This is a genomic window from Stutzerimonas stutzeri (genome assembly GCF_024448895.1).
Classification (GTDB): domain Bacteria; phylum Pseudomonadota; class Gammaproteobacteria; order Pseudomonadales; family Pseudomonadaceae; genus Stutzerimonas; species Stutzerimonas stutzeri_Q.
The window spans coordinates 1-55,446 of the sequence record NZ_JAMOIC010000025.1; the positions used below are offsets into that span (position 1 = coordinate 1).

The following is a 55,446-nucleotide window of genomic DNA, read 5'->3' on the forward strand; positions in this document are numbered from 1 at the left end:
ATAGCTGCCCCTGGCGGCTGGCAGCTATTGCCGATAACTGCACTACCGCCAGCTGCAGGTTCGTGTAAAAACTCTAATTTCGGCTCCCAGATGCGCTTGATGCCGGCCGCCAGTACACAGGCAGCTTGCGCGACAGCAGCCATTGCTGCTCAGCGACACGTCCTCGAACTCGAAGTCCTCCAGGGCACCGATGAAGTCGGCGAACAGCGGGCTGATCAGCGGCGCACCACGGGTGATGTGCAGGGTGCGTAGATCGTTGACCTGCTTGAAGTACCCCACCGCCATTAGCAGTTTCGACAGCGGCATAGCGTTCTTATCCGGGTGCAGTCGCTTGCCGTCGGGCACACAGTAGACGCAGGCGTAGTTGCAGGCAGTGGTTAGGCTCACACGCAGGGTACGCAGTCGCCGGCCCTAAGCATCGACGATCTGGATGGACTGCGGTCGGCGCCTCGGCCTCAGAGTGCATCGCGTGGCCGGCCCCGGTAGACGCGGACGACATCGGCGATGGCTGCCAGGGCGATCTCGGCCGGCGTCTTGCTTCCCAGCGCCAAGCCTACGGGCATGTGCAAGCGTGCGACTTCGGACTCGCTCAGGCCGCCGACGCGGCGCAGGCGTTCGGCACGGATGGCCGAGGTGCGTTGCGAGCCCATCACGCCGATGTAGAAGGCTGGCGTGCGCACAGCCTCGATCATCGCCAAGTCGTCGATACGCGGATCGTGGGTCAGCGCCACAACTGCCGTGGCGCGGTGACAGCCATCGGCGGCGATGAACTGCGAGGGCAACTCCTTGCGCAGTTCGACGCCGGGCACAGCAAGCCCGGCATAGGCTTCCTCGCGCGGATCACAGACGATGACTTCGAAACCCAAGGTACGGGCGAACTCCGCACAGATCACCGAAACCGGCGAGATGCCTGCAATGATCAAGCGCGCCGCCGGGCCGATGCGAATATGCAGCAAGCGCCCGTCTTCCGCCTCGACCACACGCGGGCCCAGACCATCGTCTTCGTACAAGGTTGCCTGCCCGTCATGCAGGTCGACGCTGCGGCGTAGATGCTGCTGGCCGCGCAGGGTCGCATGCAGGCGTTCCAGCTGCTCCCAGGTAGCGGAATCCGCCGGCAGACGCTCGATCAGAACCTTGAGAATACCGCCGCAGGGCAGCGATATGCGTGAGCCCTGTGGCCCATTCGGGTCGCCATAGCGCAGGACAGTGACTGCTTGCTCGAACTCACCTTCTTGCAGGCGTTCGAGAAAATCCTCCTCGACGCAACCGCCTGACAGCGAGCCAACATGGCCGCCGTCGCGCCGCGCTGCCAGCAGCGAACCGGGTTCGCGTGGCGACGAGCCGAAGGTGGCCAGCACAGTGCACAACCATACGGTATCCCCTGCCCGCGACCAGGTCAGAGACTGCTCGATAACCTGTAGATCCAGATGCTGCATCGTCAATCGCCCCATGTCTGATCAGCGGGTATCTACTTAATTGCCGCTGGGTTGCTACTGGTAACGTCCACCACGGTGGGTACGCCACTGCCACGACTGATAATGAATCTACGCACGACAGCTGCTGCCCTATGGCCTGCTATAACGCAGCGCATCCACGACCAGGCTAAATGCCGGCGATGGCTGTCGGCGGCTCGGGTAGTACAGGTAGTAACCGGGAAATGGTGGACACCAATCCTCCAGCACGCGTACCAACCTGCCCTCCTCGATGTGCTGGGCGAATTCTTCTTCGGGTAGCCAGGCAACACCCAACCCTGCCAGCGCGGCATCCACGATATTGGGCGAAGTATTCAAGATCAGCTGTCCATCCACACGGACGTTCAACTGCTTGTCCTTGCGCTGAAAATCCCAGACGTAGAGCCCTCCTCCAGACTTCATGCGCATGTTGATGCAGTTGTGGTCGATAAGCTCACGCGGCTTCTTAGGTTTCGGGTGCTTCGCAAAGTACGCCGGGGATGCCGCTACTGCCATGCGCAACGGCGGCCCGATTGGAATGGCGATCATGTCCTTGTCAATGGTGTCGCCCATGCGCACCCCGGCATCGAAGCGATCAGCCACGATGTCGCGAAAGCCGTAGTTGATGTCGAACTCGACCTTGATGTCCGGATATTCCAGCAGCAAGTGGGTGAGCTTGGGCAGCAGCACTGTGCGCTGGATGTGATCTCCACAGGTAATGCGTACCGTGCCGCTTGGCTTATCGCGCAGTGCCGACAACTCGTCCAGTTCCGCCTCAATCTCGTCGAAGCGATTGCCAATGGCGTTCAGCAGGCGTTCTCCCGCCGCAGTGGGCGAGACGCTACGCGTCGTTCGGGTGAGCAAGCGGATCTGCAGCCTTGCCTCCAAGCCGCTTATCGCCTGACTCAATGCCGACTGCGTTACGCCCAGTTGGGCGGCGGCGCGAGTGAAGGTGCCCTCGCGCGCGACGGTGACGAAGGACAGCAGGTCGTTGAGGTTACGTTTGATCATGGCTGAAGTTTCCCACGAATCATTGATTAGTAGAGCTTATATCCTTTTTAAGAATTGATTAGCTAGTAACAGCTGGTCGCATGCCCGAACATTCAAATCCGAATAATCAACGTTGTTCTCCCCGGGAGCAGTAATTCCTGTCCTCTCCCTCGCCGCCCTCGCCGCCCTCGTCGAATCGGTGGCTTTTTTCTTCGTTAAATCTCAGAAAACTAGGTTTGCATGACAGCCAACACAATCAATACCGTCAACAAAGTCCCCGAGCAGTCGGGCTCCTGGAGTGGCGTTCTGGCCATTTCGGTATGCGCCTTCGCGCTGGTCGCATCGGAGTTCCTGCCGGTCAGCCTACTGACGCCCATCGCCGATGACTTGGGTGTTACCGAGGGTATGGCAGGCCAGGGCATTGCCATCTCGGGTGCCTTCGCCGTGCTCACCAGCCTGTTCATTTCTTCACTAGCCGGCAGCCTGAATCGCAAGACACTGTTGCTGGGACTGACGGCGGCGATGGGCGTATCCGGCGCCATCGTCGCGCTGGCGCCAAACTACGTAACCTACATGCTCGGTCGGGCACTGATCGGCGTGGTGGTAGGCGGTTTCTGGTCGATGTCAGCTGCCACGGCGATGCGCCTGGTACCAAGCCGTGATGTGCCGCGGGCACTGGCACTGGTCAATGGGGGCAACGCACTGGCCACAGTGGTTGCCGCGCCGCTGGGCGCTTGGCTGGGGACTTTTATCGGTTGGCGCGGCGCCTTCCTCTGCCTGGTGCCAATCGCCCTGGTCGCACTGGCGTGGCAATGGAAAGCGCTGCCATCCATGCAGGCCGCCGCGCGCAGTTCCGGCTTGGGCAGTGCGTTAAAGGTATTCACCCTACTCAAGCGCCCCACCGTCATAATCGGCATGCTGGCCAGCAGCCTGTTCTTCATGGGGCAGTTCTCCTTGTTCACCTATGTGCGGCCGTTCCTGGAGACGGTCACCGACGTGCATGGCACCGACATTTCACTCGTGCTGCTGGTGATCGGTGCGGCGGGCTTCATCGGCACCCTGCTGATCGGTCGCGTGCTGCAGCGGCGCTTTTTTCAGACGCTGATAGTCATGCCATTGCTGATGGCTTTGATTGCCGTTGCCCTGACAGCCTTCGGTCATTGGACCGCCATCGTTGTCGCCCTGCTGGGTTTGTGGGGGCTGATCGGTACCTCGGCCCCTGTCGGCTGGTGGTCCTGGATCGCCATGGTTTTCCCTAAGGATGCAGAAGCAGGTGGTGGCCTTTTCGTTGCCGTGGTTCAGCTTTCCATCGCTCTGGGGTCGACCCTCGGTGGCCTGCTGTTCGACCACAGTGGCTATCAGGCGACCTTCTTAGCCAGTGCGGCCATGTTGTTGTTAGCGGCTTTTCTCGCTTTTCTCACCTCGCGCTCGCCGATGCTGCAAGCGGATTGAGCCAAGCCATGCCCGGAGGCCCTATGACCACGAGCGTCGTTATCTCCCGTAGTAGCCACTGTCGAGCGCAGATTGAACATCGCTCCGCACGAGGCGTGCGTGCCCTACGCGTGTTGGGCCTGCTGTCCAGCCTGTTCATCCTTTGCGGGAGCGGAGAGGCGTTGGCCGCTCCCAGCGTCATCTCGACTACTGCAGCAACGCCAACTGTTCAATCGGAGGAATCTCGTATGTGGATGACCGTCGGCGAACGTCGCTTCGCCATTACCATGCCCGACACCGAAGCTGCTCGCGCCTTTGCCGCCATGCTGCCGCTCACGATCGACATGCCCGATCTGAACAGCAACGAGAAGCACGCCAAGCTGCCGAAGGCGTTACCCACGAGCACCATTCGTCCCGGCACGATCCACAACGGCGATCTCATGCTCTACGGGGCGCAGACGCTGGTTGTCTTCTACCTGACATTCAATTCGAGCTACTCGTACACGCGCCTGGGGCGTATCGACGACCCTACAGATTTGGCGCAGGTGCTTGGCAGGGGAACCGCGCGAATCACCTTCTCAAGGGACTGATTTTCCTGCGGCGGCACAGTTTTCCATTAGTTCCCAATACCCAATTGCGACAGATCGGCAGCCTACCGTTGACCTGCGAAGGTGATAACGAACGGTTCTGCGCATTTGCACCAATCATCAACTAAGCGAAGGAAAACACGATGAACGAAGCAACCCTGAACCTGACGAGCATCAAACCGAGCAGAACCCTCCGGGATTTCTTCCATGGCTCCCTCCTTGTCGGCCTGGCTGCGGCCTTCGGCGGTGAGATGGCGCAGGCGCAAGCATCCTCGGCAATGGTTGAGATGGACGGTCTGCAACTGACCCAAGAATGGGACAAGGTGTTTGCCAAGAGCGAGAAGGTCGATCATCAGAAGGTAACCTTCAAGAACCGCTACGGCATCACCCTCGCAGGCGACCTGTATCTGCCGCAGAATCGAGGCAACCAGCGGTTGGCGGCGCTCGTCGTCGGCGGTCCCTTCGGTGCGGTGAAGGAGCAATCTTCGGGCCTTTATGCGCAAACCATGGCCGAGCGCGGCTTCGTCACGTTGGCTTTCGACGGCTCATATACCGGGGAAAGCGGCGGTGAGCCGCGCAACGTCGCTTCGCCGGATATCAACACCGAAGACTTCATGGCTGCAGTGGATTTCATCGGCCTGCAATCCTACGTTGATCGTGAGCGCATAGGCGTCATCGGCATCTGCGGCTGGGGCGGTATGGCCTTGAACGCCGTGGCGGCCGATAAGCGCGTCAAGGCCGTCGTCGCTAGCTCCATGTACGACATGACCCGCGTCATGTCCAAAGGTTACAACGACAGCGTGACCGCCGAGCAGCGTGCGCAGACCCTGGAACAACTGAGTCGGCAGCGCTGGGACGATGCGCAGAACGGTAAACCCGCCTACCAACCGGACTACAACAAGCTGAAGGGCGGCGAGCCGCAGTTCCTGGTCGACTATGCCGACTACTACATGACGCCGCGTGGCTACCACCCGCGAGCCGTCAACTCGGGCAATGCCTGGACGATGACTACGCCACTGTCGTTTATGAACATGCCGATCCTGACCTACATCCAGGAGATTTCGCCGCGTCCCATCCTGTTCGTTCACGGTGAGAACGCTCATTCGCGTTATTTCGCCGAGACCGCCTATGCAGCCGCAGCAGAACCCAAGGAGCTGGTGATCGTTCCGGGTGCCAACCACGTGGACCTATACGACCGCATGGACAGAATTCCCTTCGACAAGATGACGAGCTTTTTCAGCGAACATCTGAAGCAAGCCGCAGCTGAATGAACAAGGCAATCCCCGGCTTAGCCAGGGGATATTTACTTACCATCAGGAGCACAGAGACCATGAACACTCGGCGTTTGCCCCTGCTCACCAGGCTTACGATGCTCGCCTCGCTCTGCCTGGCTTCGCTGTCGGCAACCCCGGCGTTCGCGCATCATGGCTGGGCAGCCTTCGAGACGGATCGCCTCGTCTACATTTCCGGGACAGTGTCATCGCAGGGTGTTTGGGGCAATCCGCACTCGCTCTTCGATGTGACCTTGGATCAGAACCTGCCTACCCACACACCCACTCTGGCGATTCCCGAGCAGTTGCAAGATCTTGAGGACAGCGTTCGGGTCAATGCCGCGCCCTCGTACAAAGGCCCTCATCAGAAATTAGAGGTTGTCATTGCCCCTCCTGCCTGGTCAGGCCGATGGGGTTTGGGACGTGCGCTGAAGATAGGCGAGCGCTTCCAGGGAGTCGGCTACATCAACCGAACAGACGATGCTTTGTTTCGGCCGGTTGTATTCTGGTACGGGGATGATGCGGTACCGGTGAACCAAGTACTCGGTAATACGCTTCCGGTTCGTGCGCCGCTGCCTGACTCCAGAAGGAATTGAGCTGGTGCATATGCCTGACTTGCTCAACGCATGGCTGACGCTGCTGCAGGACTCATCGCTGGGCGAGACGGTAAGAAATGCCCAATTTCTTTATCCCGTTCTTGAGTCCGTACATATCCTTGGGATCGCGCTACTTGTGGGGCCAGCTTTCACGTTCGATCTTCGACTGTTGGGGGCTGGTCACCGCGTCGTGCCAGTAATCACCGCCGCGCGTTATCTACTACCCCTCTCCCACATTGGTCTGGCAATTGTCGCAATAACGGGTATTGCACTGTTCAGTGCACAGGCGACCGTGGTTGCCGCCGCTGTTGCGGCGCCGTGGAAGCTCGGACTTATCGTTATTGCCGGCATCAATGTTCTGCTGTTCCACAAGGGCATCTACCGGACAGTGAGTTCTTGGGACTTAGACACCCCTGCCCCACTGTCTGCGAAGGTTTCTGCATTGATCTCGGCTTTTGCCTGGACGGGAGTCATCGTCGCAGGGCGTTTTCTGGCGTACTGACTTTGAGACCGCCAAATTCCATCTCCTATAACGAAAATCAACTCGAAGGTGTTCACCAGGTCATAGCGGACTAATACGCAGTAGCAGCGCGACAAGCAGCGCATTCGCTATGAATAAGACCTACCGGGATCTGCTTGGCCAACCGCATGTGCGCCAAGTAAATGAAGCTCGCGTAAACGCAACTCAGGTGCTCTCTGCATGAAAAGATTCTGGCGTCGTTTCTTCGTGGTTCTAATAAGCATGGCCGGCCTCGGCGTAGTAGGTGTTATCGGCTACCTGCAGCATCCCGTATTCGGGGAGCTCCCCAGTGGAGAGCGGCTGGCACGCATCGAGCGCTCGATTAACCACGCCAATGGCGCGTTCCGCAACCAGATCGACACGCCCATGCGAACGACCGACCAGTCGGAGTGGTCGATGTGGATGCAAACCATTTTCGGAGAAAAAGGCCAGCCTCGCCCGCCGGGGCCCATCCCGGTCGTTAAAACCAACCTCAAGACACTCAACCCCTTTGAGGATCTGGTGATCTGGCTCGGGCATTCGTCCTATTTCGTGCAACTGGGAGGACAGCGCATTCTGATCGATCCGGTGTTCAGCACCAACGCGGCGCCCATTCCCATGGCGAACAGAGCCTTTGACGGAACCAGTCTCTACACGGCCGACGACCTACCGGAGATCGATGCGCTGCTGATCAGTCACGACCACTACGACCATCTGGATTATCCGAGCATTCAGGCGCTCATGCCCAAGGTTCGGCAGGTGATCGTGGGATTGGGCGTTGGGGCGCATTTCGAGGCTTGGGGCTTTAGTTCGCGCAGCGTGCACGAGGTCGACTGGAATGAGAGCGTAGCGCTGGGGCGGCAATTGAAGATCCACGCGACCCCGGCCCGCCACTACTCAGGGCGTACCCTGAAACGCAACCAGTCGCTGTGGGTCGGCTACGCGCTGATCTCAGCCGAGCGCCGCGTGTTCTTCAGCGGCGATACGGGCTACGGCCCACACTTCACCGAGATCGGCCAGCGACTCGGCCCGTTCGATTGGGTGGCACTAGACATGGGTCAGTATGACCCGCGTTGGGCCAGCGTCCACATGAACCCCGAACAGGCCGCGCAGGCGACCGAAGAACTGCGGGCGAAGGCGCTAACGCCAGCGCATGCTGGGCGTTTCTCGATCTCGCCCCACAACTGGGACGATCCATTCAAACGCATCAGCGTGGCAAGCCAAGGACGCGCCTATGCGTTGTGGACACCGGAGATCGGCCGACCGACCTATTTGGACGGCCGTGCGCAGAGATTTACGTCCTGGTGGGCAGCAGCATTAGGCAGCGAAAATCAGCTCGCAACTGCTTTTAAGGAACCATAGCGGTTAGCTCGTCGCCCGGTTACCAGAGTGGCGCCTGCATAAAGCGGCCCTGACAGGCGTTGATTTCGATGTACTAAGCACCCGGACACCCCGCGGCCACGTTAACGCGTCGAGAACAGCTTCCTTACCCGCTCGCAGGCCTATACAGCCTGCGGCATCTCACCGAGGAGCTTGTCCAACGTTACCGGATAGTCGCGAACGCGCACACCGGTGGCGTTGTAGATTGCGTTGGCGACCGCAGCAGCCACGCCACAGATGCCGAGCTCACCGACGCCTCTGGCTTTCATCGGCGAGGACAGCGGGTCCTCCTCGTCGAGGAACACCACCTCCTGATGCGGAATGTCCGCGTGCACGGGCACTTCATAACCGGCAAGGTCATGGTTGACGAAAAAGCCATAGCGCGTGTCGACGGCCAGCTCCTCCATCAACGCCGCGCCAACGCCCATGGTCATGGCGCCGATGATCTGGCTGCGTGCGGTCTTGGGATTGAGGATGCGACCCGCGGCGCAAACGGCGAGCATGCGCCGAACGCGAACCTCGCCCGTATGGGCATGTACCGCGACCTCGACGAAATGCGAGCCGAAGCTGGTGAGGCGGTATTGCTCATCCAGTTTGCCGAACTCGATGGCATCTTCTCCTACCAGGTTGCCATCGGTTACCGCTTCAGCCAGCGATATCCGACGCTCACCCTGCCGGATCTTGCCATTCTCGAACACCGCCTGGTCGATATCGAAGCCCAGCTTCTGCGCGACGGCAGCGCGCAGTTTCACGCACGCCGCGTAGACGCCGGAGGTCGAACTGTTGCCGCCCCATTGACCGCCGGAGCCGGATGACACCGGGAACGTCGAGTCGCCCAGTTTGACCACGACCTGTTCAAGCGGCACGCCCATCATCTCTGCGGCGGTCTGGCCGATGATGACGTAGCTACCGGTGCCGATATCGGTCATGTCGGTCTCGACCGTAACCATGCCATCACCATCCAGCCGAACCCGCGCGGCGGATTTCGTCACCGGGCTGTCGCGAAAGGCGCCGGCCATGCCCATACCGATCAGCCAGGCACCTTCACGCCGAGTCGCCGGCTGCGCAGCGCGCTCGTTCCAGCCAAACCGATTGGCGCCCTCGTTCAAGCACTCGATCAGCTTGCGCTGAGAGTAACGGCGCTCGGGATGCTCGGGATCCACCTGAGTGTCGTTGAGGATGCGAAATTGAACGGGGTCGAGCCCCAGCTTCTCCGCCATCTCGTCCATCGCAACTTCGACGGCCATTGAGCCGGGTGCATCGCTCGGCGCGCGCATGGCGTTGGCTTCAGGGAGGTCCAACCCCGCCACGCGAGTCTGGCTCATGCGGTGCGCACCGGCGTACATGGGTCGCGAGTAGCGCACACCGGACTCTGCCTTGTCGGCGTTCAGGTCACCCGACCAGTTCTCATGGCCGATGGCGGTGATGTGCCCGTCCTCAGAGGCACCGATGCGGATGCGCTGAATGGTGGCCGCTCGGTGCGTTGTGTTATTGGCAATTAATGGCCGGCTCAACGCGACCTTTACCGGCCGCGCGGCGATACGAGCGCCCAGTGCGGCGAGTAACGCGTCTGCCCTAAGGAAAAGTTTTCCGCCAAAGCCACCGCCGATATAGGGAGAGATGAGACGGATGTTCTCGGCGGGGATCTTCAGTGTCTTCGCCATGTCCTGGACACCCCACTCGATCATCTGATTCGAGGTCCACAGCGTCAGCCGATCGCCATCCCACGCCGCCATCGAGGCGTGGGGCTCCATCATGGCGTGAGACTGGTCCGGCGTGGTGTAGGTCGCGTCGAGCTGCACGGGCGAATCGGCAAAGGCGGATGCGAAATCGCCCACGGCAGTATCTGCGGGGCCACCGGTAATCTTGCCTGGATTGATCGCCGTATCTTTCGCCGCGCTAAGGTCAAAGGTGCCTGGCGTGCGGTCATATCTGATCTGCACAAGTTCTGCAGCGGCACGCGCCTGCTCGAACGTCTCGGCAATCACCAGCGCCACTGCTTGGTGATAATGCTCAATCTCCGGCCCGCCAAGCAGCGTGGCATTGTTGTAGTCGCCCTTTCCCAACGTGCCCGCATTCTCGGCGGTCACGATGCTGATGACGCCCGGCGCGCGACGCGCATGGGTTAGGTCCATAGACGCTATGCGACCTTTGGCGACCGCCGATCCGATGACATGGCCGTAGGCGGGCTTGGCTGTTTGGTCGTGCCACTCGTAGGCGTAAGTTGCCGTCCCCGTCGTTTTAAGAGGACCATCGATCCGATTGACCGGCTTGCCGACCACCTTTTGCCGATCGATAGGGTTTTGTCCTGCAGCTGTATCGAATTTCATCGCTTAGCCCCTTGCTTCCGCCAGCACGGCGCCGAGCGTGCGCTGGGCCAATGTGAGCTTGAATTCGTTGTGGTGAGTGGGCCTGGCATTTGCAAATAGGCGCTCGCTGACCGCACGTGCCCCACTGGGCAGCTGAGCCTCGGCCGACTCCATCCTCCATGGCTTGTGGGCTACGCCACCGAGCGCGACCCGGCCGCTGCCGTCCGGCTGCACGACGGCGGCGACCGACACTAGGGCGAAGGCGTACGAGGCCCGATCGCGCACCTTATGATAGAAATGCGCGCCGCCGAGCGGCTTGGGCAGCGTGACCGCTGTGATGAGTTCGCCCGCCATCAGCGCGTTCTCGATGTGCGGGGTGTCGCCTGGTAGGCGATGGAACTCAGCGATCGGAATACGCCGTGTTGCCCCGTTGGGTCGGACCGTTTCCACGGTCGCATCCAGCACCCGCATCGCCACAGCCATGTCACTGGGATGGGTGGCTATGCAGGCATTGCTGCTTCCTACAACTGCAAGCTGGCGGCTGAACCCTTCCAGCGCGCTGCAGCCACTGCCTGGCTGACGCTTGTTGCAGGGCTGATTGGTGTCATAGAAGTAAGGACAGCGGGTGCGCTGAAGTAGATTACCGGCGGTTGTCGCCTTGTTGCGCAGCTGACCGGACGCCCCAGCCAGCAAGGCGCGCGACAGTACCGCGTAGTCCCGTCTGACCCGTGCATCCGCCGCCAGAGCAGTGTTGCTGACCATGGCACCGATGCGGATGCCGCCATCCCCGGTAGCTTCGATCTTGTCCAGCTTCAAGCCGTTCACATCGATTAGGTGCATCGGGGTCTCGATCTCCAGCTTCATGAGATCGAGCAGGTTCGTTCCGCCTGCAATGAACTTGGCTCCGGGCGTTCGCGCTGCGCTGGCGGCCGCTTCAGCCGGGGATTCGGCGCGCTCGTAGGTGAAGGATTTCATGCGCGTCCTCCGGCAACTTCGCTCATGGCATCGATGATGTTGGAGTAGGCGCCGCAGCGGCAGATATTCCCACTCATGCGCTCTCGTAGCTCGTCCACGCTGAGCTGCGGTGAGGCGGTGATGTCGCCACTGACATGGCTCGGAATGCCCTGCTTGATCTCGTCGAGTACGGAAACCGCCGAACAAATCTGGCCAGGCGTGCAATAGCCGCACTGATAACCGTCATGTTTGACGAATGCCGCCTGCATCGGGTGCAGCTGCTCCGGTGTGCCTAGACCTTCGATGGTGGTGATCTCTGCGTCCTGGTGCATCACCGCAAGGCTCAGACAGCTGTTGATGCGCTGGCCATCGACAATCATGGTGCAGGCACCGCACTGGCCGTGGTCACAGCCTTTCTTGCTGCCAGTGAGATGCAGATGTTCACGCATGGCGTCGAGCAAGCTGGTGCGATTGTCCACCTCCAGTTCCCGGCGTTTGCCATTGACTACAAAGGAGACTTTTGAGGTGACTGTTTCCCGGACGGGCGATTTATCTTCAGCGCTCTCGGATGGTGCTGCCAATGCAGTCATGGGCACGGCGCCCAGTACCAGTAGCCCTTGGCTCAGAGCCAGGACCTCCCTGCGCGAAAAACCGTTGTCGTCTTTGGAGTCACTCATGTTCATCTCCCTTGTTGTCAGGTGCTGATTGAACGTGGATGGCTCGGTGAGCCTAGATCCGGCGCCTAGCTGGCCCGATGGTTCGCGTCGTATGCGACACGGACATCCTTGGATAGTAGACCCAGCGGCGACGTGGTGATTACCCAGCGCAGCCTGCATACGGTTATGGCCCTGGCTGATAAATCAAAACCACGTTCCGGCGGTCACATGTCGGCTACTCCGCTTGGTCCGAAACGGCAATGCTGCGTCGGATATTCATGCTTTCGAGCGTCGCGCCGGTTGGCACGGCTTATTTATGACTTCCACTCATAAGGCCATGCCGATCTCACCGCCAAATCAACCCCTGCTCAGCTGTTACCGTTCCAGATCGCCAGCAGTTCACGAGGACGTGAAATCGTCATGGATTCGTCTGTTCCCGTGACGTGGCGACTCTCAAGCCGTAGAGAAAGTGGATAAATCAGGAGATTGATCGAGTGGACAACGTTGATCTCGATGTATTGCGTGCGGTATCGAATTGGCAAAAGCTAGGCCACGCCGTGACGCTCTACACCGTAGTGCAAACCTGGGGCAGCGCGCCCAGGCAGCCCGGGTCCATGCTGGCTCTGAGAGACGATGGCGTGGTGATTGGCTCAGTATCGGGTGGCTGCATCGAGGATGACCTGATCCAGCGCCAGGCCAATGGGGCTCAACGCGTTGATCACGGTGCCGTCAAGCTTATTACCTATGGCATGAGCCGTGAGGAAGCGGCTCGGTTCGGTTTGCCTTGTGGCGGGACGTTGCGACTAACGGCAGAGCAGGTCACGGACATTGCCTGGGTCGATTCGCTGGTACAGCGCTGCTCCAGGCAACAGCTCACAGCACGTCACCTTGAACTCGCATCAGGACGCGTCACGCTTGCCGATGCCAGCCCGGACGATTCGTTTTTCTTCGATGGCAGCGTGCTCCGCACTCTTTACGGTCCTCGGTGGCGATTGATGATGATCGGCGCGGGCCAGGTGTCACGCTATGCTGCCGACATCGCGCTTTTGATGGGCTTCGAGGTGATGGTCTGTGATCCGCGCCGTGAGTTCTCTGCCGAATGGGACGATGATCGCGTTACACATGTGGCGGGTATGCCTGACGACGCAGTGCTAAGCATTCAGCCGGACGAACGCACTGCCATAGTTACGCTTACGCATGATCCGCGCCTCGATGACATGGCGCTGCTCACCGCTCTGAAGTCCAATGCTTTTTATGTTGGCGCGCTTGGATCGAAGCAAACGACCGAACGGCGTCGTGGCTATCTCGGCCAGCTCGGGCTGACGGCTGATGAGATTGCCCGGTTGCATGGGCCGATCGGTCTGTATATCGGCAGTCATACGCCTGCCGAGATCGCGCTTTCTCTCATGGCTCAAATCGTCGCGCTGAAGAACGGCGTGCACTAGAACAGCGACGCAACGCTTTCTAGCGAAAATCGCTGTATGCGCTGTAAAGAGTACCGATTGGCCTGCCGACACCCCGCCATCTGCCTCAAGCCCTAGCTGGCACGCTCGGGAACGCACCTTTCCTGAAGGGATGATGTGCCCGTTGGATTTATACGCTACTGGTATAAGTACATACGGATCTTTCCGGCTAATCAGCCGATCCGACGCTTGCTACCTTCCCCCCTCGAATACTTCGCTATCAACCTGCCGGATGCGCTGATTGATCTCGGGTTGATGAAGTCAACGAGGCGACACGGTACACACCGTGCCGCCCGAAGTTGAGGGCACTGATCCATTGAATACCGACACGGGTAACCCCAGCGCCAACCGGGTACTCGCCGTGGTACTGACGGCGTATCTGATGATCGTACTGGACCTGTCCATCGTCTATACCGGGCTACCGGAGATCGGCGAGACCATGAGCCTCGGGCCGGTGGGGCTGACCTGGGTGCAGAATGCTTATCTGCTGTGCTTCGGTGGGTTCCTGCTGTTATCCGCCAGGGCTGGCGACCTCTTCGGCTTCAAACGAATGCTGTTGTGGGGCATCGCGCTGTTTGCTGCATCTTCACTCATCATTGGTCTGGCGCAGACGCCCGTGGAGCTGATCGGTGCAAGAGCGGTACAAGGCGTTGGCGCGTCAATGATTGCGCCCTCGGTTTTGTCGCTGATATCGGCCTTCTTCCACGAGGGCGAAGGCAGATCCCGAGCGCTCGCCTGGTACTCGATGGTGGCAGGCGCGGGAGCCAGCCTGGGCATGGTCATGGGCGGGATCTTTGCTGGCACGCTGTCGTGGCGCGTTGGCTTCCTGATCAATGTACCCATTGGATTAGGGCTATGGTTGGCGGCCAACCGGGCGTTGAAGCACACGCCGCGCGGCGACGGGCGATTGGATGTGGCCGGCGCGATTACGTCCACGGTCGGTATGGTGGCACTTGTCTGGGGCATCGTACGCACTACCGATCAAGGATGGACTGATCCGCTGGTGCTGGCCGCGTTGACGCTTGCGGTACTGTCAGTCGGGCTGTTCCTCTGGATCCAGGCACGGATCAAGGAACCCTTGCTGCCCCTGACCATCTTCGCCAACAAGGTTCGTTCCGGTGCCTATGCTGCCCGAATGTGCTTCGTGGGTGCCGCGGTCAGCTTTTTCTTTTTCGAAACCCAGCTGATGCAACAGGTATTGGGCTTCAGTCCGCTGCAGGCCGGCCTGGGCTTTTTACCCATGACTGTCCCCACATTCTTTGCCGCGTTGTTGGTGCCACGGCTCACCCGCGCCTGGGGCAATGCCAATCTCCTGTGCGTCGCGCTGGCTTCGATGACTGTCGGAATGATCTGGCTATCCTTCGCTGGCGAGCAGTCAGGCTACTGGGCTGGTATCGCGCTGCCAATGGTGCTTCTTGGCCTCGGCAACGGCGGCGCATTGGGGCCTCTGACCGTAGCCGGCGTAACCGGTGTATCGGGGCGCGATCGCGGGGCAGCATCGGGTGCGGTCAACGTGGCGCACCAACTCGGTGGGTCGCTGGGATTGAGTATTCTCGCAACGATTTTCGCGGCGGCGCATTCACCTTCGATGCCACAGAAGATGGCACTGCAGCATCAGGTATCGACTGCGATCCTCAGCGCAGGCGCGCTTCTTGCGCTGGGCTTGGTTATTGCGCTCGTCTATATCTGGCCTAACGGGCGAGCTGCCGCGGCGAATCGCGGCAGCGGTCAGTGATTCAGAACCCATGTCATGGTTCCTGCCGATCCAATCCAAGGCTATTCATCCAGTCGAGCACCTCATCCTTGACCTGCGCTTCTCGTTCGCCGTCGATGGCCAGGAAAATTCCGTCCCGCTCAAGTCCGCCTCGGGTGGAAAAACCTTTGAGCACGTTACAACCGGAACAGAACTCAGTCAGAGTCTGGAAGCTGCTCCCCGCGCCATATCCGCCATGAGTATTGAACGGAGCGACGGTCTTTCCGGCAAGGTCATGCTGGCTCAGGAAACTCTTCACAGGCGGTGGAAGCTGCATATCCCATGTCGGAAATCCGATGAATACCGTGCCGTACTGCGCGAGGTTATCGATCGAGGTAGCCAGAGGAGGCCGGTAACCGGATTCGTTCTCCTCATCGACCTGCGCCACGATCGCGTCATAGTCTTCGGGATAGGGAGTCTGCAATTCGAGCGCGACCAGGTCGCCGCCGACGTGTTCGTGAATCATCTCGGCAACAGCTTTGGTGTTTTTTGTTCGGCTCAGGTAGACGGTCAGCACCTTATTGGAGCCGGAGCTGTCCGAGACTCGCTTTTTATCTTCTGTTTCGGCCACCGCCTGTATGGGTGTGAGCAAGGTTGCAACAAGGCTCGTCAGCAGCAAAACAGTATTCATAAATGCCCCGGGGATGGATTGCGAATGAGCGTTGGCTCGAGATGTTCGCGCCTCAACAAAGCGAGCGATTGAACGCGGCGTTTGGAAACACTTTAAGACCAGCCCACCGTCTTCACTAGGAGGCATAATCGGGAAAGCCTCATAACAGGAATGAATAAATGCCCGTCGAGAGCTATGACCAGCTGGCTATCTTTGCGGTAGTAGCCCGAGAGCGCAGCTTCACCCGAGCGGCAGCCAAATTGAGCATGTCGCAACCGGCGCTCAGCCGAGTGATTCGCCAGCTGGAGGAGCGTTTGGGTGTTCGCCTCCTGGCTCGAACCACGCGCAGCGTCTCCGCTACCGAAGCAGGAACGCGTCTGCTTGAGGTCGTCGCGCCCAGGTTTGAAGAGATCAATAGTGAGCTGGCATTGCTTAGCGAGTTCCGCGACAAGCCGGCCGGCAAGATACGGATCACCGCTGGTGAGCATTCAGCGATTACCATCCTGCAGCCAGTACTTGCACAGTTGTTGCCGCACAATCCTGATCTGAATATCGAAATCATCGTGGACTACGGCCTGACCGATATCGTCGCAGAAGGCTTCGATGCGGGGGTTCGCTTGGGTGAGCAGGTGACCAAGGACATGATTGCGGTGCGCATCGGTCCCGATATGCGCATGGCGGTGGTCGGCTCACCGGCGTATTTCGCCCGGAACCCACAACCGATCACACCGCATGACCTTACCCAGCACAACTGCATCACCATCCGAATGCCGACCTATGGTGGCATCTTCGCCTGGGAGTTCGAGAAGGATGGCCAGGAAGTGAAAGTGCGGGTCGAAGGCCAGCTGGTGTTCAACAACATCGCCATGCGCCTGGCAGCGGCGCGTGAAGGACTGGGCCTCGCCTACATGCCCGAGGATCAGGTGCAAGCAGACATCGAGGGCGGCCGCTTGGTGCGCGTGCTCGCGGACTGGTGCGAGCCCTTTTCGGGCTACCACCTTTACTACCCGAGCCGGCGCCAATCATCGCCTGCGTTTATCTTGTTGCGCGATGCCCTGCGCTATCCGGATCGCAACTAGCGTTCTTGAGGTAACGCTTCTACGCCGCTGAATGCAAGCACAGCCGGAGGCAAACGCTCGCCCTTTATGGTGATATCGGCGAGCGCCGCATTAAGCTCTTGAAACTCGCTATCGCTAAACGTCACGTCTACCGCACCGATGTTGCCGAGCATATGCGACATTTGCGTAGTGCCAGGGATGGGCACGATCCAAGGTTCACGGGCCAGCAGCCAAGCCAGAGCGATCCGGGCCGGGCTAGAATTTTTCCGCTCTGCCCAGCTCTTGATCAGCTGGACCAAGGCCATATTGTGCGGCAGGTTCTCCGGGGCAAAACGCGTTTCAATCTTGCGTATGTCACCTTCGGCGAAGCGCGTCTTTTCATCGATCGCTCCGGTCAGGAATCCCACGCCGAGCGGGCTCCAGGGGACGAAGCCAATGCCGAGCTCCTCACACAGCGGGATAACCGCCTCTTCGGGGCCGCGCCAAAGCATCGAGTATTCGTTCTGAACCGCCGTGACCGGCAATGCGGCGTGTGCGCGGCGCAACGTATCCAGCCCCATCTCGGACAAGCCCCAGTGCAGAACCTTGCCCTGATCCATCAGGTCCTTGACGGCACCGGCGACCTCTTCGATCGGCACAGCAGGGTCGACGCGATGCTGATACAGCAAGTCGATCCGATCTGTGCGCAGGCGCTTGAGCATGCCTTCGACCGCCTTTTGGATGTGCTCCGGCCGGCTGTTGAGGCCCGGACGCCGCTCACCGGTTTCGAGATCGATGTTCCAGCCAAACTTCGAGGCGATGACGACCTCGTCCCGAAAGGGTGCGACGCCCTCTCCAAGGATTCTTTCCACTTCATGCGGGCCGTAGGCCTCGGCAGCATCATAGAAGGTCACACCACGGTCGAAGGCTGTCCGGATGATGTCGATCATCTCCGGCCGGTGAGGGATGATCGTCTGGTAGGTCCGGCTCATGTTCTGCACACCCAGTCCCAAGCTCGATACTTCCAGCGAGCCAAGCATGCGGCGTCCATCCAGAGCGGTGCTCTGCGGCGCTGAAGGCCGAGCCGCTGCACTCTGCCCCAACGCAATGCCTGGAATCAGCGGTGCTGCAGCCAACGCAGCCGCGCCGATCAGAAGCCTCCGGCGATCGTGATCCATTGGGCTGTTGTCCATATTCATCTCCTTTCAGGGTTCAAAGGCATGCCTTGCTACTGGGCGCGCGGCTCAAGCTTCGGGTATTTCACGGCCGTAAGTTTCCAGCGTGATGCTGTCGGGCTCGGGCCCGCCGCGCACGCCAGTCTCAAGCGCATCAATCGCAGCGAGCTGCTGATCGGCGAGCCTGAAGTCGAATACGTCGAAGTTTTCAGCAATGCGCTCGGGCTTTGTCGACTTTGGAATCACTGAGCGCCCCTGCTGCAGATGCCAGCGCAGCATGACCTGGGCGGTCGATTTGGCGTGCTCTTGGGCAATTTGCTGAAGCGTTGGGTCGTCGAAGGTGCGCTTGGTGCCGCCACGATAGGCGGTGATACCGCCTATGGGTGACCAGGCTTGCGTGTGAATGCCGTGCTCGGCGTGAATGCTCTGCAATGCTCTCTGCTGAAAATACGGATGAACCTCGATCTGGTTCACCGCAGGCACTATCGCTGTTTCCCCCAACAAACGGTTCAAATCGTTGGGCATGAAGTTGCTGACGCCTATCGCACGGACTTTGCCGTCAGCAAGCAGTTTTTCCAGCGCGCGGTAGGCATCCAACGTCAGATCGAAGCGGCTGGGCATGGGCTGGTGAAGCAGCAACAGATCCAGATGATCCACGCCCAGCTTGCCGGCGCTCTTGTTGAAGGCATGCAGCGTGGCGTCGTAGCCGTAGTCGCTGATCCAGACTTTGGTTTCGATGAACAGCTCGGCCCGGGGGATGCCGGAGAGGCGGATGCCTTCGCCGACCTCGCGCTCATTGCCATACGCCGCCGCCGTGTCGATGTGGCGATAGCCCACGCGTAATGCTTCGCGGACCGCGGCTGTCGTGGAGTCCGGCGGGGTCTGGAAGACGCCGAGCCCCAGCGCAGGCATTGTCGTGCCGTTGTTCAGGGTGATGGTTTGCATTGTGTGGTCCTCCGTAAGGTTTGGAAGAACGGCTGGCGTTACTCTTTGCCAGGTTGCGCTTGCATCGTTGCGAGCGCTTGCGCCAAAGCGTCGTTGCCACGCGCCCCGGCCTCCCTGCCACTTTGATCGGCCAACAACTCGATCAACTGGCGCAGCTGTGACTCAGTCAAACCGACCCGCATGCTCGCCGCCATATGCGATCGCAACTGGGCCTCGACTCCCGGCGTAGCCGCCAACGCGCCAACCGTAGCCAGCTCGCGGCTTTGCCAGTCGAGGTTGTCGCGCTCGAAGATCGCGCCGAACAGGTGCTCCTGCAGGTATTGGTTGATGACGGGAGCGAAGTCGAACAGTGGACCCTCGACTGGCTTGCCGGCGATGCGGGTCTGGTTCGCTGTGCCCACCTCCCGCAGTTGGTCACCAGAAGCAACGGGTCGACTAGGTTCGCGACCGGGCTCGTCCTCGATGCCCTGCGCCTTGCGTGCGTCTACCACTTTCATCAACTCGCTCAGCGCGTTCAGGCTGCGCGGAAAGCCGGTGTAGGCGTAAAGATGCACAAGAATTTCCTTGGCTTCGCTGATGGTCAGGCCTGCATCTAAACCTTGATTCAAAGCAGCATTCAGCTTGGGCATGTCGCTTGTGGCCATGGCTGCCGCTATCAGCGGAATGGCCTGCTGCCGGGTGGACAGGGTTGCGGTGGACGCCTGTCCAGCTGGCTTGGCTTGCGCATCTGTAGAGGAAGCCGCATGTGCCGAAGTGATTGCCAGGCCGACGCTCAGCGCGAACGCAGCGAGTGCGCCTGCCTTGCGATGATTAACGAGCGTTGTATTGGTCATCGGTGACTTTCTCCATCCATTCCACGCTTTTGCCATCGGCCGATCCGGACACGGCTAGATGTGTCATCGCGGTCGTTGGCGTTGCGCCGTGCCAGTGCTTGACGCCGGCGGGACATACCACTACATCGCCGGGACGAATTTCCTGCACCGGCTTGCCCCACTCCTGCGTCAATCCGACGCCGGCGACCACGACCAGACGCTGGCCTGCCGGATGGGTATGCCAAGCCGAACGCGCGCCTGGCTCGAAGGTAACGTAGGCACCAGACGCATTGATTTGGTCACCCGATTGGAACAACGGATCAACCCGCGCCTTGCCTGTGAAATATTCCTCTGGCCCGATCACCGAGGCTTGGGAGCCCGCGCGACTGATCCGCTGGGCGGTCTGGGCGGCCGAATCGTCGCTAGTGCCAGCTGCTTCCACAAAAGGCGCTGCAGCACAGACCACGATGCCGAGAAGTGTTTTGTTCATGATGGAACCCTCCGGTTGATGCTCAGAGACCCTGGCCCGTCGGATGGAACAAGATCTCGTTGATACCCACTCAACTCTGTACAGTCTGGCTAGAGCGTCTTCTCGTAGAACGCGGTCAGCTTGCTCATAGCTGCGTCCACATACTCGGGCACCCAGTAGGTCTCGATGTGGGTAGCGCCTTCGATCTTGAACAGTTCCTTGTCTTGCGTTCCGGTTGCCTTAGCGAATGCTTGCTCGGACATATAGAGACTGTCGGCCTTACTGCCGGCGATCATCAGAAGCGGCTTGTCGATCAGCTCGATCTGATCGGTCGCGTCGAAGCGCATCAGGTCCAGCAGGCTGCTCATGGTGTATTTAAAGGTCGAGTTAGGATGGGCGTGAGTCTTCCAGTAATACTCATAACCTTGCCGATACAGCTCGAAAGGCAGCTTGGCGATCTGCTCATCGGTGAGGTTCGCATCGCCGGCATACAGAACTTCCCCGCCTGCTGCTTCCTGAGAGCGGGCATCCGACGCCTGTTGCAGGCGTTGCGGTATCGTGTCGAGCTGCGAGTCGTTATAGCCATTGCGGCGTACAAGCCCAGAGTTGAACATGCTTACGGTGGCGATGGATGTGAATCGCTTGTCGGTCGTCGCTGCGGCAAGCGAATAGCCACCGCCACCGCAGAGGCCGAGCAGGCCAAGCCGCTGCTGATCGACGCCGGCATAGTTGGTAATGAAATCTGCCATACCGTGGATGTCTTCGATACGGTAAGCGGGTTTATCCACATTGCGGGGCTCGCCACCACTGGCGCCCTGATAGGCTGCGTCCGCCGCGATGGTGATGTAACCCTGGTCAGCGAGGCGTTGCGCATACAGGCCTGCGACCTGCTCTTTCACTCCGCCATTGGGATGTGCCACGACAACGGCAGGATAGGTCTTCGCTGGGTCGTAGTTGGCAGGGGTGTAAACGTTGGCGGAAATATCCAGCCCATTGAGCCTGTAGGTGACCGGATGTATGTGTACCTTCCCCGCCTCGTTCTGGGTGATCGCACCTTCGTACACCAAGGTGAATGGGTTCTGTTTGTAGTCTGCTGCATAGAGCTCGCCTGCCGATATGCCGACAGCCGCCCCAAAAAGCGCAGCCTTCAAAATGGTGTGTTTCATCTTCGTACCTCTATCGATTCTTGCTTCGAGATATCAGCGATACCGGCCAGTACGACCAAGCCTGTGCTGGTGATGCCCCAGAGGGGTTAGCAGCTTCAGCTCAGTGCTTGGCAACCACGTTCACGGTATCGTTCTATCGATTGATCGATAAAGGGCATCAGTTGGAATGCAATCATGCGTAATAAGCATAAATATCTGAGAGGTTGCAGCTGTTGTCATTCCAGTCGGAAGGTATGAGATTGCTAAAGCAACCAATGACGACTGTGGTGCAACAATACTCAGCATCAGCTGGTCCCGGACGTCAGTCCGAACTGGCAGCTTTGAGTCGAAGATGGTCGACAGGAGTAAGCGTCTAATGGTGGACGCCTACAGTCCGCTATTGGCCGAAACCAGACGATTACGGCTAAGCGGCCATCTTCAAGAACAACCTCAATCCAATTACTAAGCAACTCTGACCCATCAATTAGATGAACAAGTCTCTAGATCAACACGCAAGCCTCCTCAAACCCTAACCGGGGTCCAATCGGCCGCAGGTTCTCTTGGTTCCCATACCCCAAACTGCACAAAAAATTGCTCTTCCACTGCCCGTTGGGGAAGAACTCTGCGTCGACAATGGCGTTGTCGAAGCCGGACATGGGGCCGCAGTCCAGTCCTGTCGCGCGGGCGGCGAGGATGAGATAGGCGCCTTGTAAGCTACCGTTGCGTAGGGCTGCGATGAAGGCGGCTTGTGGGTTGTCGCGGTACGGCGCGGCGGCGTCGTAGGCCGGGAAGAGCTCTGGCAGGCGCTCAAAGAACTGGGTGTCGTAAGCAATGATCGCGGTGACTGGCGCGGCGAGCATCTTTTCACCGTTGCGGCCTTTGAGCGCGGGCAGTAGGCGTCGTTTGGCCTCGGGCGTGCGGACGAAGGCAATGCGTGCCGGGCTGCAGTTGTTGCTGGTTGGGCCCTGACGCATCAAGTGCCAGAGTTGTTGCAGTTGGTCGTCGCTTACCGGGCGTTCAAGCCAGCCGTTGTGGGAGCGTGCTTGGAGAAAGAGCTGGTCGAGGGTTTCGGCGGCAAGGGGTTGGGTCATGCGGGTCTCCGTAAGAATTTGTCAGCCGACTTTAGTGCGCGTGGCCGGGCGCTTCTGCACGTACTGCGAGTCCGCCCAGCCGCGGGACACCGAGGCAGATCAGCGCGACCAGCAGTTGCAGGGCGCCCATTACGGCGATGGCCTTCGGCAATGCCACAAGCGCCCCTCCGGTAACCGCCAATATCACCAAGGGACTAAGGAACTGGCCGGCAAACATGGCTGAGGTAAAGCCGCCCGTAGCCCGGCCGCGATGGCTGGCGCCGACCTGGGCCATGATCCAGGTGATTAGCGTAGGCAGCATCAAGCCGATTCCCAGCCCGTTGACGATCACGGCCACCACAACGGCGGGGTGCGCCGAGGCCATAGCCATCAGCAGTGCACCGATTCCCGTTAGCGAAAAGGCGATTAGTAATAGCCAATCCAGCCTATACCGGACCAGTAGGCGAAAGCTCAGCGCACCGGCAACCACGGCGAGCTGGTTGGCGCCCATGGTCATGCCGATCAGGTCCGTCCGCTCGACACCCAGTAAACCCAGCAAGTAACCAGCCTGTGCCGGCACCATCAGCAGACTCATGCCCGCTAGCAGGGTCAGCGCGTAAAGCGGCAACAGCGGCTTCCAGGGAAAGCTACTGGTTTGCACCGGGCCCATGGGTTTGTCACGACGTGGTTCCCAGAGCAGCCAGGCAGCCAGCGGTAACAAGAGAAGCCCGACGGCATAAAGCACGAAGGGCGTGCGCCAACTGTCGGCACCTAAGAAGCCGCCCACGGTAATGATGACCACCGCGGACAATGAAGTCGCGACCATCTGCAAAGCAAGCAGGCGCTGGCGGCGGGCGCCGTTGTAGTAGTCGCCGATCAATGTGGTGCAGCAGGTCATGATGCCGGCTTCGGCCAATCCGATACCAGCGCGGCTGGCAACGATCAGGTAGAGCGAGTCGAGCCACAGCGGCATCAGACCGAACAGTGTGTACAGCGCCAAGCTCCCCAGCAGCAACGGCTTGCGTGCGACGCGGTCGGCAATGATGCCTGCGAAAGGTGCCACCAGCGCTACCATCAATGCCGGTAGGGAAATCAGCAACGGCACCAGAACTGCTGCGCCAGGGGTGTCGCCGAAGTCTCGCTGTATCGCCGGCAGCAACGGTGCAATGAGCACGGCGGCCAGCACCGACAGGCAGCTACCGAACAGCAACAAAGATGACTGTGGCCAGGCTGCGTTGCGCGAAGCGGCGCTGTCAATCATCTCGGTCGCCCTCTGAGCCGGGAGCGAATACGCAGCCGAACTGGGCTATGCCAAGTCGCAGCTCATGGATGGCGGCCTGACAGCAGGCGATAACGCGCACACGGGTACTCATGAGTGAACCCCTCTTGTTGTTATGGGTGAAGCCTGTGAGGTGAGTGTCAGGCAGGACAGTTGGCGTGCAGCCGTCCTGCCTGAACCTCAGCTGTTGGAGGGTTGGGCCTTGAACGCCTGGCCGCTCGATACGCTGGACCGTGGCGACGATTCCTGTGCCGCTTCACCCGCCCGGCGTGCCGATGGAAAGAGGAACCATGCCAGCGCAGGCAACAGCAGCAGCGCGCCGACCATGTTCCAGACGAACATGAAGGCCAGCAGCACCCCCATGTCGGCCTGGAACTTGATCGGCGAGAAGATCCAGGTGCCGACGCCGATGGCCAGAGTGACGCCGGTCAGCATCACGACCTTGCCGGTGAATACCAGCGCCTGGTAATAGGCCTGAGACAAGCTCGCGCCAGCGCGCATCTGGGCCAGTACCACGCTCATGACATAGAGCGCGTAATCCACACCGATGCCGACACCCAGGGCTATTACCGGCAGGGTCGCGACCTTCAGGCCAATGCCAAGGTAGACCATCAACGCTTCGCAGAGGATCGAGGTGAGCATCAGTGGCAGCACCGCGCAGACCACGGCGCGCCAGGACCGGAAAGTAATCAGACACAGCAGGATCACGGCGGCATACACCCACCAGAGCATTTCCCGGTTGGCCTGTTTGACCACGATATTGGTAGCCGCCTCGATGCCTGCACTGCCAGCGGCAAGGAGGAACTGGGCCTGCTCGCTGTTGTGCTCAGCGGCGAAAGCCTCGACGGTGTCGACCACCGACGTCAGGGTGTCTGCCTTGTGATCGGAGAGGTAGGCGTACTGCGTTAGCAGGCTGCAGTCCTCGTTGTACAGGCCGCGAGGCGCACTGGAGGTGATCATGTTGAGGGTCGCCTGGTTGTTCACCAGCTCGTACCACTTGGGGTTGCCTTCGGACAGGCCGACCAGCACACGGCGGTTGAGCAGCGCCAGGGAATTGGTGGATTCCACACCTGGCAATGCGCGCAACTGCCAGTCCAGATCGTCCACACGTTTGAGCGTCTCGTAGGCCGAGCAGGCGCCCACCGGCGTCTTGACCATCACCGCGAACACGTCGCTGCCCGCGCCGTAATGGGAGGTGATATAGGCATTGTCCTGGTTGTAGCGAGAGTCAGCGCGCAGCTCCGGCGCGCCGGCGTCCAGGTCGCCGACCTTGAGATTCAGTCCGACCATGTAGCCACCCACGGCCAGCAACGAGGCAACCATCACGCAGCCCAGCGCCCAGCGCCGAGTGGTGAAACGGTCCAGCAGGCGCCACATTGGATGGCGCGCCCCACCCTGCTCATCCGCTCGCTCGGAACGCAGGCTGCGCTCAGCCGCTTGTGCGTCCACGCCGAGGAAGGACAGCAGGATCGGCAGTAGCACCAGATTGGTGAGAATCAGCATCGCCACGCCCAGGCTGGCGGTGACGGCCAGGTCCTGGATAACGGGGATGTCGATGAACATCAGCACGGCGAAGCCCACCGCGTCGCTGACCAGCGCAGTCAGCCCGGCGATGAACAGACGGCGGAAAGTCAGGCGCGCCGCCACCAGCCGGTGCAGGCCGCGGCCGATGTCCTGCATGATGCCGTTCATCTTTTGTGCGCCATGGCTTATGCCGATGGCAAACACCAGAAAAGGTACCAGAACCGAATAGGGGTCAAGCCGGTAGCCCAGCAGAGGCAACAGCCCCAGTTGCCAGACCACCGCGACCAGCGAGCAGCCCATCACCAGCAGCGTGCTGCGCAGGCAGCGGGTATACCAGAACAGCACCAGGCCGGTGATGATCAGGGCAGCGGCGAAGAAGAAGAGGATCTGCCGGAGCCCTTCGATGAGATCGCCGACGACCTTGGCAAAGCCCGTGATGCGAATCTCCAGGCTGTCGCTCTGGTACTTCTCGCGCAGGCTTTCCAGCTGTTCCGAGAGCGCGCTGTAATCCAGCGGCTGGCCGTCTGGCGTGTTGGCCATGAGCGGCACATAGATGATGCTCGACTGCTGATCGAAGGCCACCAACTGGCCGATCTCGTTGGAGCGCTCGATATTGCGCCGTAGCGCCTCGAGGCTTCCGGCGGAACCGTCGTAACCATCAGGGACGACCGGCCCACCTTCCAGCCCCATCTCTGTAACGCCGACCCAGCGTGTGGTGGGAGTCCAAAGTGATTTCATGAAAGCCCGATCGACGCCAGGCAACAGGTAGATCTCATCACTCAGCTGCTGCAGCGCCTGCTGGTAGTCGGCGTCGTAGATCGAGCCTTGCTTGTTCACCACGGCGATGCGCACGGCATTGCCCAGGCCGCTGAGCTCGCGGCGGTTCTCCAGATAATTGACGATGTAAGGATGATTGGTGGGAATCATCTTTTCAAAGCTGGCGTTGAACTCCAGGCGGGTCGCCTGCCAGCCCAGCACCAAGGTGACGGCCAGGCAGAACAGCATGACCAGACGGCGATGGTTGAACAGCGCTCGTTCCAGGAGCGAACCGGACGCCGAGTCGAACGCATTTTGCTCAGTGGACCGGTTGAATGACGATGACATGACTTACTCCGCAGACGCGTGGGCAGTGGTGGGATCAAGCGGCGCAAGAGCCACGGCACCGGCGAAGCCGACGCCTACAAGCTGCCCATTCCCCGCCTCGACGATTGCCGCCAGCGGCGAGTCGGCCTTGCCTATTGGCTTGACCTGACCGCTACCAAACACCCGCAGCAGCCCGCCGGCCTGATTGGCCATCACCAGTTGGCCGCCGTCGACCATGGCTGCGTTGATGGAAATAGGGATCGGGTTGCTCAGTTGCTCGAACGTCTCACCGCGGTCGCGGGACATCAGCACCGTGCCGCGCAGGCCGGCCAGTACCAGCTCACCACCTGGCAGCAAACCTTGGGCGAAAAAGCTGCCTTCGTAGTGTGTCTCGAGCTGTTCGTAGCTCTGACCGCTGTCCAGCGAGCGCACCGCCAACCCCATTTCGCCGGCCAGGTACCATTCACTGCCCCGTTGCGACACGGCATAAAGGTGAGCGCCTGCCGGGTTCGGTACGCGGCCCATGATCGACTGCCAGGTCCGGCCACCGTCACCTGTCTGAAGCGCCAGGCCATAGGCGCCGACCACTAATCCGTTTTGGGAGTCACTGAAGTGCAACGCCAACAAAGGCTTGTCAGCGCCGTCAGCGGCCAACAGTTCAGCTGCCTGCAAACGTTCGGCGGGTACGCCGTCGGCCTGCGCCGCCTTGAGTTCGATTGCCGCCGCGCGCTTACCGTCCAGCTGCAAGCTCCAGCTTTCGCCACCATCGCGGCTGTGCAACACAACGCCAGCATGGCCCACCGCCCAGCCGTGACGCTCGTCGACGAATTGCACCGCGGTCAGAGTGACGCTCACTGGCGCCTCGACCTGCTGCCAACTGCCGCCGTCGTCATCAGAGATCAGGATGACGCCCCGTTCACCCACCGAGACCAGGCGCTCTCCGACCCGAGCAACACCGAGCAATACTGCTTGCTGCGCCTGGGGGATGAGCACCGCCGGCTGGGTCAGTACGTCAGTGCTTTCACTAGCGGTCACTACGCCGGAGAGCGCCGCGCAAATCAGTGCGAGCAGGGTCAAGCGCGCACACCGCAATGGCGCAGCGGAACGAAGCACGAACATAGGCAACCTCTTTGTTGTTGTTATTCGCCGGGTACGGTCCCCGGTCGAGTGACCTGCGGCCGCCCTCCAGCTGCCAGACCAGGCTGGCCGGAGTGAAGAGCGGGACACAGTTCAGCTTGCTGAGACGCTATGAGCCTCTCGCAGAATTTGACTAATTGATCTTCGAGATATGACCTATCGCGACGAGCGATACCTGGAAGTGAAGGTCCGGGCAGGACCGGACCCCCACCTCTCAAACTCAGCGCAGGCTGGAGCCAGTCAACGACGAGGCGGTGAACTGCGAATCCGGCCAGCCGCCCTCCTTCAGTACCAGGCTGCCAGGATGATTGGCCTCCAGGTTGCTGGCATACCAGGTGCCAGCGATCAGGTCATAGAAGCCATGCGGGCCTTGGACGAACCCTGGCAGCTCGGGTGCCACGACCGGCAAGTTGAAGAGCACTTTCCAGAGGTTACCCTTGGCGTCGTATCGCTCCCCGGTCACGGCGCGCCAGCTGTCCTCGTCGATGTAATAAGTACCCTTCGAGGCTGTATGGCGTTGGCCCTTGCGCAGGTTGGCTTCAACCACCCATACGCGGTGCAGTTCCCAACGCACGTAGTCGGGGTTCAGGTGGTTTTCCATCAGTAGCGTATCCACATCCGGCGCCAGCTGGCTTTTGTTGGCGTTGTAGGGGATCAGCATTTCCTTCTTGCCGACCAGCTTCCAGTCGAAGCGGTCCAACCGACCCAGCCATACCTGGAGGTCATCGAAGCCGGCCACACCAGCGGCGGCAGGAGTGGGCGTATCGCAGCAGGAGTTGGGCAGCATGCGCACGCGGCGCTGGCCCGTCAGATAAACCCAGGTACGCGTCTGGTCGGGCACCATGTTTTCGCGACCGATGATGGCTTCGCCGGCACGAATTGGTGGACCTTCGTTAACCATGCGGAACAGCCAGTAGTCACGATTGTGCTTGCCCTCGAAGGTCTCCAGATCACCCTTCGGATCGAAATAGGGCATCTGGACCTGCGAATTGCCTACGGCCGTGGTGACGTGGCGTCCATCCTCGCTGATCAAGGCATTGGTCATGGGTTGCTCGAAGGCATAACCACGCCAGTGCAGCATGTGGTTCCACATCACCTCGTTGGCATCCTCAGGCAGCGGGAATGGCACACCGCCAAACGCGCCGGTAGGCGAATAGCTTGGCGCAGCCCCCAACTCGGCTCGGGTCGCGTTAGTGAAGGTGTGGTCATAGAACGACTGGGGCGCGGCGAAGCTGCGGCGGGTCGGATACACGTCGATCCGGTAGCTGGGGTACTTCTTGAGCATCGCCTTGGTGCCTTCGGTCAGCACGGCGTCATATTCGCCCATGTTGCTAGCGCTTACCGAATAGAGCGGCTTGTCCTTAGCGAAAGGATCCTGCCGTTTTCCCTTTCCGTCATAACTACCGCTGCCAGTCAGACCACCATCCCAGGCGGGAATAGTGCCGGCAGCATTACCTGCGCGCTCGGAACCCATTGGAGTGAGCTCGTTGCCCTTGAGCTTTTGCGCCTCATCCGGGCTAACCGCCGCGAAGGCGTGCGGTAGGCTGACTGCCAGTGCGCAGACGATGGCCAGGTGTACGGTCTTTTTCATTGTTGTCATGGCGGTACTCCTTAAAAGGTGCGACTGATGAAGGCCGAAACGAAGTCGCGGTCTGCCAGTGGCTGGTCGAAGCTGTATTCGTTACGCGTGTTGAGGAAATGGCCGCGCGAGCCGAAGTAGTTGGTGTAGGTGACGCCGAAGTTCCAGTCCTGCAGCCAGGTCCCTTTTACGCCGACGTTGAAGTCACCCCCACGGTCAACGCCGAATGCTCCGACCGCACGCGACGCACCTTTGGGGCTATAGCCGATGCCCACGGGCACGGAAAGATCGAGTTGAGGCAGAACCTGACGATAGGTCGGGGTGAACACCATACGGAAGCCCCAGGCGTCGCGGGTGGTGTTGGGATCAACCACCTCGGCGTTGTCTGTCACGCTGAGCGCACGGTTCCAGGCGACTTCACCGGCCAAGCTGGATTCGCGGAAGACCGGGTTGTTGGGCAGTGTGGCAATCCAGGACAGCTGCGCATGCAGAGTGTTGCCCTTGGCGAAGGTGGCGTTGTTATCGTTATCCACGACCTGCCCCGGCAGGACGTTGACATTACTGGATACCAGCGGGGAATTGCGGCGGGTGGATATCTCGAAGCCCAGGTTTACCGGACCAAAGGTATTGCTGACGCTGGCCCCGAATGCCTTGATGTTCTCGCCGTAGTTCCACTCGAACTGCTCCGGCCCGAACGGTGCTGGAAGCGGCGTACCCGGCCCGACCCTCATGTGGGATAGGCCGGTCTTGGCGTGGTAGCGGATGGCGTACAGCCCGTACTCGGCATTACCGTTGGGAAGGCGAAAGCGTAGGCTCACCCCGCCTTGCCCCGAGTCCTTCGGTTTGTTGTAGCGCACTGGAATACTCGGCACAAAGGGCTGCGGCCCCAGCAGAAGGCGCTCGCTGCCGTCACCAATAATGTCGCCGGTGCTGAAGTAACTGCCGGCACCGGGCAGGCGATGCCCTTCCCACTCGAACTGATAGTAGGCCGCCAGGGTGACGTCAGGGGTGATGTCGAACTGCGCCGAGAGTTGCTCGACCGGGCGGATCAGCTCGCGGAACTGGGTATTGGGTACCGATTGTGCCTTAACGATATCTACCGGTTGCATGCCTCCGGCGATGCCGTTAGCGCCGTAAAATAGGCTCTCGCCCCACAGCAACGAGTGCTGGCCCAAACGCGCAGTCAGGTTGCGGCCACCCAGGTCAAAACGGCCCATGACGAAATAGTCGAGAAACTCGGCATCACGGCCGTGCAGGTCCTTCACGCCGTTCTGCCATTCGGCGAAATCGGTGCCTGGGAAGTTCCAGGACGACGGATTGTCGTGGTCGGTGCCTCGGTTGTAGGCGCTGTCGTACCACGCGGCACCCGAGACGCGCAGCCCGAAGTCGCTGCCGTACATCACCTCAAGTTCGGAGAGCAGATCAAGGCGATTGGAGACCAGCCCGCGGTCGAAATTGCGGTTGCTGTCGTCCTGATTTTCATCACTGATCAATGCATCATCCTGATCACCAACGCGAAAGGCATTGCTGTACTTGATGGTGTTATCCCAGCGCACGTTCAGGTCTGGGTTGCCGACATCAATCGGCATGGCCTTGGCGCCTGTGCTCGCCATGGCCACCGCTAGTGCAAGCGCGCTGGGCACGGCCAGTCGATACGAGCGAAGCGGTTGATTCGTGGAAGCTGCCATGTTTAGTCCCTCTTATTGTTGTTGTCGGTGTTAGCACGCATCCGCACGAGGGCAACCCGTGCGGATTTCAGGCTATCGCCTGGGTCATATCGGTTCGGCGGTGCGCTGAAGCATCTCCATGACCAGCCCGATTCGGTCGAAGGTGTGGTCCTGCTCCATCTCCTTGTCGCCCGCAAGGATCGAGTTTTCCGCGATGTACTTGCAGCGTTCGTAACGGCGCGCCATGAAGCGCTCCAGCCGCTCCTGCATGGTGCCCGCTCCGCCCGTTTCCTCGGCCAGAACAATGGCGTCCTCGATGGCCATGCCAGCGCCCTGCCCCAAATGAGGCGTTGCGGCATGGGCGGCATCGCCGATGATGACAACCCGGCCCTTGAACCAGTCCTCTGAGACGAACACCACTTCCATCGGCTTGTAGACGACCTGGCTGTTGTCGGTAATCTGCTCGCGCAACTCCCCTACCAGGCCGCCAACGAACCGGATGCGATCACGCATGGTTTCGGCCAGGCGCGACGGGTCCATCCAAGGATTGCCCGGCTCGTGGGAAGTGGAAAACATGTACATCAGGTCCCCAGCCAGCGGCACGAGGCCGGCGTTGCCCTGGGCGCCCTGGTAACTGGCCAGGTGGTCGATACTGGTATGGCGTGGGAAGTTGTAACGCCAGACGGCTTGTCCGGTGAAGCGTGGCTGGTAGGTGTCACCGAAGAGCATTTCGCGCACCTTGGAGTACACCCCATCGGCACCGATCACCAGGTCGTAGCGCCCGTGTTCACCATTGGTGAGCGTCACGTCGACGCCGTCTTCATCCTGCTCGAAGCTTTCCAGCGTCGTACCCAACGAAACCTGCGCACCAAGGCCGATAGCGCGCTGACTCAGCACCTGGTGAAGGGCGAGCCGGGAGACGCCGACGTTGGCAGGATATTCCGGGCCAGCGAGGCGCTTGCCCGGAATGCGTACCATCTGCTGGCCTTCGAGGTTGTAGATGGCCACATCCTCGAACGCGTAGCTTGCACCCAGGTAGTCGTCAAGCACGCCGAGCCGCGCCATTTCGCGTACCACGTTGCTCTGCTGGATGATCCCGACGCCGTAAACCGTCCATTCGGTTTTGAGCTCGACCAGATCTACGTTGACTCCGCAACGCCGGAAAGCGATGGCGGCACACAGTCCACCAATACCGCCCCCCACGATCAAAACCTTTTTCACCTCGTGCATGCTGCTTCCCTTGTTCTTGTTGTTCATGGACGTCAGCGGTACGTGGGGACGCTGTCCCGGTCAGCTACCGCGATGGAGAACAAACTAAGGGGGGGCGCGACAATTTGACTAATTGTGAGTTGGGATGGAAAGTATCGCGAAAATAAATACAACAAGCGGGGCCCAGCAATGCGATTTCACCATCTCGATCTCAACCTTCTGGTAGCACTGGATGTGTTGCTGGAAGAGCAAAACATTACCCGCGCAGCCGAACGCCTTCACATGACACAGTCCGCCACCAGCGGCGTGTTGGCCAGGCTACGAACCTACTTCGAAGACGATCTGCTTGTGCAGGTAGGCCGCAAGATGATGCCAACCGCCCTGGCCCTCGATCTTGAGCAGCCGGTGCGCGAAGTATTGATGACGATCCAGTCGTCGATCACAGCAAAACCGATGCTGGATCCGTCGACCAGCAAGCGTCACCTGCGTTTTGCCGCTTCGGATTATGTGATCAGCGTGCTACTCAGCGACGCGATCAGGCATATCAACGCCCAGGCGCCCCAGGTCACCTTCGAGATGGTTGCGCTCAGCGAGCAGACTTTCCAGGCGCTCAACCGCGGCCAGGTCGACCTGTTGGTAATTCCGGATCACTACCTTCCGGACGATCAGCCCTCGCAGGTGCTCTTCGAGGAAGATCACGTCTGCGTGGTTTGGCAGGAAAACGAGCTAGTGAGCGACGAGATCAGCGTTGAGCAGTACCTCGAGATGGGGCACGTGGCGGTGAGCTTCGGCCGAACTCGTCAGCTTGCCGTCGAGGAATGGTTCATGAAGCAGTACAACTGCCAGCGTCGGATCGAGGTAATCACTCACGACTTCAATACGCTGCCGCAGCTGGTGATCGGCACCCAGCGCGTCGCCACCATGCATCGCCGATTGGCGCGTTTGTATACCGAGCGTTGGCCGCTGCGCATGCTGCCGACGCCGGTGCCTACTCCGACCATCAAGGAGTATCTGGTCTGGCACCGCAGCATGGATCGTGACCCGATGCTGCGCTGGGTGCGTGAGCAGATTTTCCAGGTCGCTCAGGTGCTTTCACCGGAGCTGGAGCGGCCACTGGCGGAAACCGCCTGAGCATCAACTGGCAGTGCGGAAGCCCCCCACCGCCGTATTCAGTACATCGCCCACCTGCCTCAGTTCACGTATCGAGACGTCCAGTTGACGGCACGCGCGAGCACTTTGCTCCGCCACGTCACTGGCGCGCGCCATGCTCTGGCCGACTTGCTCGGCGACGGCGCTCTGCTCCTCGGCTGCCGCTGCGATCTGCTGGCTCATTTGCCCGACCACCGCCACCGAAGCGGCGATTTCCCGCAATGCCTCGGATGCCTGACTCGCCAGGGCCACGCTTTCATCGGTGAGAGCACGGCTACCCTGCAATCGCGCGGCAGCTTCGTCGGCCACCGTTCGGAGCTGCTGAATTATTCCTCCAACTTCGCCAGTGGACGCGCGAGTACGTTGGGCTAGGTTGCGCACTTCATCGGCAACTACGGCAAAGCCACGGCCATTCTCACCAGCCCGAGCGGCCTCAATCGCGGCATTGAGTGCAAGTAGGTTAGTCTGTTCAGCCAGCGCGTTAATCACGTCCAGTACTTTGCCCACTGCCGTACTTTCCTGTAACAACGCCTGCATCGACTCGGCGCAACCGTGCATCTCAGTGGCCAATCGATCAATGCCTACGCTCGCGCGGCGCACCAGCTCATCGCCGCGACGAGCTTGCCGGTCAGCTTGCTCTACGGCGTCACGCGTTTCGCTCGCGTTACGCGCTACGTCTTGGGCGGTTGCAGTCATCTGCTGCATGGCTGTCGCGGCCAGATCGGCTTCTGCGCGCTGGCATCCCACGCCTTCGCTGGTTCGCTCGGCCACATGCACCAGGCTGCCGGATGAATGATTGAGTTGGCCGACACCTTCACCAATGCGACCAACCAACCCACGCAGGCTTTCCAGCATGGCGCCGACGCTAGTCAGCAACTGCCCCAGCTCGTCCCGTCGACCCTGCGCATCGACCTGCGCGGCCAGATCGCCTGCTGCCACCCGCCCCGTCAGTGTCACGACCTCACGCAGCGGCCGAAGGATCAGCTGGCGAATCAGCAGACTGGCTCCAGTACCAAAAGCCAGTGCCAGCAGTACGATAGTGGCGAGCAGGCGCTGAACACGCAGCGCCAGCTCGTTGGCTGCGTGCTCTTGGGCCTTGCTTGCGACTGCAAGCATTTCGCTGACCTCGTCCGCCGCTGCGGACATGGCAATCTGACTTTCCCGTGCTTCGGCACGACTGCTGGCAAAACCTTCGAATGCCTGGCCATATCCTTCAAACGCTTCGCGAGCCTGCTCGAGGGATTGCTGCTCTGCCCCGTCGAGTTGACGAGCGAGACTCTCCACATAGGAACGCAGTTCCGCCATCCTCGTCAGCCAATCGCTGAGCACCGCCTCGCTGTTCTCCAGCGTGAAGTAAAGTTCGCTGTCACGGACATTAGCCAGGCGATCTCGCAATGTAGAGGCCTGCTCTAGTTGCAACATGCGCTGCGGATCGGCCGGCTGCCCCTGTTCAGCCAGAAGGTTCAAGGCATCCAATTGATCCAGCATGACCAGGGTGAACCGCTCGCCGAGCGTCTTTGCGGTCTGTTGCATGCGCAGGCGAGCCGCACGGGCATTCTGTTGGGCCTTAACATAGCGACCAAACTGGTCGAGATAGCGCTGCGCCGCCGCTAGGCCGTCAGAAGTCAGCACACCGCTCTGCTGATAACCAAGCAGATCACCGACCAACGTCCCAACCTTTTCAGCCGCTTCGCCAGACAGCTCGAGGCCGAACGCTTTCTCCGCGACTCTTGCCTGCTGCATCAGGCTCTGGATTGAGCTGGCCTCGCGCATCGCCTCGTGGCGTTCATCCAGCACATGCAGCGCGATGAAAGCGGTCGCCGCGACCGCTAGGGTCGACAGCGAGACCAGTCCAAAGCCAAGCGACAGTTTGGCGCCTACAGACAGATTGCCGAGTACTCGATTCAACATGGCTCACCTCGATCGTTCGATTCCGTTCAGGCGCGGGACGGCCACGGGCAGCACGCAAAAGGCTAAACAGCGAGATCGAGGCGCAGGCCTCGTCGTCAGGGCGACGGCCACGGACAAGGGACGGAGCGAGGACATACTGTTGTTCTTGTTTTGCACGCGTCACGCATCCACACGACCGAGGCAGCCTATCCAGCGCGCTGACTGCAAACCAATCAGCGATGTGGATGCGAGCTATCGCGCCTGACGATGCCTGCAACTATCGCGTTTGCCGATGGCTGGCATCCCGACAAGCGATTTGTACGACGGGTTGTCGCGTGCGAGTTTTCCAGCCAGCTGCAAATCGCCATGTGCAATAGGTGCACGGGTGCGTCTGGCCGAACCTGAAGTTGTTGGCGAGCACCAGCGCGACCTGAGCCCATATAAGAACGAGAAAAAGGAAACGCCGATGTTCCGCTACTTCCCCACTAATTACGTCTGGAACCTCTCCGTCTGCCTCGCCATGGAAATGGGCGCGCGCATCGGTGAGGTCGTCGAGATGTGCGAACCCCTGCTGGAAGCTTCCAAACAGCCTGATGCAGCGGGCACCAAGGCCTTTCGCGAGACCTGGGCAAAGATGGGCGACAAGCTCTGCGCGCTGGCTGGCGAGGATGAAGAACGTGGTCGCCTGCTATCCGCCGGGGAAAAATACAACCGTGCCGCCACCTATTACCTCACCTGCGAACGCTTGCAGGCGCATGGCGCACCGGGTCGGACCGAGCTGTACCAGCGCTTTCTCAAGACGTTTCAGCGCGGTATCGCCCTGTCCAAAGAGAACTGCGAACGCGTAGAGATACCTTACGAAGGCAAGGTGATTTCCGCTCTCTACGTGCGCGCCAAGGGCGTGCAGGGTCGTCAGCCGGTATTGGTTCAGGTCAACGGCCTGGACTCGACCAAGGAAATGAAATACCGCGTCGGCATGCCCGCCTGGCTGGCCAAGCGCGGCGTCGCCTCCCTGGTTATCGACCAGCCAGGCACCGGCGAGGCCATTCGTTTACATGATCTCAAGGCCCGCTACGACGCCGAGCATTGGGGCAGCGTGGTGTACGACTGGCTTGCCGCGCGAGAAGACATCGACCCGGGCCGCATAGGTTGCGAAGGCGTCTCGCTGGGCGGCTACTACTGCCCGCGCGTGGTAGCCATGGAGCCACGCTACGCCTGCGGCGTGGTTTGGGGCGCCAACCACGACTGGCGCGACGTACAGAAGCGTCGCCTGGACAAGGAAGGCAGCTTCCCTGTGCCGCATTACTGGGAGCACGTGCGCTGGGTCTGGGGCGGCAAGGACGTCGAGGAGTTCATGCAGATCGCCGAGAACGTACACCTCGATGGCGTGGTGGAAAAGATCAAGGTGCCTTTCCTCGTAACCCACGGCGAAAAGGACTCGCAGATCCCGCTCAAGTGGGCGCAGCGCACCTACGAGCAATTGGTGAACAGCCCGAACCGCGAACTGAAGATATTCACCGAACGTGAAGGCGGCGTGCAGCACTCCAGCTTCGACAACTCGATCAATGCCGGCCAGTACATCGCTGACTGGGTTGCCGAAACACTTGGCGGCCGCACGGCCTGACTAACAAACAATAAGAGAGATTGAAATGAATATCATCGGACCGGATTACCTGGTCTTCGGCGTCGATGACGTCGAAGCCTGCTGTCAGTACATGATCGACTACGGCCTCAAGCCCATCGATGTGACCGATAAAGGCGGCCGTCTGGAGGCGCTGGATGGTACTGGAGTCGTAATACGCCACCGCAGCGATTCGAGCCTCCCTGCACCCATGGAAACGGGAACCATGCTGCGCGAAACCGTCTATGGCGTAGCCGACGAGGCCACGCTGCAGGCGATCGAGCAGGAGCTTTCAAAGGACCGCACAGTTGGTCGAGGCGATGACGGCGTACTGCGTTGCGTCGACGACATGGGTTTTGCGCTAGGCTTCCAGATCACCACTCGCCAACCACTCGACATGCCTGCCGAGCGAGTCAATGCGCCCGGCGACGTACCGCAACGCCCAACCAATCATCTGGGTTGCACGAACGACATGCCTGCGCTGCCGCGCACTCTGTCGCATGTTGTCTATTACGTGCCGGATTTTGCCAAGGCTGAAGCCTTCTATACACGCATCGGCTTCGTATGCACCGACCGCTTCGTCGGCGTCGGCCCGTTCCTGCGACCGGGTGGGACGCAGGATCATCACACCCTATTCCTGATCCAGACGCCGCCGTTCATGAAGGGCATTGAGCACTTCACCTTCCACATGGCCGGCCCGACCGAAGTGATGACTGCCGGTTACCGCTTCGTCGCCAAGGGCTACGAGTCGTTCTGGGGGCCGGGTCGGCACCAACTGGGTTCAAACTGGTTCTGGTACTTCAACAGCCCGCTGGGGTGCCATGTCGAGTACGACGCCGACATGGACCTGCATGACGACAGTTGGACCGCGCGCGAGGCCCCGCTGGGCGCGGACGACTCGCAGTACTTCCTGTTCGAGCATCGTGCGAAGTGGGCACCGGGCGGCCCTGGTCCAGCCCAGCAACATTAATCAAACAAGCCCCGCGTGCCTGAACACACCGGGGCTTTTTGCTAGGGCTTCACCGCCCACCGCAAAGTCATACGAAAGGAATCACCATGGACCTTCGCCCACTGCTTTCGGTAGTTCTTTCCTTCTCCGTCACCACTCCCGCATTGGCAGATCTTGACCACTGTCGCGCCCGGATAGTCGGGTATGAAATGGTCAGCCACCTGCTCGTCTACAACAATCCGAATCTTATCGCCTCGCTAACCGACCACGGCGCGCACCGCAGCGCCTATAGCGAAAGGCTGAACGAGCTGGAGCGGCTTTCGATGCGCGCGGGTAATCCCGAGTTGAGGTCTGCCTTCAGCGTTCTCAAAGGTAGGATCAGTGCACTCGAAACGTCCGGCTCTGCCGATCGCGACAGGCTTGCGACCTGGATAAATCCCATCCTCGATGCACATACGAAGCTCGACTCGACGGTCGCTATCGAGGAGCGCAAAGCCGCTGACGGCAGCAGCCCTGTCTCGGACATCATGCTTCGCCTCGCTCGGATCAACTTCTACTATCAGCTAAGGACCTTCAGTACGCTTTCGGTACCCTTGCTGCGCGATGCCTCAGATCCAATTGCAACGCTGGACACTGCAATCATCGAAGACTTTTCCGAAGCCCAGCAGCAATTTCCAACCTGCAGCAAACAACTGGCTCGAAGCCTCAGGGATTACCGTTTCATACGACCTGGGCTGCTGGACAACCGCTCAGCTTGGATTCATGACAGCGTACATCGGTATACCTCGAGCATTTCAGCCAGGCTCACTCCGCTGCTGAAGGATGGAGCGTGCACGAGCGCCGAAGCCGCCACCGCCCGCTGAAGGGCTTTCCGAACGCTCGGATCCCCTACATCACTGCATGGCAAAGGCCGAACCCGCTAGCGGGTTCGGCCTTCGTCCCTAAGACGTGTTATCGACGCTGATGTGTGCCACGGAAATGCGGCGGGTATTCCTTTAGTCTGACAACCGAGCGCATCCGGTAGATTTCATCGTTAGGCATCGCAGCCAGAGACGCCGGGCCGTAATCGTTCACCACATGCTGGATACCGCCGTCGCCATCGATCACGGAACTGGTGATGGACCTCAGTCTTACACCATGCGAAGCGGGCACCTCGATAGCACTGGACGCGTGGATATTTTGCCCCGTGATAAACAAGGTATAGATAGCCAGCCCCGTCGCCTCGTGCGACTTGACGTGGTCGGCCACTACGTAAGACGCGAACCCTTCATTTTTCCCATTGCGCCAGGCCGCTTGGCTGGGTGGGTCGTATGGCATCTCGCTCTGATAGAACAGCGTCCTGCCACGCTCGCCATTCCAGATCACTTGGTGCTTCTGGTAGTGCTCTACAAACAGGCCCAGGGCCGTCACGTCATTACCATTCACGACAAGCCCGTGATCCGCGACGTTTTCGTTCCACGCTGTGCCGGTGCCATGGTCGCCGCGCCAAAACCAGCTGTGGTCCAGGATCACGTTGTTGTTGTTGACCTCAACGCTAGTGGTCGCTGTACCAAGCAAAGGTCCACCGATTCGGATGAACATGTCGCTGAGCGTGGTCGGATCGTTGGGATGCCCGGCATGGCTACCGCGCTGGCCAACTCTTAGCAACACATCGGAACGCACGGGGCCGGCATCTATCGTCAGGCCCGATAGCACCACACCGTTAACGTTGCCAACCTCTATCGCCGCGGTTCCATTCATTGGAATCAACGATGGGAAACCGAGCCCTAGCACAGTGGTACCGGAACGGTTTACGTTAATCGACTGATCCAGTGAATAGATGCCCGGCGTGAATATCAGGTGCTTGCCTTTCCTGAGTTCTGCGTTGATCCGCGCAGCGCTATCGCCGGGTTTGGCGATAAAGAACTTCTCGATGGGCATCTGCTGGCCACTGCGGGCCGACACGGCCCAATCCGTGCCCTGGGAGTGGGTCTTGGCGTGAGGCACGAAGACGCGGAACTTCCCTTGTTTGGTAACGAACAGATGCGGCGCCTCTCGGGATACGGGTGTCGTCGACAGGCTGGTGATTCCGTCCCGCATGAAGTTAGTCGCTGGCGCGCCATGCACCCCCGAGAATAGATAGTTGGCCGCGCGGCCCTCCCACTGACCAATCACGCTATCGCGGGTATACCAGTGCGCCTGGGCTTTCTCGACCTTGCCGTCTCCGCTGATGACTGAGCCCTGAATCTTGCTGTTAGCGATATAGGTACCAAAGGCGTAGGCACCATATCGGCCAGTCAGCTCCAAATTGCCGAGGATGTTGACCCGGCGCAGCGGTGCGGCCTGTGAGACAGCCCAGCGAAGCGTGTGGGGCGGCGCGATGCCCTCAGGATAAGTACGCTGAGCGTCCTCCCCTACCGGGCGCTGGATAGGATTGATAGTGATGTTCGACATCGAGCGCCAGAACTGCGTGAGCGAGTTTGATTCCAGCGAGTCGTCCTGGGGATTACCGGCGGGGTTGAATTGCCGTGGTTCGACATGCAGCGCCCCGTTAATACGGACCTCTTCCGGCGAATGCCCAAGGCCGTAGATCGCCGTGTAGTAACCCACTTCGGAGTTCACGATACCGGTTGCGGTCGCAGGATCGTCCTGTCCCGCTGCGCTGCCATAAGTACCTGGCATGAAGAACACTGCGGTGCGCTTCTCGCTGAACTCGGGCTCCTGAGAGAGTCGCTGTAAGGTTGCGTTGATCGTTTCGACGGGAGTGTTCGGGTTGAAGATAGTGACGTTCGGTCCGAAGTCAGGAGCTGCTTGCGCCACCTTGCCGGGTGCTGCAGTGGCCGGTGGAAGTCCAATCATGAGCGAGCTTGCTAGTCCCACTGCAATACCGCTTTTCATCAAAGTTCTGATAGGCATTGTTTGAGGCACCTGTCTAACCATTGTATTTATTGTCGTTAAAGGCACTGCGCTCGCGACACTGAGCAAGCAAGCGAAACATGTCGATCGCGAACGCGCCGAACCGGCACGCATCTGCATGAGGGATGCCGGCCCGACACTTTCAAGGTGACTTGCATCACACAGTGGGGCTAATCGTATTTGCCGTTAGCAGGTATCGTGTGGACCGATATCAGCTTCGTCTCGCTATAGTCATTGCCAACGACGGCTCGTGCCGAGAGGCCGTTTGCGGTTTGTTGACGCAGTTGGCCATGGGCGGCTGAGGTATAAATCACTTCGGGGGCGAGGATGTGCTTGATGGTGCTTTTGCCGGACCCGTTTGGCCCGGCGAACACACGGAGCCTAGGCACCGGCACTTCTGGCGGCTCCAGCACCCAACTTGTGGGCGACGCCGGCCTTCACCTTTCGACGAGGTTGCGATACACCAAGAATTTGCTCCGAGCCGTCGGCAAGTTCAGCGACAATGAAACCGTTTCTGGACACCACGACGGTTTGGCCGGTGGACTTGGCTCGCTGATAAGCCTGTCTTGTCGCGATCGAGGCCATGAGCGGGATCTGCGCTTCGAGTTCGCGTGTGGCTTTCTCTGAAAGCCCCTTCTCATCAGCGTTCGTCATGATTTTTCCTCCCGTCCGTTCGGGCAGCGCTTGACGACCCCATAGTAAGACCAACACATGCCTGTGTGATGCTCTGCTGCTGATACCCGCTTTCGTCAACCGGCTCCAAGGCCCAAAGGCGTTCATTTACTAAGGCTACGTCGCTTGGCAATAAGCCGAAGGGCCCTGTTCAAGCTCGAACACCATCTCCTGCATAAAGAGACAGGAGCCGTCGCGTAACGGCTCCAAGGAGCCAGCCGGACGAAACCCGTGAGCGGTATAAAGACGCATCGCTGGACTGTCAGCAGCGGTGACGCCCAACCGAACACGACGTGCGCCAATGTTCCTGGCCCAGGCAAGCGATTCCGCTAGCAATGCACGGCCTGCGCCTGCTCCACGCGAGGCAGGGTCTACCCACATTTGAAACAGATCGGCTTCTTCGGGTACTGATGCGGACAACTTGCACCATGTCAGCCCACACACCCTCTCGTGATACATCGCAAACAAAACTCGGTCGTTGCCGGAAATGCTGGCAGCAGCGATACGGGCCTGCCACTGCTCATCCGTCCTCACCACTTCCGCCTCGTAGGTACTCCCAAAAGCATCCGGCGAATCGAGAAGCGCGCGCAGCCTTATGTCTCGATACTCCTGCCAATCGCCAACGACTACCGAACGTACCTCAAGCATGACAAAACCTATTTGCTAACTGGCCAGGCACCCTATTTGGCTAGAGCGCAACACACATTGGCAATACGATATATACGGCTGGAATCCTACCGACTAATTAAGATTGCTTCCCCCCGTCTTCCGTATCGGCGAGAGGCGGGCATCACCTCGCTGGGATATCACGCTGGAAAACTACTGCGCTTATGAACCGAGGATCGGATGGCAATTGAGATCAGAGAGGCTGTTCAACTTGATGCTCGGGCGATAAGCCACGTCATCATCGCAGCGTTAAGAACCACCAACACCAAGGTATTGGAAGCCAGCTTATGAGCACCGTCGAGCAAAGAGCAACAGACCTAGGAATCATGACGTTGCTGTTTCCCTACTCCGTAACCGCGGAGCGGTTCTATCAGAAACTCGGGTACTCAGCTGTACATGAGACCTATCACGGCGAGGAACGAACGATCGTGATGGAGCGGTGCCTGATAGATCCTGATTCCGTATGGGCCATGCGCCAGACCTACGCTCTCGTCTGATACTTCAGCTAGTCACGGGTCGCTAAAGCGGCAGCAAGCCTTGCGCTTGACGAGAACAACGCCTTCAAAGCTGAAGCCACCACTTCTACCGACGGTATAGTGAACGCAGCCTAGCGCTCCATACATTGACTCAGCGCAACCAGCGCAACCAGCGCCTCCGGCGGCCCTTCGGGAACTCTCGGCGAGGCCAGGGATGATAGGGGGTGGAGCATCCCTCTCATCCCTAGCGAAGAGTACTAGTGTCAGGGTGGGTTCAAGGGTGCGCTGCGCCCGTACCTCCGTTCGCCGGACAGGTTAAGCGCTTGTCCGACGAGCCTGGAGTGCGGCCCTTGAGCCGGCTTGCTATGCACGGTTCGGCGACCACCAGCGTTAGAAAACTGCCCTGGCAACAGCCGCTTTATCAATGTCACATACCGGACCATACACGAGCAAGAGCTCCAGTCGGAGCGCATGGTGGTCGTCTTGTGTGGTCGGCAGGATCCTGCTTTGCTCGACTGATTCTGCTCACTTGCTGTTAGGGCCTTATAGAGGCGCTTGCGCAGCACCCAGGTAGCAAGGCTAAGACACAGCCCACCTGGGAACTTTTCCCTGCATCAGCGGGAGTTTTTCTGTATCGACCGCCACGATGCTCTCTCGATAATCGAATCGCCTGGCCAGCCGCTCTCAGCTGCCTGAATGAGGAGCGCAGCGACTGGCATCGTTCGAATCGACCAAGGGAAACTAACCATGACAACAAGAATGCTCGTGGGCAGCAAATGCCCCCTCGCCATCGTTGTACTAGCCAGTGGACTCACGCTTAGCGGCATCTCATTCGCTGCGAATGTCTCCTGGGACGACATTGCCAACGACCATCTTTCGACTGAAAACGTATTGCAGTACGGCATGGGAACCAGCGCACAGCGCTGGAGCCCTTTGGCGCAGGTGAACGAAGAGAATGTCTTCAAACTGACGCCGGCCTGGTCCTTTTCCTTCGGCGACGAGAAACAACGAGGCCAGGAATCCCAGGCGATCGTCCACGATGGCGTGGTCTACGTGACAGGGTCGTACTCAAGGGTGTTTGCGCTCGACTCACGAACCGGCAAGCGGCTCTGGAGCTACGCTCACCGCCTCCCCGCCGATATCCGTCCGTGCTGCGACGTGGTCAACCGAGGCGCCGCTATCTATGGCGACAAGATCTTCTTCGGTACCCTCGATGCCCAGGTAGTCGCGCTGAACAAGGACACCGGCAAGGTCGTCTGGAAGAAGAAATTCGGCGACCATGGTGCGGGCTACACCATGACCGGCGCGCCTACGCTGATCAAAGACCAAAAAAGCGGCAAAGTCATGCTGATCCATGGCAGCTCCGGCGATGAGTTCGGGATAGTCGGCAAATTGTTCGCGCGCGATCCGGATACCGGCGAAGAGCTCTGGATGCGTCCCTTCGTCGAAGGTCATATCGGCCGCCTGAACGGCAAAGAGAGCACGCCGACCGGTGATATCAAAGCGCCCTCCTGGCCGGATGACCCGTCATCACCCACTGGCAAGAAGGAAGCCTGGAGCCAGGGCGGCGGCGCACCTTGGCAGAGCGCGAGTTTCGATGCTGAAACCAATACCATCATCGTTGGGGCGGGCAATCCGGCACCTTGGAATGGCTGGGAACGCACCGCGAACGGCGGCAACCCGAAGGATTACGACAGCCTCTATACCTCCGGGCAAGTCGGGGTCGATGCCACCACCGGCCAAGTCAAATGGTTCTACCAGCACACTCCCAACGATGCCTGGGATTTTTCCGGCAACAACGAGCTGGTGCTGTTCGATTACAAAAACAAGGACGGCAAAACCGTCAAAGCCACCGCCCACGCTGATCGCAACGGCTTTTTCTATGTGGTAAACCGCCAGGACGGCAAGCTACAGAACGCCTTCCCTTTCGTTGACAACATTACCTGGGCCAGCCATATCGACCTCAAGACCGGCCGACCGGTGGAAAACGAAGGCCAGCGCCCGCCAAAGCCCGAGCCGGGCGAGGCGCGAGGCAAGTCGGTGGAAGTCTCCCCCCCCTTCCTCGGCGGCAAGAACTGGAACCCCATGGCCTACAGCCAGGACACCGGCCTGTTTTACGTTCCTGCCAACCATTGGAAAGAGGATTACTGGACCGAGGAGGTTAGCTACAAGAAGGGCAACGCCTATCTTGGCCAGGGCTTTCGCATCAAGCGGATGTATGACGACCACGTCGGGATCTTGCGTGCCATGGACCCCTCTACCGGCAAGGTGGCATGGGAGCACAAGGAGCCATTACCGCTTTGGGCGGGCGTGCTCGCCACCAGAGGCAATCTGGTATTCACCGGGACCGGTGATGGCTATCTCAAAGCGTTCAACGCCAAGACCGGCGAGGAGCTCTGGAAATTTCAGACTGGCAGCGGAATCATCGCACCGCCGATCACTTGGGAACAGGACGGCGAGCAATTCGTCGGCGTCACGGTCGGCTATGGCGGCGCCGTACCGCTGTGGGGCGGCGACATGGCAGTACTGACAAAGCCGGTCGCTCAAGGTGGCTCGTTCTGGGTATTCCGGATCCCGAGCTGGGACAACCAGACCGCCAAGCGTTGATGTTACAGCTGTGCTCGGTTGCCGAGCACAGCTGTCTGCATAGCAGCCAGGATGCTGCGAACTGGACGGATCTTAAGCGTATGTATCGTCCCGGCCAGCAGCGCCGCATTTCGTTGATACCCCTTTTCGCCGTTTCCCAACAGTGGAGAACAGCCATGAACCTGTCCCGTTATCTGCTGCTTATCGCAGCGCTCCTCAGCGCGTCGCTACATGCCGAAGATCGACGTGTAACGTTCAACGGTTGTGTCATCCAACCGGAAAGCAACTGTGCGAATGTCGATCTTCGCGGTGCAGATCTGAGCAACCAGGATTTGCGCAAGATGAATCTGGCCAACGCGAATCTGACCGGCGCCAACCTCCGACATGCCAATCTTGACCTTGCGAATCTAGAGAATGCCAACCTGACCGGCGCCATTCTCAACCGCGCCAGTCTTCAACAAGCCAACCTGCGTCTGGCGGTCCTGACCGATGCGCAGCTGGTCGCCGTTCAAGCCTGGGGATTGTTCGCCCAGGGAGCACGATTTGAGGGCGCTAATCTAACGGCCGCCAACCTCGAGTTCGCTCGACTGAGCGGCGCCAAGCTGAAAGGTGCGGAGCTGACAGCGGCCAACCTAGAGATGGCGTGGCTGAACAAGGCCGACCTCAACCATGCGAACCTGACCGATGCCAATTTGCAAGAAGGAAAATTCAACGATGCCAGTTTCGCCAATGCAATTTTGACCGGCTCACGTCGCCACTATGCGACTTTTCAAGGTACCTACATGGACGGCTGCCTCGATTGTCCAGTGGACTGGGAGCACTGAGGCTGGAAGCCATCGGATGATGGCCGATGCGTTTTAAAAACTTACCCCATCAATGCCTGAAATGAAGCCCTTTTCATTATCCGCTTCCTTAACTGACTGGCGCTGTCGGTTTAACCCGCTTCGAGTGGCTGCAGTTCGATCGCAATGCATCCGCTCTGCTCCTAAAAACCTTCGCTACGTCCGTCGATGACATTGCCGCGGGCGGCTTCGATACGGGAACCAAACCTACCTTCAGTGGGCTGGCAAATTTCTCAGCGCGCTCACCTCCCCCGATTGGCAATACAAGCTATTGGTATCAGATCGCGAGCGTCGGTTGCATTGCATAAAGGACGAAAGGAAATACTCGAATGGCCGGGTTTTTCTGCGTGGACAGCTAAGTTGCTGCCGAAGTCATCAGCTTAAAAAACACTTAAACCTGGCCCAAGCCGGGGGCCATAGAATATCAGCCAACCGCAGCCAAGCCGAAGCAGTCTGGACCTAGCCAACCAGCAGTTTCGTGATCGTCGAGCGGTAGCGCCTAAGCGGGCTCAAGCGACTCAAAGAACGAACACCACCTCTCGTTCAGGTTTGGCCATCTCCGCCACGTCGGCCAGGACGACTGGATAACCTCCTGCAGCTTCGGCGGCAGAAGTTGCCCTGTATCAACGCAGCTGCCCCCGACATCAAAGTTGGGCCGCTTGCCAACCTCCGGTGGTGCCACCCTAACTGGCGGCTCGGTCGCCAACCCGCAGGATTCCGGTATCGATAGCCAGATGAACCAACTCAGCATGCGAACTGACTTGCAGCTTACTCTTTAGCAGCGTCAGGTAATTGGACACCGTCTTGCCACTGATGCATAGCCGCTCGGCGATCAGACGTAGCGGAGTGCCTTTGGCGAGCATTACGAAAATCTCGAATTCACGCTGGGTCATAGCCTGTAAACGCGGGTCCGGGCCGTTGGCAGTGGTGGGATTGCATGCCAACTGCGTCGCCAGCGGCTGCTCGATATAGGCGTAGCCAGCCAGCGTACGGCGTACTGCATCCACTAGAATTTCTGGCGATGAGCTTTTGGTGATGTAGCCAGCGGCACCGGCATGCAATGCCTGACGCACCAGTGGCAGCTCGTCGTGCATGCTGAAGAACAGCACTCGCAGCTGGGGCAATCGCTGCAACAAGCGCCGCGTGGTTTCCACGCCGCTGATACCAGGTAGCCCGATATCCATGATCGCCAAGCTTGGAGGCGTTTCATGAGCTATATCCAAAGCCTCCTCACCATCACGGGCTTCAATAACCTGGGCATCCGGCAACATCACTCGTAGGAGCGCGGCGTAGCCCTGGCGAACCACGGCGTGATCGTCCACGAGCAGAATCTTCATGTTCATGGTGCCTCCTTGATAGGTATGTCGAGATAGACAGTCCACCCGCCGCCTCTGCGACCAGATGCGATTAGTGAACCTCCCAACGAACGCGCACGTTCTTGCATGGACCTGAGGCCAATACCGGAGCGCCGGATTTCACCGCGTCCATCACCGTCATTACGAACCAGCAGTCGCAGCCGCTCCCCCTGTATACGTAGCCGAACGCACACGAAGCTGGCATGCGCATGCTTGGCCACATTGGTCAGCGACTCCTGTAAGAGACGGTATAGGTGCGCCTTGGCACTCAGATGCAGCCGCGGTAGCCGGTGATCTATGTGCAATCGCAACTCAATGCCTTGCGTGTTCTGCCAACGGTCGGCTAACAGGCGAATCGCCTCGGGCAGCTCCAGATGATCGAGCATCACGGGATACAACTCGCGAGTCAGACATCTGAAAGCATCCTGTAGCTGCTCACAGTACTCATCCACGCACCGCGCGGCGCTGCTCACCAGTGGAGGCTCATGCTTGATAGCCTGGAGCAAGCAGGCCTGGGCACGGATGCCGGTTAGGTATTGTCCGAGGTCATCGTGCAGGGCTTGTGCGATCTGGGTGCGCTCGCGCTCCTGCAACGCAAGTAGTGATCGCGTGAGGTCATCATTGTCCTGTCGAGTGTGTTCCAGCGAGCTGACCATGCGATTGAAATGCCCCGCCAGCTGTCTCGCCTCGAATAAGGACTGCGCTGGCAGACGGGTTTCGAGCCGCCCTTGCGATACGCAACCAAAGGCGGCTAGTAACTCATTCAGCATCCCGAGCGCGGGCTGCACGGCCCAGCGGATCGCCCACAGACTCAACAATAAGGCGATACCAAACAACGCGAACAGTTGCAGTAACGAATCCCAAACTTCCTCGATTTCATCTTTGGGATTGACGCTCAACTGCAGCAATCGACCGTCAGCCATGCGCACCATCAGCGGTGCGGGCAGTTCGGCCGGATATAACACCGTCTCAAGCCAACTAATCTGATCCTGCTCACGTTCCCTATCGTCAATATCCTCCTCTTGAAAGCGCACCTGAACATGGCGCAGGTGGGCGGCCAGGTCTGGCTGAAGGAGCGCAGGGTCGCGTTCGGCCGCATCCCGAAGGTAGGTGAGTACGGCAGCAGCCGCGTTCAGCTCACGCTCTACGTCGTGGCTAGCCTGGCGTAGCAGCACTACCAGGCAAATGACCGCGGCCAGGCTAAAAAACAGCGAAACCAGCAAACTGGTGCGCCAGAGCGCGGACATGTCTCAGCCCTCAGTATTGGAGAAATATCCGCCCGCACGTACTACTCAATCGAGAAAACCCTACCGTTCCTTTTTTCTGCAAACGCTTGCAGTAAAAACGTATAGCGGCCCGGCTTGATGGGTAGAACATAGATCTCTGCCGATCAAGCTGGCGATCAATAGCAGCTTGAGGACTAGGGGCTTTGAGGGAAGGCATAGTGTCTGCTCATTTTGTATGGACGTTCCCATGCTAGAGGCAGCCAGCAGAAGCCGGTTTACTACCTTGGTACACAGCGACTGGTACTTTCAGCCTCGCAACGATTCCTATGCGGGCCGCAATATCGAAGGGGTTGGGTAAGGGTTCAGGCACTGAAACCGCTCAGGCAGTGTGAGGCGAGTTGGCTAATGTGTTGATGTACTTGGTTCGTCTGGCGGACGTGCTTGGGGTCGATCTGGATGAAGCCATTCAATACAAGCTCAAGCGAAACGGGGAGAAATACCGGTGCACAAGGCACATGACGCGAGCAAGAAATACGACCAGCTCTAGAGTCGGCCAAGGAAGACCGCGTGATGACTTACGAAGGAACCAAACAGCAGTGCCTGCACGACACCGACAATGACGACATTGAAGATGTGATTCTCGCCCAGCTCGTTGCTCGCACCGGCAAGCGAGTCGGGCGTTTGGAGATCAATGCGCGGAACCGATTGCTCGGTGGCATGTAGTTGGCGAAGAACGCCGCATCCCGTACGGGTTATGAGACAAAGCTGGTCGGCTCGACACGCGGACCCGCTTGTCGCACATGCTCACCGGCTCCCGGGCTGTCGGCGTTGACGCGGGAGTAACTGCGCAGCGACGGGTTCGGCCATTAGCGCTCCCTCGAATCGCCTAGTCACCGGTCGTACACGCCCTTCTCGAGCCTGGGCTGATTGGGCGTGTTCGTGCCGAGCGCAATTGTTCTAATCGGTGGTCTTTTCTTCAGTGGTATCGGATGCGGCGATACGCTCTTTCGGCTTTGACTGGCTGCGTCGCGCTTGTCCGCGTTGCCGCTTAGCCTGCTGCTTTGCATGTAGCGCTTGAGTGGCCGTCACCGTGCCCACCGCCTGGCCGTTTAAGTCCAGACGCGGAGCATTCTCCACCATGCTTGCCCAGTATCGGCTCCCTTTGCACCAGGTCGCGATGCCCAACTTGAGCTGTTCGCTGGATATTCCAAGCAGCTTCAGGTGTTGCTCGGCATCTTTGAGAATGCCCTCCTTGAGCGGAACCTTGGGGCCCGGGTTGACCGGGAAGGCCAGCGGAAAGCGCTTCTGCAATCGCCTTATCGCCACCAATGCAGGATCTTCCTCGCGAGGCTTCGTTTGCAAGGCAGGTTCCCGCTTGCGCTGCTCCGTGCTTTCAGTCTTTTCCTGCTGCTTTTCAGCCCGCAGGCGGTCACGTAGCTCAGCTAGTTGCTCAAAACCCATCGTTCAGCTCGCCGCTTCATGGTTGATCGTGACGCAAGATTATCCCATGCAGCCATTCGGAGCAGCCTCGCCAGGCGGCAACACGATCAAGAAGTGATCACGGCACACCGGCCCCTCCCTCATCGGCTCGGGATCACCGATATCGGTGGATAGACAAACGGTAATGCTGAACGAAGCCGTACGTGCGGCGCTCGGTCACAGACTCGATGCTGGTTTACTTAGGGTCGGGGCGCATCCCACGACTCTCGGCACCACCAACTCCCATTGCACACACTTATGCCAGGCCCGGTACTGCTCCTCGCAGTGCGCCGATTGCCTAACCAGAATGCCAGCCGCCTCGCATTGCTCAACCTCGAGCGGGAGCTTGAATGTTTTTGAGGTACGGCCAAGGGTTTGGCCCTGACTGTTTTGGATGAGGTACCGGTCCTCACTCGGGACCAACGTCAACGGATCACCCATCTGAAGCTGCGCGATGGCCGCATGTACCGGTGCGTGTTCCGGGTGGCGGCCTGCGTAGTCCAGATCGATGTCCCTGAGTGAGAGCTGCAGGTAGCGTTTCTCAAGCGCCGGAAGGTACCGGCCTACGTATTCACGCTTCTGAATATTTACGGGCAGATGGCGGCTGAACGGATTGCCATCGGGGAATTCGCACAGGGTCAGCGTCTGCTCAGCCCGGGTCATGCCCACGTAGTACAGGCGGCGCTCGTCATTGAGTACCTCCGCGCCGGTGGGCCAGCCACCGTCGAGCAGCACCACGTGCCGGAACTCCAACCCCTTGGCCGAATGCGCAGTGCCTACATACAGGCCTTGCTTCGGCTGCTGCCGCAGTTCTCGCGCGTAGTCGTACAGCCAGTCAATCACGGCCTGGGCGCTGAGCTGACATTCGCCAAGCTCAGCCAGCAGTTGGCCAAAGGCAACTTCGAAGAACTCATGCCATTCGGGTTCAAGCGATGCGCTTTCGAGGTCACGCCAATGGCCTTTCGCATCAAGCGCCGCATCCTGAGAGCGCAGCTGTTCGATTGCCGCGACGAAGCCGCGCTGGCCGGTGAGCGGAAGCGCTGAATCCTTGTCAGCCGCCAGGCAATAGGAAACCCCGTTCTGCTCACACCAGGCCTGAACCGGGTACAGGCACTCGTGCCGGCGCGCCAGGATGGCGCATCCCTGCCAGTCACCGTTCTCCAGATCCAACAAGCGCTGAAGCTCCGCTACGGCCGCTTGAGCCTGCAGGTTCGGTCGCGTTTGCTCATCGCCCGGTATCAAGAGGCAAATGACCTGCCCTCGCCGCTCGGTGTCTAGGTCCTCCCAATCGCCACCACGAGGGTGATCACGGCGTGACGTGTTGATCTGAATGGGATGACGCTGCTTCAGGCGGTCGGGGTTGCGCTCAATGAGGCTATTGGCAGCCTCGATGATGTGACGGGTCGAGCGGTAGTTGTCGATGAGGTAGCTGGTAGTCGCTTCGTAATCCTCACGAAACTGCAAAATGTAGCGATTGTTGGTCTCCCGCCACTGGTAGATGTTTTGGTCATCGTCGCCCACGGCTAGGATGCATAGCCGGCCATCCTCCTCCGCCTTGCGCCCGGCCAAGGCACTGACCATCCGGTACTGCAGCTCATCAATGTCCTGGTACTCATCCACCAAGATGTACCGATAGCCGCGCAGCAGTTGCTCGCGCAGATCATCCTCACCCTCGACCTGGCGTTTACCTTCGAGCAGTTCCACGGCGTCCGACAGCACCTGTTTGAGTGTGCCCTCCTCAACCGCTTCGCCCCGAGCGAAACGGGTACCGGTCAGGCGCATGGCCATCCGGTGATAGGTCATCACGTTGACCCCGAAGGCATCGGCGCCGACCAGGCGCAGCAGGCGTTGCTTGATCTCGTTAGCGGCGTGGCGGTTAAAGGTCAGCGCCACAATGCAGCTGGCTGGCACCCGGCGCACGCGCAGTAGATAGGCGATGCGGTGCACGATGACTCGAGTCTTACCCGAACCGGGGCCGGCGAGCACCAGGCGGTTCATGTCATCGTCATCGGCGACGACCATTCGCTGCGGTGCGCTCAGGGTTTCGATGATGGTGTTCCAGGACTCCTCGCTGGTGGCGAGTTTCAGGACCTCTTCGCGCCCCTCGAAGTAGCGCTTGATGAAGTCCTGTTTGGAATCGCTGAAGTAGTGCATCACGAGGCTCAGCGCAGCGGCCATCTCGCCGAGAGCGACCTCGGCATACTCACGCATCACGTGGACCTGGATCCGTTTTTCTCGGTAGTGCTCGTCGAGTTTGAGGTAATCGTCTTTTAGAAATCCGCTGCGCTTTTCCGGGTTGACCTCAATGGTCATGGCGCGGCGCATCACGGTCATGCCGTGGTTGAGCGTCAAAATGTCCTGTTTGTGCAGGTACAGCAGTACGTGCTCGATGGCGCGCCGGCGTTGTTCTGGTGGGATCAGGTGCGGCAGCGCCAAGTCCGCTTCCAGGGCACGGGCCAGCTCACCAAAGGTGGTTTCCACCAGCAGATCCTTGCCACGAAGGCCTGCGGGAATCTTGCTGATCAGAAACTCGAGCAGCACCCCAGCCAGCGCCCGACGCTTCTCGCCAAAGGTGTGAAGCTTCGCCCAGCTGTGGCCACCCTTGATGCGCAGTTTCAGATAATCACGACTGACCTGGCGCAGCTCCAGCGTGCCCTTCTGCTGGCTGTCGCTGTCATGGTCTTGCGCGAGGCTGCGTAACAAGCGCAGCACATGCAGCGGTATCAACTCGCCTTGCCCGGTCGACTCTTTGAGCGCGGCGGTCAGTGGCGGCAAATTCAGGTCCTGCCAGGCACCGCTTTCGGCATCCGGGGCCTGCTCGCGCAGCGTTTCAAACAGACCCGCTTCCAGCTCGAGGGTGTGTTTCAAGCGCTGAGTGGCCGCGCCCGACACGCCATGACGCAGGTACAGGGTCAGCTTGGAGTCGTTCTCCAGCAGGCCCATGTCCTCCATCTGTTTGAGGGTCGCCGTGACCTCCTCAGAGGTGAGGCTGGTCAGGGCCATCAGCGCATCAGTGTTGATGCGCTCATCAGCCCCGGCGTCATACAGGAAGCGCAGGATCGCCCGAAACTCTTCCAGGCGGCGTGCTGGCAGGTCAGCGTTATTGAGGCGCTGTTCGGCTTGGGCCTGCGGCAGCCGGAGGGTCGCAGGAAAGATCTGGGTCTGGTTTTCTTCGCGCTTCAAGTACTGGCCGCGCTCGAGCCAGGCCACCGCGGTGACCACCTTGGTTTCGGCGTCGCGGTCATCGGCGTTAAAGCTCGTTTCGACCTCATCATCCAGCAGCACTTCGCCGGCGGTGATGATCAGCTTGCCACCTTTGCGTCGGTCGCTTTCACGGCGCAGTTTGCGCAAGATCTGCTGAATATCGCGCAGGCCAAGCTTGGAGCGTTCGCACATGCCGAACTGGGTTTCGATGTCTTGCAGGTCATAGAGCAGCACGCAACGGGCGTCGCCTTGGTCGCGCCCTGCGCGCCCGGCTTCCTGCAGGTAGTTTTCCAGCGAGCCCGGAATGTCGGCATGGACCACCAGCCGAATGTCGGCCTTGTCCACGCCCATGCCAAAGGCATTGGTCGCGACAATCACACGCAGTTGGCCTGCCTTGAACGCATCTTGAATGTCGGTCTTTTCGTGAGGTTCGAGGCCTGCATGAAAGTGCTTGCAGGGCCAGCCCTGTCCGATTAGAAAGTCTGACAGTTCCTCGGCGCCCTTACGGCTGGAGACAAAGACCACCGAGCCACCGTCGTGCCGACCAATATGGTCTTCAAGCAGCTGGTGGGTGCGCGCCCACTTCTCGGCACGGGTGCACGGCAACACCTCGAAGCTCAAATTGGTGCGCTCATGGGTGCCCAGAAAGGTCTCGAACTCGATCTTCAGCTGCTCCCTGAAATGCTGCTGAATGTCCTCAAGCACATCCGGTTTGGCCGTGGCGGTAAAGCAACCGATGGGGGCCAAGGGGCCCCCACCGGTGTGCTCGCTGATAAAGCGCGACACGTATTGGTAATCGGGGCGGAAGTCGTTGCCCCATTTGGACAAGCAATGGGCTTCATCAAAGATCCAGGCACCGATCTGGCGCTGCTTGATCGCCCGGCGAAAGGCCTTGTTGCGAAACTGCTCGGGCGAAACCAGCAGGATGCCGACGTCCCCCATCTGAACCTTCTCCAGCACCTCGGCCCGCTCGGGCATGGTCAACAGGCCATTGAGGGTGGCGGCGCATTGCACGTTGCGCTCAAGCAAGCCGTCGACCTGATCCTTCATCAAGGATTGCAGCGGCGAGATGATGATGGTCAGGCTGCCGTTGCGGTGAAAGCGGTTCAGGGCCGGGAGCTGGTAACACAGGGATTTGCCACCGCCGGTGGCGAGAATGGCCAGCACGTGTTGGCTGCGCATGCCGGCCAGCACCACGTCGTGCTGCAAAGTCTTGCCATCCGGTTCGGTCCGAAAGTCATCAAAGCCAAAGTAGCGCTTAAGCTCATGGCGCGGGTCATGGGTGGTGGCGCAGTACTCGCAATCTTTGCGTCCGCACGGAACGTCCCGCAGCTCGGCAATGAGCCGCCCTACTTCCGGAAACTGATAGCGCACCCAGGGGGCCAATACTGAGTTGCCGCCTGACACTCGGAGCCACGCCAGTGCATAAGCCAAGGGCAGATGCAGCGACGGGTCCAGCAGGTCGGTTTCGAGGAGCTGTTCAAGGCGGGTGCTGCAGACCTTGAGGCTTCGGGTCAGGGTCGGGTCGTTTTCAACCAGCAGTTGGGGAATCAGGCCGCGCAGCTCGGTGACCGGTTTGGGGCTGGTGCCGCTGAGCGAGGCGAAGAATGAGCCCAGGTCACTTTTGAGTGTGGGGGCCAGCAGCGTCTGGTAGCACAGCAGCTCCGCCTGGTTGGTCTCGTTCAGTTGGGCAAAGGCCTGACGCTGGTCCTGAAACAGGGTGAGCGTGGAGCGGCAATCGGACAGCGGTGAGTTGAGGCTGTCCCGAATGAGTTTGTAGTCCTTGACCAGTCGGTGATACGGGTTCTGCGGAAAGGCCAAGGGCGACAGACGCAGGGTGTCGATCACCGGCAGCCCGTGCAGGGCCAGGTGTGGGGCCTGTTGTCTGAGGATCGGCAGGTCATGGTCGATGACGTTGTGGCCGAGGACGAAGCTCGCGCCCTGCCCCAGGCTGTCCAGCGACTCGAGAATATCGGGTAAGTCCCGGTCGACTTTGCGCTCGAGCTCGGCGCCAGTGTCGGGGCGCAGGGCGCCGACCATGAAGATCCGGTCGGGCTTATCGGCTTTGCCGGGGGCGACTTCGAGATCGAAGATCAGGCTTTTAGGTTGAGACGGTGAAGCCATCCGGACGGCGATCCTTGCAACAGACTACGGGGCTATTGGCACTGTAGCGGCAAATGCCCGTTCTAGGTAGGTGCGTGGGGTCGCGGTGGGTGTGGGTGCGGGGGTTTCCGACGGGTGTGGGCGGATGAACAACGGCAGGAGCAAAAGAGCAAAAGAGCAAAAGAGCAAAAGAGCAAAAGAGCAAAAGAGCAAAAGAGCAAAAGAGCAAAAGAGCAAAAGAGCAAAAGAGTA

The 55,446-nt window shown here is 59.8% G+C and carries 43 protein-coding genes and 2 pseudogenes; 18 read left to right on the forward strand and 27 right to left on the reverse strand.

Annotated elements, in window-relative coordinates:
- Positions 1-42: 42 nt before the first annotated feature.
- The 3 genes from NA619_RS21465 to NA619_RS21475 form a co-directional block, all read right to left on the reverse strand.
- On the reverse strand, positions 43-387 hold the full coding sequence (locus NA619_RS21465) for a radical SAM protein (protein WP_423836859.1): 345 nt from the start codon (positions 385-387) through the stop codon (positions 43-45).
- Positions 388-455: 68 nt separating this feature from the next.
- Positions 456-1,436 carry an XdhC family protein gene (locus NA619_RS21470; RefSeq protein ID WP_255963831.1) on the reverse strand — a complete coding sequence of 327 codons (981 nt, stop codon included), beginning with the start codon at positions 1,434-1,436 and terminating at the stop codon, positions 456-458.
- Positions 1,437-1,565: 129 nt separating this feature from the next.
- Positions 1,566-2,462 carry a LysR family transcriptional regulator gene (locus tag NA619_RS21475; RefSeq protein WP_255963832.1) on the reverse strand — a complete coding sequence of 299 codons (897 nt, stop codon included), beginning with the start codon at positions 2,460-2,462 and terminating at the stop codon, positions 1,566-1,568.
- A 219-nt stretch (positions 2,463-2,681) separates the two neighbouring features.
- Here NA619_RS21475 and NA619_RS21480 point away from each other — a divergent pair, with 219 nt between their 5' ends.
- The 6 genes from NA619_RS21480 to NA619_RS21505 all read left to right on the forward strand — a co-directional run bounded on the left by NA619_RS21480 (position 2,682) and on the right by NA619_RS21505 (position 8,187).
- Positions 2,682-3,893 (forward strand): MFS transporter, encoded by a 1,212-nt coding sequence (locus tag NA619_RS21480; protein ID WP_255963833.1) that lies wholly within the window; start codon positions 2,682-2,684, stop codon positions 3,891-3,893.
- A 227-nt stretch (positions 3,894-4,120) separates the two neighbouring features.
- On the forward strand, positions 4,121-4,462 hold the full coding sequence (locus NA619_RS21485) for a cyclophilin-like fold protein (RefSeq protein ID WP_336605475.1): 342 nt from the start codon (positions 4,121-4,123) through the stop codon (positions 4,460-4,462).
- 140 nt (positions 4,463-4,602) lie between these two features.
- Positions 4,603-5,730, forward strand: a complete 1,128-nt coding sequence (locus tag NA619_RS21490) for an alpha/beta hydrolase (protein WP_423836860.1) — start codon at positions 4,603-4,605, stop codon at positions 5,728-5,730.
- Positions 5,731-5,789: 59 nt separating this feature from the next.
- Positions 5,790-6,326, forward strand: a complete 537-nt coding sequence (locus tag NA619_RS21495) for a DUF6152 family protein (RefSeq protein WP_255963834.1) — start codon at positions 5,790-5,792, stop codon at positions 6,324-6,326.
- 10 nt (positions 6,327-6,336) lie between these two features.
- On the forward strand, positions 6,337-6,828 hold the full coding sequence (locus NA619_RS21500; RefSeq protein ID WP_255963835.1) for a hypothetical protein: 492 nt from the start codon (positions 6,337-6,339) through the stop codon (positions 6,826-6,828).
- A 198-nt stretch (positions 6,829-7,026) separates the two neighbouring features.
- Positions 7,027-8,187 carry an MBL fold metallo-hydrolase gene (locus NA619_RS21505; protein ID WP_255963836.1) on the forward strand — a complete coding sequence of 387 codons (1,161 nt, stop codon included), beginning with the start codon at positions 7,027-7,029 and terminating at the stop codon, positions 8,185-8,187.
- Positions 8,188-8,327: 140 nt separating this feature from the next.
- Here NA619_RS21505 and paoC read toward each other — a convergent pair whose 3' ends face one another.
- From paoC to paoA, 3 genes are read right to left on the reverse strand one after another with little or no spacing between them, the layout of a single operon-like run.
- Positions 8,328-10,535 (reverse strand): aldehyde oxidoreductase molybdenum-binding subunit PaoC, encoded by a 2,208-nt coding sequence (gene paoC, locus NA619_RS21510; RefSeq protein ID WP_255963837.1) that lies wholly within the window; start codon positions 10,533-10,535, stop codon positions 8,328-8,330.
- A 3-nt stretch (positions 10,536-10,538) separates the two neighbouring features.
- Positions 10,539-11,489: an FAD binding domain-containing protein gene (locus NA619_RS21515; protein ID WP_255963838.1), complete on the reverse strand. Its 951-nt coding sequence runs from the start codon at positions 11,487-11,489 to the stop codon at positions 10,539-10,541.
- On the reverse strand, positions 11,486-12,145 hold the full coding sequence (gene paoA, locus NA619_RS21520; RefSeq protein WP_255963839.1) for an aldehyde dehydrogenase iron-sulfur subunit PaoA: 660 nt from the start codon (positions 12,143-12,145) through the stop codon (positions 11,486-11,488). Before paoA ends, NA619_RS21515 begins: the two co-directional genes overlap by 4 nt.
- A 473-nt stretch (positions 12,146-12,618) precedes the next feature.
- Between paoA and NA619_RS21525 the strand changes: the two genes are divergently transcribed.
- Together NA619_RS21525 and NA619_RS21530 are read left to right on the forward strand one after the other, a co-directional pair.
- A complete protein-coding gene (locus tag NA619_RS21525; RefSeq protein WP_255963840.1) occupies positions 12,619-13,569 on the forward strand; it encodes an XdhC family protein in 951 nt (316 codons plus the stop codon).
- A gap of 304 nt (positions 13,570-13,873) precedes the next feature.
- A complete protein-coding gene (locus tag NA619_RS21530) occupies positions 13,874-15,322 on the forward strand; it encodes an MFS transporter (RefSeq protein WP_255963841.1) in 1,449 nt (482 codons plus the stop codon).
- A gap of 13 nt (positions 15,323-15,335) precedes the next feature.
- Here the strand turns inward: NA619_RS21530 and NA619_RS21535 are convergent, their stop codons facing one another.
- A complete protein-coding gene (locus NA619_RS21535) occupies positions 15,336-15,971 on the reverse strand; it encodes a flavodoxin (RefSeq protein ID WP_255963842.1) in 636 nt (211 codons plus the stop codon).
- Positions 15,972-16,129: 158 nt separating this feature from the next.
- Between NA619_RS21535 and NA619_RS21540 the strand changes: the two genes are divergently transcribed.
- A complete protein-coding gene (locus tag NA619_RS21540; protein WP_255963843.1) occupies positions 16,130-17,029 on the forward strand; it encodes a LysR family transcriptional regulator in 900 nt (299 codons plus the stop codon).
- Here NA619_RS21540 and NA619_RS21545 read toward each other — a convergent pair.
- The 12 genes from NA619_RS21545 to NA619_RS21600 form a co-directional block, all read right to left on the reverse strand.
- A complete protein-coding gene (locus tag NA619_RS21545; RefSeq protein WP_255963869.1) occupies positions 17,026-18,027 on the reverse strand; it encodes an aldo/keto reductase in 1,002 nt (333 codons plus the stop codon). The two genes, NA619_RS21540 and NA619_RS21545, sit on opposite strands and share 4 nt — an antisense overlap.
- A 204-nt stretch (positions 18,028-18,231) precedes the next feature.
- Positions 18,232-19,107: an aldo/keto reductase gene (locus NA619_RS21550; protein WP_255963844.1), complete on the reverse strand. Its 876-nt coding sequence runs from the start codon at positions 19,105-19,107 to the stop codon at positions 18,232-18,234.
- Positions 19,108-19,145: 38 nt separating this feature from the next.
- Positions 19,146-19,940 carry a carboxymuconolactone decarboxylase family protein gene (locus tag NA619_RS21555; protein ID WP_014821597.1) on the reverse strand — a complete coding sequence of 265 codons (795 nt, stop codon included), beginning with the start codon at positions 19,938-19,940 and terminating at the stop codon, positions 19,146-19,148.
- Complete coding sequence (locus NA619_RS21560; RefSeq protein WP_014821596.1) at positions 19,918-20,409, reverse strand: (R)-mandelonitrile lyase; 492 nt, start codon at positions 20,407-20,409, stop codon at positions 19,918-19,920. Before NA619_RS21560 ends, NA619_RS21555 begins: the two co-directional genes overlap by 23 nt.
- A gap of 89 nt (positions 20,410-20,498) precedes the next feature.
- The gene (locus NA619_RS21565) at positions 20,499-21,554 is read right to left on the reverse strand and encodes an alpha/beta hydrolase (RefSeq protein WP_014821595.1); all 1,056 of its coding nucleotides are present in this window, start codon (positions 21,552-21,554) and stop codon (positions 20,499-20,501) included.
- Positions 21,555-22,033: 479 nt separating this feature from the next.
- Positions 22,034-22,624, reverse strand: coding sequence for a malonic semialdehyde reductase (locus tag NA619_RS21570; RefSeq protein ID WP_255963846.1), 591 nt, complete (start codon positions 22,622-22,624; stop codon positions 22,034-22,036).
- Between the two features lie 31 nt (positions 22,625-22,655).
- The gene (locus NA619_RS21575; RefSeq protein WP_255963847.1) at positions 22,656-23,864 is read right to left on the reverse strand and encodes an MFS transporter; all 1,209 of its coding nucleotides are present in this window, start codon (positions 23,862-23,864) and stop codon (positions 22,656-22,658) included.
- 198 nt (positions 23,865-24,062) lie between these two features.
- Positions 24,063-26,510, reverse strand: coding sequence for an efflux RND transporter permease subunit (locus NA619_RS21580; protein WP_255963848.1), 2,448 nt, complete (start codon positions 26,508-26,510; stop codon positions 24,063-24,065).
- A gap of 3 nt (positions 26,511-26,513) precedes the next feature.
- Positions 26,514-27,608 carry a WD40/YVTN/BNR-like repeat-containing protein gene (locus tag NA619_RS21585; protein ID WP_255963850.1) on the reverse strand — a complete coding sequence of 365 codons (1,095 nt, stop codon included), beginning with the start codon at positions 27,606-27,608 and terminating at the stop codon, positions 26,514-26,516.
- 238 nt (positions 27,609-27,846) lie between these two features.
- A complete protein-coding gene (locus tag NA619_RS21590) occupies positions 27,847-29,226 on the reverse strand; it encodes a DUF1329 domain-containing protein (protein WP_255963851.1) in 1,380 nt (459 codons plus the stop codon).
- Positions 29,227-29,237: 11 nt separating this feature from the next.
- Complete coding sequence (locus NA619_RS21595; protein WP_255963852.1) at positions 29,238-30,893, reverse strand: DUF1302 domain-containing protein; 1,656 nt, start codon at positions 30,891-30,893, stop codon at positions 29,238-29,240.
- An 84-nt stretch (positions 30,894-30,977) separates the two neighbouring features.
- Positions 30,978-32,102 (reverse strand): FAD-dependent oxidoreductase, encoded by a 1,125-nt coding sequence (locus NA619_RS21600; RefSeq protein WP_255963870.1) that lies wholly within the window; start codon positions 32,100-32,102, stop codon positions 30,978-30,980.
- Positions 32,103-32,270: 168 nt separating this feature from the next.
- On the opposite strand from NA619_RS21600, the gene NA619_RS21605 reads away from it, so the two are divergent.
- Positions 32,271-33,212: a LysR family transcriptional regulator gene (locus NA619_RS21605; protein ID WP_255963854.1), complete on the forward strand. Its 942-nt coding sequence runs from the start codon at positions 32,271-32,273 to the stop codon at positions 33,210-33,212.
- A 3-nt stretch (positions 33,213-33,215) separates the two neighbouring features.
- On the opposite strand, the gene NA619_RS21610 is transcribed toward NA619_RS21605, so the two are convergent.
- Positions 33,216-35,141, reverse strand: a complete 1,926-nt coding sequence (locus NA619_RS21610) for a methyl-accepting chemotaxis protein (protein ID WP_255963855.1) — start codon at positions 35,139-35,141, stop codon at positions 33,216-33,218.
- 445 nt (positions 35,142-35,586) lie between these two features.
- Here NA619_RS21610 and NA619_RS21615 point away from each other — a divergent pair, with 445 nt between their 5' ends.
- The 3 genes from NA619_RS21615 (at position 35,587) to NA619_RS21625 (ending at position 38,553) form a co-directional block, all read left to right on the forward strand.
- Entirely contained in the window at positions 35,587-36,744 is a 1,158-nt protein-coding gene (locus NA619_RS21615) for an alpha/beta hydrolase family protein (protein WP_255963871.1), read from the forward strand.
- Between the two features lie 25 nt (positions 36,745-36,769).
- Positions 36,770-37,711, forward strand: a complete 942-nt coding sequence (locus NA619_RS21620) for a VOC family protein (protein WP_255963856.1) — start codon at positions 36,770-36,772, stop codon at positions 37,709-37,711.
- An 86-nt stretch (positions 37,712-37,797) separates the two neighbouring features.
- Complete coding sequence (locus NA619_RS21625) at positions 37,798-38,553, forward strand: hypothetical protein (protein ID WP_255963857.1); 756 nt, start codon at positions 37,798-37,800, stop codon at positions 38,551-38,553.
- An 88-nt stretch (positions 38,554-38,641) separates the two neighbouring features.
- On the opposite strand, the gene NA619_RS21630 is transcribed toward NA619_RS21625, so the two are convergent.
- The 3 genes from NA619_RS21630 to NA619_RS21640 form a co-directional block, all read right to left on the reverse strand.
- Positions 38,642-40,528, reverse strand: a complete 1,887-nt coding sequence (locus NA619_RS21630; RefSeq protein ID WP_255963858.1) for a coagulation factor 5/8 type domain-containing protein — start codon at positions 40,526-40,528, stop codon at positions 38,642-38,644.
- Between the two features lie 438 nt (positions 40,529-40,966).
- Positions 40,967-41,239: a hypothetical protein gene (locus tag NA619_RS21635; RefSeq protein WP_255963859.1), complete on the reverse strand. Its 273-nt coding sequence runs from the start codon at positions 41,237-41,239 to the stop codon at positions 40,967-40,969.
- A gap of 135 nt (positions 41,240-41,374) precedes the next feature.
- Positions 41,375-41,905, reverse strand: a complete 531-nt coding sequence (locus NA619_RS21640) for a GNAT family N-acetyltransferase (RefSeq protein ID WP_255963860.1) — start codon at positions 41,903-41,905, stop codon at positions 41,375-41,377.
- Between the two features lie 281 nt (positions 41,906-42,186).
- On the opposite strand from NA619_RS21640, the pseudogene NA619_RS21645 reads away from it, so the two are divergent.
- From NA619_RS21645 to NA619_RS21655, 3 genes and pseudogenes are all read left to right on the forward strand, one after another.
- Positions 42,187-42,420 (forward strand): annotated as a pseudogene (locus tag NA619_RS21645) (GNAT family N-acetyltransferase); the annotation flags it as partial.
- Positions 42,421-43,146: 726 nt separating this feature from the next.
- Positions 43,147-45,006: a quinoprotein ethanol dehydrogenase gene (exaA, locus tag NA619_RS21650; protein WP_423836861.1), complete on the forward strand. Its 1,860-nt coding sequence runs from the start codon at positions 43,147-43,149 to the stop codon at positions 45,004-45,006.
- A 155-nt stretch (positions 45,007-45,161) separates the two neighbouring features.
- Positions 45,162-45,809 (forward strand): pentapeptide repeat-containing protein, encoded by a 648-nt coding sequence (locus NA619_RS21655; protein WP_255963862.1) that lies wholly within the window; start codon positions 45,162-45,164, stop codon positions 45,807-45,809.
- Between the two features lie 701 nt (positions 45,810-46,510).
- Here NA619_RS21655 and NA619_RS21660 read toward each other — a convergent pair.
- Both NA619_RS21660 and NA619_RS21665 read right to left on the reverse strand, forming a co-directional pair.
- Positions 46,511-47,164, reverse strand: a complete 654-nt coding sequence (locus NA619_RS21660; protein WP_255963873.1) for a response regulator transcription factor — start codon at positions 47,162-47,164, stop codon at positions 46,511-46,513.
- A gap of 2 nt (positions 47,165-47,166) precedes the next feature.
- Complete coding sequence (locus tag NA619_RS21665) at positions 47,167-48,429, reverse strand: sensor histidine kinase (protein ID WP_255963863.1); 1,263 nt, start codon at positions 48,427-48,429, stop codon at positions 47,167-47,169.
- 374 nt (positions 48,430-48,803) lie between these two features.
- Between NA619_RS21665 and NA619_RS21670 the strand changes: the two are divergent.
- Both NA619_RS21670 and NA619_RS21675 read left to right on the forward strand, forming a co-directional pair.
- Positions 48,804-48,955 (forward strand): annotated as a pseudogene (locus NA619_RS21670) (MazG-like family protein); the annotation flags it as partial.
- A 23-nt stretch (positions 48,956-48,978) separates the two neighbouring features.
- Positions 48,979-49,131, forward strand: coding sequence for a hypothetical protein (locus NA619_RS21675; RefSeq protein ID WP_255963864.1), 153 nt, complete (start codon positions 48,979-48,981; stop codon positions 49,129-49,131).
- A 234-nt stretch (positions 49,132-49,365) separates the two neighbouring features.
- Here the strand turns inward: NA619_RS21675 and NA619_RS21680 are convergent, their stop codons facing one another.
- Positions 49,366-49,869: a ProQ/FinO family protein gene (locus NA619_RS21680; protein WP_255963865.1), complete on the reverse strand. Its 504-nt coding sequence runs from the start codon at positions 49,867-49,869 to the stop codon at positions 49,366-49,368.
- Between the two features lie 195 nt (positions 49,870-50,064).
- Positions 50,065-55,215 carry a RecQ family ATP-dependent DNA helicase gene (locus tag NA619_RS21685; protein ID WP_255963866.1) on the reverse strand — a complete coding sequence of 1,717 codons (5,151 nt, stop codon included), beginning with the start codon at positions 55,213-55,215 and terminating at the stop codon, positions 50,065-50,067.
- Between the last annotated feature and the right edge of the window lie 231 nt (positions 55,216-55,446).

Bases quoted from the DNA above. Each gene is read 5' to 3' on its own strand.
- NA619_RS21470 (WP_255963831.1), bottom strand. From the start codon at position 1,436: ATGCAGCATCTGGATCTACAGGTTATCGAGCAGTCTCTGACCTGGTCG.
- NA619_RS21475 (WP_255963832.1), bottom strand. From the start codon at position 2,462: ATGATCAAACGTAACCTCAACGACCTGCTGTCCTTCGTCACCGTCGCG.
- NA619_RS21480 (WP_255963833.1), top strand. From the start codon at position 2,682: ATGACAGCCAACACAATCAATACCGTCAACAAAGTCCCCGAGCAGTCG.
- NA619_RS21485 (WP_336605475.1), top strand. From the start codon at position 4,121: ATGTGGATGACCGTCGGCGAACGTCGCTTCGCCATTACCATGCCCGAC.
- NA619_RS21490 (WP_423836860.1), top strand. From the start codon at position 4,603: ATGAACGAAGCAACCCTGAACCTGACGAGCATCAAACCGAGCAGAACC.
- NA619_RS21495 (WP_255963834.1), top strand. From the start codon at position 5,790: ATGAACACTCGGCGTTTGCCCCTGCTCACCAGGCTTACGATGCTCGCC.
- NA619_RS21500 (WP_255963835.1), top strand. From the start codon at position 6,337: ATGCCTGACTTGCTCAACGCATGGCTGACGCTGCTGCAGGACTCATCG.
- NA619_RS21505 (WP_255963836.1), top strand. From the start codon at position 7,027: ATGAAAAGATTCTGGCGTCGTTTCTTCGTGGTTCTAATAAGCATGGCC.
- paoC (WP_255963837.1), bottom strand. From the start codon at position 10,535: ATGAAATTCGATACAGCTGCAGGACAAAACCCTATCGATCGGCAAAAG.
- NA619_RS21515 (WP_255963838.1), bottom strand. From the start codon at position 11,489: ATGAAATCCTTCACCTACGAGCGCGCCGAATCCCCGGCTGAAGCGGCC.
- paoA (WP_255963839.1), bottom strand. From the start codon at position 12,145: ATGAGTGACTCCAAAGACGACAACGGTTTTTCGCGCAGGGAGGTCCTG.
- NA619_RS21535 (WP_255963842.1), bottom strand. From the start codon at position 15,971: ATGAATACTGTTTTGCTGCTGACGAGCCTTGTTGCAACCTTGCTCACA.
- NA619_RS21540 (WP_255963843.1), top strand. From the start codon at position 16,130: ATGCCCGTCGAGAGCTATGACCAGCTGGCTATCTTTGCGGTAGTAGCC.
- NA619_RS21545 (WP_255963869.1), bottom strand. From the start codon at position 18,027: ATGCTTGGCTCGCTGGAAGTATCGAGCTTGGGACTGGGTGTGCAGAAC.
- NA619_RS21550 (WP_255963844.1), bottom strand. From the start codon at position 19,107: ATGCAAACCATCACCCTGAACAACGGCACGACAATGCCTGCGCTGGGG.
- NA619_RS21555 (WP_014821597.1), bottom strand. From the start codon at position 19,940: ATGACCAATACAACGCTCGTTAATCATCGCAAGGCAGGCGCACTCGCT.
- NA619_RS21560 (WP_014821596.1), bottom strand. From the start codon at position 20,409: ATGAACAAAACACTTCTCGGCATCGTGGTCTGTGCTGCAGCGCCTTTT.
- NA619_RS21565 (WP_014821595.1), bottom strand. From the start codon at position 21,554: ATGAAACACACCATTTTGAAGGCTGCGCTTTTTGGGGCGGCTGTCGGC.
- NA619_RS21570 (WP_255963846.1), bottom strand. From the start codon at position 22,624: ATGACCCAACCCCTTGCCGCCGAAACCCTCGACCAGCTCTTTCTCCAA.
- NA619_RS21575 (WP_255963847.1), bottom strand. From the start codon at position 23,864: ATGATTGACAGCGCCGCTTCGCGCAACGCAGCCTGGCCACAGTCATCT.
- NA619_RS21580 (WP_255963848.1), bottom strand. From the start codon at position 26,510: ATGTCATCGTCATTCAACCGGTCCACTGAGCAAAATGCGTTCGACTCG.
- NA619_RS21585 (WP_255963850.1), bottom strand. From the start codon at position 27,608: ATGTTCGTGCTTCGTTCCGCTGCGCCATTGCGGTGTGCGCGCTTGACC.
- NA619_RS21590 (WP_255963851.1), bottom strand. From the start codon at position 29,226: ATGACAACAATGAAAAAGACCGTACACCTGGCCATCGTCTGCGCACTG.
- NA619_RS21595 (WP_255963852.1), bottom strand. From the start codon at position 30,893: ATGGCAGCTTCCACGAATCAACCGCTTCGCTCGTATCGACTGGCCGTG.
- NA619_RS21600 (WP_255963870.1), bottom strand. From the start codon at position 32,102: ATGCACGAGGTGAAAAAGGTTTTGATCGTGGGGGGCGGTATTGGTGGA.
- NA619_RS21605 (WP_255963854.1), top strand. From the start codon at position 32,271: ATGCGATTTCACCATCTCGATCTCAACCTTCTGGTAGCACTGGATGTG.
- NA619_RS21610 (WP_255963855.1), bottom strand. From the start codon at position 35,141: ATGTTGAATCGAGTACTCGGCAATCTGTCTGTAGGCGCCAAACTGTCG.
- NA619_RS21615 (WP_255963871.1), top strand. From the start codon at position 35,587: ATGTTCCGCTACTTCCCCACTAATTACGTCTGGAACCTCTCCGTCTGC.
- NA619_RS21620 (WP_255963856.1), top strand. From the start codon at position 36,770: ATGAATATCATCGGACCGGATTACCTGGTCTTCGGCGTCGATGACGTC.
- NA619_RS21625 (WP_255963857.1), top strand. From the start codon at position 37,798: ATGGACCTTCGCCCACTGCTTTCGGTAGTTCTTTCCTTCTCCGTCACC.
- NA619_RS21630 (WP_255963858.1), bottom strand. From the start codon at position 40,528: ATGATTGGACTTCCACCGGCCACTGCAGCACCCGGCAAGGTGGCGCAA.
- NA619_RS21635 (WP_255963859.1), bottom strand. From the start codon at position 41,239: ATGACGAACGCTGATGAGAAGGGGCTTTCAGAGAAAGCCACACGCGAA.
- NA619_RS21640 (WP_255963860.1), bottom strand. From the start codon at position 41,905: ATGCTTGAGGTACGTTCGGTAGTCGTTGGCGATTGGCAGGAGTATCGA.
- exaA (WP_423836861.1), top strand. From the start codon at position 43,147: ATGACAACAAGAATGCTCGTGGGCAGCAAATGCCCCCTCGCCATCGTT.
- NA619_RS21655 (WP_255963862.1), top strand. From the start codon at position 45,162: ATGAACCTGTCCCGTTATCTGCTGCTTATCGCAGCGCTCCTCAGCGCG.
- NA619_RS21660 (WP_255963873.1), bottom strand. From the start codon at position 47,164: ATGAAGATTCTGCTCGTGGACGATCACGCCGTGGTTCGCCAGGGCTAC.
- NA619_RS21665 (WP_255963863.1), bottom strand. From the start codon at position 48,429: ATGTCCGCGCTCTGGCGCACCAGTTTGCTGGTTTCGCTGTTTTTTAGC.
- NA619_RS21675 (WP_255963864.1), top strand. From the start codon at position 48,979: ATGACTTACGAAGGAACCAAACAGCAGTGCCTGCACGACACCGACAAT.
- NA619_RS21680 (WP_255963865.1), bottom strand. From the start codon at position 49,869: ATGGGTTTTGAGCAACTAGCTGAGCTACGTGACCGCCTGCGGGCTGAA.
- NA619_RS21685 (WP_255963866.1), bottom strand. From the start codon at position 55,215: ATGGCTTCACCGTCTCAACCTAAAAGCCTGATCTTCGATCTCGAAGTC.